Origin of the sequence: Erwinia magellanica (assembly GCF_039023495.1) — a bacterium.
Taxonomy (GTDB): Bacteria; Pseudomonadota; Gammaproteobacteria; order Enterobacterales; family Enterobacteriaceae; genus Erwinia.
In genome coordinates this window covers 975153-1032823 of the sequence record NZ_JBCHVC010000001.1, presented here as the reverse complement: position 1 = coordinate 1032823, position 57671 = coordinate 975153, and the positions used below count along the sequence as shown (strand labels likewise).

Annotated in this window: 52 protein-coding genes (2 of these 52 cut by a window edge); 24 read left to right on the top strand and 28 right to left on the bottom strand. The window is 53.4% G+C overall.

Going from position 1 to position 57671, the window contains the following annotated elements; all coding sequences use genetic code 11:
• Positions 1–640 carry the 5' portion of a LacI family DNA-binding transcriptional regulator gene (locus AAH450_RS04750; protein WP_342909143.1) on the bottom strand. It extends 398 nt beyond the left edge of the window, so the window shows 640 of its 1038 coding nt (coding positions 1–640); its start codon is at positions 638–640; its stop codon lies off the left edge, out of view.
• A 236-nt stretch (positions 641–876) separates the two neighbouring features.
• On the opposite strand from AAH450_RS04750, the gene AAH450_RS04745 reads away from it, so the two are divergent.
• From AAH450_RS04745 to AAH450_RS04715, 7 genes are all read left to right on the top strand, one after another.
• On the top strand, positions 877–2184 hold the full coding sequence (locus tag AAH450_RS04745) for an MFS transporter (RefSeq protein ID WP_342909142.1): 1308 nt from the start codon (positions 877–879) through the stop codon (positions 2182–2184).
• 20 nt (positions 2185–2204) lie between these two features.
• Positions 2205–2843: a 3-oxo-tetronate 4-phosphate decarboxylase gene (gene otnC, locus AAH450_RS04740; protein ID WP_342909141.1), complete on the top strand. Its 639-nt coding sequence runs from the start codon at positions 2205–2207 to the stop codon at positions 2841–2843.
• 30 nt (positions 2844–2873) lie between these two features.
• Positions 2874–4022: a lactonase family protein gene (locus AAH450_RS04735; RefSeq protein WP_342909140.1), complete on the top strand. Its 1149-nt coding sequence runs from the start codon at positions 2874–2876 to the stop codon at positions 4020–4022.
• A 62-nt stretch (positions 4023–4084) separates the two neighbouring features.
• Entirely contained in the window at positions 4085–4789 is a 705-nt protein-coding gene (locus AAH450_RS04730) for a hypothetical protein (protein ID WP_342909139.1), read from the top strand.
• Positions 4790–4910: 121 nt separating this feature from the next.
• Positions 4911–6311: a c-type cytochrome gene (locus tag AAH450_RS04725; RefSeq protein WP_342909138.1), complete on the top strand. Its 1401-nt coding sequence runs from the start codon at positions 4911–4913 to the stop codon at positions 6309–6311.
• Positions 6298–6834, top strand: a complete 537-nt coding sequence (locus tag AAH450_RS04720) for a sugar dehydrogenase complex small subunit (RefSeq protein WP_342909137.1) — start codon at positions 6298–6300, stop codon at positions 6832–6834. Before AAH450_RS04725 ends, AAH450_RS04720 begins: the two co-directional genes overlap by 14 nt.
• Positions 6831–8465 (top strand): GMC family oxidoreductase, encoded by a 1635-nt coding sequence (locus AAH450_RS04715; protein WP_342909136.1) that lies wholly within the window; start codon positions 6831–6833, stop codon positions 8463–8465. The genes AAH450_RS04720 and AAH450_RS04715 overlap by 4 nt, the downstream gene beginning before the upstream one ends.
• Before the next feature lie 153 nt (positions 8466–8618).
• Here AAH450_RS04715 and AAH450_RS04710 read toward each other — a convergent pair whose 3' ends face one another.
• Entirely contained in the window at positions 8619–10004 is a 1386-nt protein-coding gene (locus AAH450_RS04710; RefSeq protein ID WP_342909135.1) for an NAD-dependent succinate-semialdehyde dehydrogenase, read from the bottom strand.
• A 129-nt stretch (positions 10005–10133) separates the two neighbouring features.
• Here AAH450_RS04710 and AAH450_RS04705 point away from each other — a divergent pair, with 129 nt between their 5' ends.
• Complete coding sequence (locus AAH450_RS04705) at positions 10134–11018, top strand: LysR substrate-binding domain-containing protein (RefSeq protein WP_342909134.1); 885 nt, start codon at positions 10134–10136, stop codon at positions 11016–11018.
• Positions 11019–11259: 241 nt separating this feature from the next.
• Entirely contained in the window at positions 11260–11472 is a 213-nt protein-coding gene (gene cspE / locus AAH450_RS04700; protein WP_306212832.1) for a transcription antiterminator/RNA stability regulator CspE, read from the top strand.
• Positions 11473–12144: 672 nt separating this feature from the next.
• On the opposite strand, the gene AAH450_RS04695 is transcribed toward cspE, so the two are convergent.
• Complete coding sequence (locus AAH450_RS04695) at positions 12145–14538, bottom strand: membrane-bound PQQ-dependent dehydrogenase, glucose/quinate/shikimate family (RefSeq protein ID WP_342909133.1); 2394 nt, start codon at positions 14536–14538, stop codon at positions 12145–12147.
• A gap of 243 nt (positions 14539–14781) precedes the next feature.
• Here AAH450_RS04695 and AAH450_RS04690 point away from each other — a divergent pair, with 243 nt between their 5' ends.
• Positions 14782–14997: a hypothetical protein gene (locus AAH450_RS04690; protein ID WP_342909132.1), complete on the top strand. Its 216-nt coding sequence runs from the start codon at positions 14782–14784 to the stop codon at positions 14995–14997.
• A gap of 306 nt (positions 14998–15303) precedes the next feature.
• Here the strand turns inward: AAH450_RS04690 and AAH450_RS04685 are convergent, their stop codons facing one another.
• The 6 genes from AAH450_RS04685 to AAH450_RS04660 all read right to left on the bottom strand — a co-directional run bounded on the left by AAH450_RS04685 (position 15304) and on the right by AAH450_RS04660 (position 19925).
• Positions 15304–15837: a PadR family transcriptional regulator gene (locus AAH450_RS04685; protein WP_342909131.1), complete on the bottom strand. Its 534-nt coding sequence runs from the start codon at positions 15835–15837 to the stop codon at positions 15304–15306.
• 56 nt (positions 15838–15893) lie between these two features.
• Positions 15894–16688 (bottom strand): siderophore-interacting protein, encoded by a 795-nt coding sequence (locus tag AAH450_RS04680; RefSeq protein ID WP_342909130.1) that lies wholly within the window; start codon positions 16686–16688, stop codon positions 15894–15896.
• A gap of 131 nt (positions 16689–16819) precedes the next feature.
• Positions 16820–18133, bottom strand: a complete 1314-nt coding sequence (locus AAH450_RS04675; protein ID WP_342909129.1) for a PQQ-dependent sugar dehydrogenase — start codon at positions 18131–18133, stop codon at positions 16820–16822.
• Complete coding sequence (locus AAH450_RS04670) at positions 18133–18567, bottom strand: DUF2231 domain-containing protein (RefSeq protein ID WP_342909128.1); 435 nt, start codon at positions 18565–18567, stop codon at positions 18133–18135. Before AAH450_RS04670 ends, AAH450_RS04675 begins: the two co-directional genes overlap by 1 nt.
• Positions 18568–18708: 141 nt before the next feature.
• Complete coding sequence (locus AAH450_RS04665) at positions 18709–19422, bottom strand: GNAT family N-acetyltransferase (protein ID WP_342909127.1); 714 nt, start codon at positions 19420–19422, stop codon at positions 18709–18711.
• A gap of 80 nt (positions 19423–19502) precedes the next feature.
• A complete protein-coding gene (locus AAH450_RS04660; RefSeq protein ID WP_342909571.1) occupies positions 19503–19925 on the bottom strand; it encodes a thiol-disulfide oxidoreductase DCC family protein in 423 nt (140 codons plus the stop codon).
• 145 nt (positions 19926–20070) lie between these two features.
• Between AAH450_RS04660 and AAH450_RS04655 the strand changes: the two genes are divergently transcribed.
• On the top strand, positions 20071–21849 hold the full coding sequence (locus AAH450_RS04655; RefSeq protein WP_342909126.1) for a sensor domain-containing diguanylate cyclase: 1779 nt from the start codon (positions 20071–20073) through the stop codon (positions 21847–21849).
• A gap of 1 nt (position 21850) precedes the next feature.
• On the opposite strand, the gene AAH450_RS04650 is transcribed toward AAH450_RS04655, so the two are convergent.
• The gene (locus AAH450_RS04650; protein WP_342909125.1) at positions 21851–23230 is read right to left on the bottom strand and encodes an NAD-dependent succinate-semialdehyde dehydrogenase; all 1380 of its coding nucleotides are present in this window, start codon (positions 23228–23230) and stop codon (positions 21851–21853) included.
• Positions 23231–23362: 132 nt separating this feature from the next.
• On the opposite strand from AAH450_RS04650, the gene ptrR reads away from it, so the two are divergent.
• A complete protein-coding gene (gene ptrR / locus AAH450_RS04645) occupies positions 23363–24280 on the top strand; it encodes a putrescine utilization regulator PtrR (RefSeq protein WP_342909124.1) in 918 nt (305 codons plus the stop codon).
• 17 nt (positions 24281–24297) lie between these two features.
• Here the strand turns inward: ptrR and fabV are convergent, their stop codons facing one another.
• A complete protein-coding gene (gene fabV / locus AAH450_RS04640; protein WP_342909123.1) occupies positions 24298–25494 on the bottom strand; it encodes an enoyl-ACP reductase FabV in 1197 nt (398 codons plus the stop codon).
• A 140-nt stretch (positions 25495–25634) separates the two neighbouring features.
• Complete coding sequence (eptB, locus tag AAH450_RS04635) at positions 25635–27293, bottom strand: kdo(2)-lipid A phosphoethanolamine 7''-transferase (RefSeq protein ID WP_342909122.1); 1659 nt, start codon at positions 27291–27293, stop codon at positions 25635–25637.
• A 519-nt stretch (positions 27294–27812) separates the two neighbouring features.
• On the opposite strand from eptB, the gene AAH450_RS04630 reads away from it, so the two are divergent.
• Positions 27813–29087, top strand: a complete 1275-nt coding sequence (locus tag AAH450_RS04630) for a Glu/Leu/Phe/Val family dehydrogenase (protein ID WP_342909121.1) — start codon at positions 27813–27815, stop codon at positions 29085–29087.
• A 51-nt stretch (positions 29088–29138) separates the two neighbouring features.
• On the opposite strand, the gene AAH450_RS04625 is transcribed toward AAH450_RS04630, so the two are convergent.
• A complete protein-coding gene (locus AAH450_RS04625) occupies positions 29139–30317 on the bottom strand; it encodes a Gfo/Idh/MocA family protein (protein ID WP_342909120.1) in 1179 nt (392 codons plus the stop codon).
• A gap of 260 nt (positions 30318–30577) precedes the next feature.
• Here AAH450_RS04625 and AAH450_RS04620 point away from each other — a divergent pair, with 260 nt between their 5' ends.
• A complete protein-coding gene (locus tag AAH450_RS04620) occupies positions 30578–31624 on the top strand; it encodes a LacI family DNA-binding transcriptional regulator (protein ID WP_342909119.1) in 1047 nt (348 codons plus the stop codon).
• 281 nt (positions 31625–31905) lie between these two features.
• On the top strand, positions 31906–32817 hold the full coding sequence (locus AAH450_RS04615; RefSeq protein WP_342909118.1) for a TIM barrel protein: 912 nt from the start codon (positions 31906–31908) through the stop codon (positions 32815–32817).
• A gap of 19 nt (positions 32818–32836) precedes the next feature.
• Here AAH450_RS04615 and AAH450_RS04610 read toward each other — a convergent pair whose 3' ends face one another.
• Positions 32837–33256 carry a hypothetical protein gene (locus AAH450_RS04610; RefSeq protein WP_342909117.1) on the bottom strand — a complete coding sequence of 140 codons (420 nt, stop codon included), beginning with the start codon at positions 33254–33256 and terminating at the stop codon, positions 32837–32839.
• A 73-nt stretch (positions 33257–33329) separates the two neighbouring features.
• Positions 33330–33965, bottom strand: coding sequence for a hypothetical protein (locus tag AAH450_RS04605; RefSeq protein ID WP_342909116.1), 636 nt, complete (start codon positions 33963–33965; stop codon positions 33330–33332).
• A gap of 251 nt (positions 33966–34216) precedes the next feature.
• Here AAH450_RS04605 and hpxO point away from each other — a divergent pair, with 251 nt between their 5' ends.
• Entirely contained in the window at positions 34217–35374 is a 1158-nt protein-coding gene (gene hpxO / locus AAH450_RS04600) for an FAD-dependent urate hydroxylase HpxO (protein WP_342909115.1), read from the top strand.
• A 115-nt stretch (positions 35375–35489) separates the two neighbouring features.
• Here the strand turns inward: hpxO and dcp are convergent, their stop codons facing one another.
• From dcp to guaD, 8 genes are all read right to left on the bottom strand, one after another.
• Positions 35490–37535, bottom strand: a complete 2046-nt coding sequence (gene dcp, locus AAH450_RS04595; RefSeq protein ID WP_342909114.1) for a peptidyl-dipeptidase Dcp — start codon at positions 37533–37535, stop codon at positions 35490–35492.
• Positions 37536–37744: 209 nt separating this feature from the next.
• Positions 37745–38260, bottom strand: coding sequence for a hypothetical protein (locus AAH450_RS04590; RefSeq protein ID WP_342909113.1), 516 nt, complete (start codon positions 38258–38260; stop codon positions 37745–37747).
• The gene (locus AAH450_RS04585; RefSeq protein ID WP_342909112.1) at positions 38257–38616 is read right to left on the bottom strand and encodes a tlde1 domain-containing protein; all 360 of its coding nucleotides are present in this window, start codon (positions 38614–38616) and stop codon (positions 38257–38259) included. The genes AAH450_RS04590 and AAH450_RS04585 overlap by 4 nt, the downstream gene beginning before the upstream one ends.
• Positions 38617–38631: 15 nt before the next feature.
• Positions 38632–39123, bottom strand: a complete 492-nt coding sequence (locus tag AAH450_RS04580; RefSeq protein ID WP_342909111.1) for an Hcp family type VI secretion system effector — start codon at positions 39121–39123, stop codon at positions 38632–38634.
• Between the two features lie 430 nt (positions 39124–39553).
• Positions 39554–40333 (bottom strand): xanthine dehydrogenase accessory protein XdhC, encoded by a 780-nt coding sequence (xdhC, locus tag AAH450_RS04575; protein ID WP_342909110.1) that lies wholly within the window; start codon positions 40331–40333, stop codon positions 39554–39556.
• Positions 40320–42689, bottom strand: coding sequence for a xanthine dehydrogenase molybdopterin binding subunit (gene xdhB, locus AAH450_RS04570; RefSeq protein ID WP_342909109.1), 2370 nt, complete (start codon positions 42687–42689; stop codon positions 40320–40322). The genes xdhC and xdhB overlap by 14 nt, the downstream gene beginning before the upstream one ends.
• Entirely contained in the window at positions 42679–44124 is a 1446-nt protein-coding gene (gene xdhA / locus AAH450_RS04565) for a xanthine dehydrogenase small subunit (protein ID WP_342909108.1), read from the bottom strand. The genes xdhB and xdhA overlap by 11 nt, the downstream gene beginning before the upstream one ends.
• The gene (gene guaD / locus AAH450_RS04560; RefSeq protein ID WP_342909107.1) at positions 44121–45452 is read right to left on the bottom strand and encodes a guanine deaminase; all 1332 of its coding nucleotides are present in this window, start codon (positions 45450–45452) and stop codon (positions 44121–44123) included. The genes xdhA and guaD overlap by 4 nt, the downstream gene beginning before the upstream one ends.
• Positions 45453–45856: 404 nt before the next feature.
• Between guaD and ydfG the strand changes: the two genes are divergently transcribed.
• The gene (gene ydfG / locus AAH450_RS04555; protein ID WP_342909106.1) at positions 45857–46603 is read left to right on the top strand and encodes a bifunctional NADP-dependent 3-hydroxy acid dehydrogenase/3-hydroxypropionate dehydrogenase YdfG; all 747 of its coding nucleotides are present in this window, start codon (positions 45857–45859) and stop codon (positions 46601–46603) included.
• A 900-nt stretch (positions 46604–47503) separates the two neighbouring features.
• On the opposite strand, the gene AAH450_RS04550 is transcribed toward ydfG, so the two are convergent.
• Positions 47504–47836 (bottom strand): YnfA family protein, encoded by a 333-nt coding sequence (locus AAH450_RS04550; protein WP_342909105.1) that lies wholly within the window; start codon positions 47834–47836, stop codon positions 47504–47506.
• A 128-nt stretch (positions 47837–47964) separates the two neighbouring features.
• Between AAH450_RS04550 and AAH450_RS04545 the strand changes: the two genes are divergently transcribed.
• Positions 47965–48312: a DUF1283 family protein gene (locus AAH450_RS04545; protein WP_342909104.1), complete on the top strand. Its 348-nt coding sequence runs from the start codon at positions 47965–47967 to the stop codon at positions 48310–48312.
• Positions 48313–48374: 62 nt separating this feature from the next.
• Entirely contained in the window at positions 48375–48668 is a 294-nt protein-coding gene (locus AAH450_RS04540; protein WP_342909103.1) for a DUF1161 domain-containing protein, read from the top strand.
• Positions 48669–48716: 48 nt separating this feature from the next.
• Here AAH450_RS04540 and AAH450_RS04535 read toward each other — a convergent pair whose 3' ends face one another.
• The gene (locus AAH450_RS04535) at positions 48717–50171 is read right to left on the bottom strand and encodes an MDR family MFS transporter (protein WP_342909102.1); all 1455 of its coding nucleotides are present in this window, start codon (positions 50169–50171) and stop codon (positions 48717–48719) included.
• Between the two features lie 405 nt (positions 50172–50576).
• Here AAH450_RS04535 and osmY point away from each other — a divergent pair, with 405 nt between their 5' ends.
• From osmY to osmV, 4 genes are read left to right on the top strand one after another with little or no spacing between them, the layout of a single operon-like run.
• On the top strand, positions 50577–51293 hold the full coding sequence (gene osmY, locus AAH450_RS04530) for an osmoprotectant ABC transporter permease OsmY (protein ID WP_318792200.1): 717 nt from the start codon (positions 50577–50579) through the stop codon (positions 51291–51293).
• Between the two features lie 19 nt (positions 51294–51312).
• Positions 51313–52236, top strand: coding sequence for a glycine betaine ABC transporter substrate-binding protein (locus AAH450_RS04525; RefSeq protein ID WP_463322696.1), 924 nt, complete (start codon positions 51313–51315; stop codon positions 52234–52236).
• Positions 52237–52245: 9 nt separating this feature from the next.
• Entirely contained in the window at positions 52246–52893 is a 648-nt protein-coding gene (osmW, locus tag AAH450_RS04520) for an osmoprotectant ABC transporter permease OsmW (protein ID WP_342909101.1), read from the top strand.
• On the top strand, positions 52893–54032 hold the full coding sequence (osmV, locus tag AAH450_RS04515) for an osmoprotectant ABC transporter ATP-binding protein OsmV (protein WP_342909100.1): 1140 nt from the start codon (positions 52893–52895) through the stop codon (positions 54030–54032). The genes osmW and osmV overlap by 1 nt, the downstream gene beginning before the upstream one ends.
• Before the next feature lie 101 nt (positions 54033–54133).
• Here osmV and bioD read toward each other — a convergent pair whose 3' ends face one another.
• From bioD to AAH450_RS04500, 3 genes are all read right to left on the bottom strand, one after another.
• Positions 54134–54802, bottom strand: coding sequence for a dethiobiotin synthase (gene bioD / locus AAH450_RS04510; protein ID WP_342909099.1), 669 nt, complete (start codon positions 54800–54802; stop codon positions 54134–54136).
• 129 nt (positions 54803–54931) lie between these two features.
• On the bottom strand, positions 54932–56149 hold the full coding sequence (gene mlc, locus AAH450_RS04505) for a sugar metabolism global transcriptional regulator Mlc (RefSeq protein ID WP_342909569.1): 1218 nt from the start codon (positions 56147–56149) through the stop codon (positions 54932–54934).
• Positions 56150–56265: 116 nt separating this feature from the next.
• Positions 56266–57177 carry a LysR family transcriptional regulator gene (locus AAH450_RS04500; RefSeq protein ID WP_342909098.1) on the bottom strand — a complete coding sequence of 304 codons (912 nt, stop codon included), beginning with the start codon at positions 57175–57177 and terminating at the stop codon, positions 56266–56268.
• Between the two features lie 123 nt (positions 57178–57300).
• On the opposite strand from AAH450_RS04500, the gene AAH450_RS04495 reads away from it, so the two are divergent.
• On the top strand, positions 57301–57671 hold the start of the coding sequence (locus tag AAH450_RS04495; protein WP_463322708.1) for an MFS transporter. It continues 853 nt past the right edge of the window; 371 of the gene's 1224 nt are visible here — the first part of the coding sequence; the start codon lies at positions 57301–57303; its stop codon lies beyond the right edge, outside the window.

Here is a 57671-nt window from a genome sequence, read left to right as displayed (position 1 = left end):
CGGCTGCGGCCAGCGCCTGTTTTGTGCCGGTAATACGGTCTGAAACGCGGTCATTTGACGGCGGCGTCCCTACGATAATGCCAAAATTAGTGTGGCCCAGCGCCAGCAAATGCGAGGTCATTTCTGCGGCGGCCTGTTCATTATCGTACCCCACGCTGGGATAGCGCCGATCCACGGAAAAGGTCTGGATACAGGGTATTCCCTGCCGGGTTATCCGCTCCCACAGTTTGGGATGGTGTGAATTCCCCACCAGCATCAGGGCATCAATGCCGTACTCCACCAGTTTGTTCACCTCTTTCAGCTCAGTGTCAGGATCAAAGTTTGAATTTGCCAGCAGCAGCGTATAGCCAGAGTTGTGGATCTTCTGCTGAAAAGTGGCCAGCGGGCGGGAGAAGGTTTCAGTGGCAAGGGTGGGCACCACGGCACCGATGGTCATGCTGCGTCGCGATGCCAGAGTGCGGGCGGCGCGGTTAATCACATAACCCAGCTCCTCGCAGGCACGTTCAACGGCCTCACGCCTCGACTGTCGCACCGTCGTGCTGCCATTGAGCACTCTGGAAACCGTTGCCGTCGATACGCCCGATCGCAGGGCAACATCTTCCAGAGAAACTCGTGAAGAGGGAGAAGGCTTATCGGACATGATCGGACTCCAGACTGAATTTAGTGATATCGCCCACAAAATTTGCAGACAACCAAAGCTTCGTTTTGAAAGCGCTTACTTTTGACTTGACTGATTTTTGTAATCGCTTACTTTTAACATCATATTATCAAAAGTAGCGCACAACACCACTAATTGATAACAAAGAAGCGGAGAGCAGTGAGATTATTTCTCTCCTGCCCCGCCCTCAAAACACTGAGATAATAAAGGAATTCACCATGCGTAGATACCCGAGGGTTCGCTGGCTGATGATTGCGTTCTGTTTCCTCGCCATCGCCATTAACTATATAGATCGCATTAATCTGGCCATCGCTGCGCCACACATTAAGGCGGATTTGGGGCTGGATGACACCAGTATGGGCCTTATTCTCGGCGCCTTCTTCTGGACCTATGCACTGATGCAGATCCCCGCCGGTCGCCTGATTGACCGGTTAGGCGCCCGCGCCGGTCTGGCTATTGCCGTGGGATGGTGGTCGCTTTTCACCGTCTTCACCGCTTTCGGCAAGGGATTCACTTCCATTTTCGCTTCACGCCTGATGCTGGGCCTGGGCGAATCGGGCGGCTATCCTGGCTGTGCCAAAGTGGTTTACTCCTGGTTTGCCAAAAAGGAGCGTGGTACCGCCAGCGGGATCTTTGATGCAGGCCCACGTGCCGGCAGCGCGATCGCTTTACCGCTGGTCGCCTGGCTGATCAGCACCTGGAACTGGGAAACCTCTTTTATTGTGACCGGCGCGCTGGGTCTGATTTGGGTTGTCGTCTGGCTGGCGTTTTACCGCGAACCCGAAGAGATGAAAGGACTGGACCCGCAGGAACGGCAGAATCTGCTGGAAGATCGCAGCGTTCACGTGGTGGATAAAACAGAAAAAGTGCGCATTGCGCCCCTGTTCCGCTACAGAACGGTATGGGGCATGATGATCGGCTTCTTCTGCATGAATTTCGCCACCTATTTCTTTGTCACCTGGTTCCCGACCTACCTCACCATGGCGCATGGCTTTTCGCTGAAAGAGCTGGGCACGCTGGGGGCTATTCCTGCGCTGATGGGGATCCCCGGAAGTCTGTTGGGCGGCATGGCCTCTGACTGGATGTACCGCAAAGGTTTCTCGCTCACTACCGCCAGAAAAACCTGTCTGATTGCCGGAATGCTGCTCTCGTCAGTAATTGCTTTCGCCGCTTTTACTGACAGCATTGCCATGATCCTCACCCTCTTCTCTGTGACCTATGCCGGTCTGGCCTTTACCGCAGCCAATATCTGGACCCTTCCCGCAGACGTTGCGCCCAGCTCTGGTTACGTGGGCACCCTGGGCGGTATTCAGAACTTTGCCGGAAACCTGGCCGGGATTGTGACGGCCTCCTTTACCGGGCTGATGCTGACCCTGAGCCACGGCTCTTTTGTGGTGCCCTTGCTGGTTGCCGGTGGGATCTGTCTGTTTGGCGCGTTCAACTTCCTGTTCATCATGGGCAAGGTTGAGCCGCTGGATATCAAAAATGCGCAGTCGGTGAATGAAGTAGCCACCGCCGATCGTTAAGTCTGTTTGTGAGGATGTTGATGAAAAACGAAAACCAGCTGCGTGAAGAGATTTGCCAGGCAGGAAGCAGCCTGTTTAACCGGGGTTATACCGTGGGAACGGCGGGCAATATCAGCGCCCGGCTGGAAGATGGCTGGCTGATTACGCCAACGGATGCCTGTCTGGGTCGTCTTGACCCGGCCAGCATTGCCAAAGTCTCTGCCAGTGGCGAATGGGTTTCCGGTGATAAACCGTCGAAAACGCTACAGCTCCATCGGCAGGCCTATGACCACAATCCGCAGGTAAACGGCGTGGTTCACACCCACTCCACTCATCTTGTCGGACTGACGCTGGCGGGAGTCTGGCAGCCAGAGAGCATTCTGCCGCCCATCACGCCTTATCAGGTAATGAAGGTGGGCCGCATTCCGCTTATCAGCTACCGTCGCCCTGGGGCGCCAGAAGTGGCTGAACAGGTAGCGGAATTAGCCAGCAAAGTGCGCGGAGTGATGCTTGAGCGTCTTGGCCCGGTTATCTGGGGACCCACGGTTTCCACCGCCTGCGCAGCTTTAGAAGAGCTGGAAGAGACCGCCAGATTATGGCTGCTGGCCGCGACCAAACCGCAACCGCTCAGCGAGGAAGCGGTACAGGAACTTTGCGAGGTTTTTTCTACCCGCTGGTAAACATCTCTTCCCCAAGGCAAGGATATAACAATGAAAAAGAGTATTTATGCAGGCATGGTAGCGTCGGTAATGATGTTGTCTGCTGGCGCGCAGGCGCAAAGTCTGCTCTACGTTTCCAATGCCGACAGCGGTACCCTGACCGGCTATCAACTGGATAAAGAGAAGATGACGCTGATCCCGTTAGGAGATTTCCCGGCGGGGAGCAAGGCGATGTCTTCGGTAGTTTCCCCCGACAAGAAAAAACTCTATGTCTCGGTGCGCAGTAAGCCTTACCGCGTGGTGGTTTATGATATTCAGCCAGATGGCAAGCTGGTGAAAGCCAGCGAGTCACCGTTGCCGGAAAGCATGGCTTATCTGTCAATGGACAGGCAGGGGCACTTTCTGCTGAGCGCCTCCTATGGCGGCGACCTTTTCAGTATTAACCGCATCAACAGCCGGGGCGAAGTCGGGGCAAAACCGGTGCAGGTGGTGCATACCGGTAAACGGGCGCACGCCATACAGGTCAGCCCGGATAACCGCTCGCTCTATGTGACGCTGCTGGGAGCCGATCAGCTGCTTCAGTATCATTTCAACGCCTCGACCGGGCAGGTTACGCCAAACGATCCCCCTTTTATCAATATTCAGAGCGAAGCGGCAACCGGCCCCCGCCACTTTGTTATTGCGCCAAAGCTGGATAAACAGGGCAAGCGCTCGCTCTATATCCTCACCGAGATGGCAGGCAACATCAACCGTCTGACGCTGAACAAGGATGGCACTGCCACCCCCGCTGAAGTGGTGAATTCAGTCTCGCCGAAAGAGGATATGCAGCGGGGCGAAGCCCGGCCGTTAACCGGCGATGACGATCTTCCGCCTTCACATAAACCCCGCATCTGGCAGGCAGACCTGCACCTGACACCAGATGGCCGTTATCTCTATTCGACGGAGCGCACCAGCAGCACCCTCTCCTCCTTCTCGGTGGATCCCAATGACGGGCATTTAACTTATCTCACCAGTATCAGGACCGAACAGCAGCCGCGTGGTTTCGCCATTGATAACAGTGGCCGTTTCCTGATCGAGTCCGGACAGAAATCCACGCAGCTCTCTCTCTACACCATCAACAGCACCACCGGTGCGCTGACGCTGGTAGGACGCTATCCCACTGGCAAAGGCGCGAACTGGATTTCGATGGTTGAAAGGTAATGTTTTTTGAGGCCCGGTATAGGGTTTTGTACCGGGCTGCCACTCTGCTAACTGGAGTTATTATGAAAAGTAAACTGCTGCCCTGCCTGCTGAGCGCAGGTTTCCTGGCGCTGAGCGCTGCCCCCACCACCCAGGCTGCTGAACAGGTGATTGCTACTAACCTGGAGCCGTTGCACCACGTGATCCTGGAAAATGAGTATGTGACTGTGATGCGGGTAATGCTCCGGCCAGGGCAGTCCACCATGTTCCATGAACAGCATCTGGATTACGTCAACACCCATGTGAACGGCAGCATGGTCCATATCTCTTACCCGGATAAACCGGCGAAAGATCACGAGATGAAAAGCGGCAACGTCAAGTTTGGCGCGCATCAGGGCAAATCTGAAACCGATAAGGTTACTAACACTGGCACCACGCTGAATCATCAGGTCTCTTTTGAGATTAAACAGCATGGCCCGCTTAATTTTGGCGGGGCCACCCGCCCGGCTATCCCGCAATTCCAGCAGGTACTGGATGAGAAAACGGTGAAAGGCTGGAAAGTCACGCTGCAACCTGGCGAGAGCACCACCCTTTATACCCAACATGGGCCTGGTGTCAGGGTGTTCTTTACCGAGGGAAGGTTGCTGACCTCTGTACCGGGTCAGCCCAACCGTAATAAAGAGCAGTGGATCCACCGTGGCGACGCTTTCCTGACGCAGGCGGATAAAATCGAGCTGACCAACGGCGGCGAAACGCCTCTGGTGTTCAACGACTACGAACTGCGCTAATCCCTCTTTGTTTTTACCCCGTTTCCTGAGGAAGCGGGGCCGTAGTGGTAACAAAAAGCGCACGCAGAAGCGCCTTCAGACCCTATAAACATCCTTTTTTCTTTTTACAGGAGCATGTCAGTTGAGACGACTCTGTCTGCCTTTCGCCATCAGTCTGAGCCTTTTCTCGGCCGGAAGCATTGCTGCTTCTGCACCGCAGGAAACCCAGACGCTGATAGCGAAAGGAAAATATCTTGCAACCGCAGCCGACTGCGGGGCCTGCCACACTTCACCACATCAGGGCGAACCCATGGCGGGCGGATACGCCATCTCTTCCCCAATGGGCACCATTTTTGCCAGCAATATCACGCCTTCCAGACGGCATGGGATCGGAGATTACAGCGAAGAGGAGTTTTCCCGTGCGGTGCGGCAAGGCATCAATAAACAGGGCGAGCATCTTTATCCGGCAATGCCCTATCCCTCTTACGCCAGGATCAGCGATGAGGATATGCATGCCCTCTACGTTTACTTTATGCAGGGCGTTGCGCCGGTAGAGTCCGACCCGCCGAAAACAGCGTTACCCTTCCCGTTCAGTATCCGTAGCTCGATGGCCGTCTGGAACCGGCTCTTCTCGCAGGCGAAGCCTTTTACGCCAGATGCTTCCCGGTCTGAGTCACTCAACCGTGGCGATTATCTGGTGAATGCGCTGGCGCACTGCGATACCTGCCATACGCCGCGTAACATACTGATGGGCCAGCAGGAGGATGGCGCCTTATCTGGCGGCAGCCTTGGCAGCTGGTATGCGCCCAACATCACGCCAGATCCGCAATCCGGCATCGGTAACTGGAGCGCAGATGAACTGGCGACCTATCTCAAGACGGGGCATGTAGCAGGTAAAGCCCAGGCCGCCGGCCCAATGGCGGAAGCCGTTGAACACAGCTTTCAGTATCTCTCTGAAGAGGATATTCAGGCGATGGTGGCCTACCTGCGTCAGGTTCCTGCCGTCAACACGGGTGCAGTCATGCCTCGCGAGAGTTATGGCCAGCCTTCAACTTCGGAACAGCAAATTCGTGGGGATAAAGGGCAACAGGACGCCGGCTGGAAGGTCTTCAGCGGCAGCTGTGCTAACTGCCATCAGCCTGACGGCCAGGGCAATGCCCGCTATCCGTCTCTGTTCCACAACACGGCAACCGGCGCGGATAACCCGGATAATCTGGTCTCAGCCATTCTGTATGGCGTACAGCGCACGGTGAAGGGTGAAACGATCGCCATGCCTGCTTTTGGCCCTGACGCCGATTTCACTACACGGCTCAGTGACAGAGAGATCGCCGACGTCAGCAATTATGTGCTGAAGCACTATGGCAATCCGCAACTCAGCGTCAGCGAGGAACAAGTCAAAACCCTGCGCGAGGGGGGAGAAAAGCCGCTGTTGGTCAGACTTACACGCCCCTGGGTTCTGGGTGTGGGTGCAGCGGTTCTGCTGTTAATAATCGCGGCATTTTTCTCTCTCAGCCGTAAAAGGAGGCAGCATGTCAGCCGTTAATTCTTCTCCCCGGTCATTAAGCCGCCGCCGTCTGCTGCAAGGAATGGCGGTGCTTTCTCTGAGTGCCGCCTGCGCCACGCTGTTTCCTGTGGAGATGGCCCAGGCGCGTGAAGGCGTTGACAGCAATTTTTCTGCCGTTTCCGCCTTTTTAGTGAATCGCCCGGTCAGTCCGGTATTGAGCCAGCGCTATTATCAGGCGTTACAACGTCACGTTAAAGATTTCCCTCAGCGTCTCTCAGCCCTGGACGACTATCTTGCGGCGCACGCCTTTGCGCATGTCGACAGCTTTTTACAGGCGGTAGGCGAAAACGATCCGCTCAGACAGACTGCCGCACTGATTATCGGTAGCTGGTACACGGGCGTTGTCGGTGAAGGGGCAGAAAGTGAACTTATCGCCTATTCAGACGCCATGATGTACCTGCCGACCAGAGGCATTCTGGTGGTGCCCAGCTACGGCGGCGGCCCCAATTCATGGGGCAGTAAACCGGCCAGTCCGCAGACAAATAAAGGAGTGACAGCATGAACAGCGTTGATGCCGATGTGATCATTATCGGGTCTGGCGTAATGGGCGGTCTGGTGGCGACCCAGCTGGCCAAAGCGGGTAAATCGGTGATTATTGTCGAAGCTGGCCCGCGCATTAAACGTCAGGATATTGTGGAGAGGTTCCGCAACTCGCCGTTTAAAATGTCGCTGACCAACATGAAGCTTCAGGGGGTGGGGTCGCCCTATCCCGATCTGCCGCATGTGCCCTCCACCTATGGCGACTACCTGCAACAAACCGGGCCGGTAAAATATCCCACCAAGTATCTGCGCGTGGTGGGCGGGACTACCTGGCACTTTGGATCGGCCCTGTGGCGGATGATCCCTAATGACTTTAAGCTGCAAAGCCTTTACGGACGTGGGCGTGACTGGCCGTTTGGCTATAACGACCTGGAAAGCTGGTATGGCGAAGCGGAGCGGGAGCTGGGCGTCTCCGGGATGGCGGGTCAGGATGAAAGCGGGCATGGCGGAGAAGCCTGGCCGCCCCGCTCCACACCCTTCCCGATGGAGGGGCTGGAACCGAGCTACCTGTTTAAGCGCCTCTCCACGCTGCTTGCTGCGGGCGGCTATAACCCGGTGATGGAACCGAATGGCCGGGCGACCCGTCCTTATGGCAAGCGTCCGGTATGCGCGGGCAACAATAACTGCAATCCGGTTTGCCCCATTGCCGCGAAATATGATGGATCGATGCATATCGATGAGGCAGAACGGCACGGCGCGAAGCTGCTGGATAATTCGGTGGTCTGTCGCATTGAAGCAGGCGATGACGGCAACATTACCGGCATCTGGTACAAAAAGCCGGACGGTTCAGAACATCACCTGACAGCAAAGTACTTTGTGCTGGCGGCCTATGGAATCGAGTCTCCCAAGCTGCTGCTGATGTCCACTTCAGAACGTTACCCCAACGGCATCGCCAACAGCTCCGATCAGGTAGGCCGCAATCTGATGGGACATACCGGTATCAGTATGAATGTGATGATGCGAGAGGATGTCTGGCCGGGACAGGGGCCAACAGAACTGCTGGTTTATCTGAATAACCGTGACGGCGAGTTCCGCAAAACCTTCCCGAGCTATAAAATTAAAGTGCGCAACACCGTTCCTACGGCGGACTATGCTGCCGGGCTTATCAAAAAAGGCGTGCTGGGTTCAAAGCTGGATGAAGAGCTGCGCAGGATGTCCGCAAGATCGCTGAATTTCGCCATCGATTTCGAGACGTTGCCCCTGCCGGAAAACAGAATTGTCCCGAGTAAAACCAAAAAAGATGCGATTGGCCTGCCGGTACCCGAAATTTACTACAGCGTGACCGATTACTGGCATGCCGGAAAAGCAGAGGGACTGAAGGATTTCGATAATTTTGCGCGCTTGCTCAACGCCGACGTTTCGAAAATCGATACGGGGTATCAGGATCGTCAGCACATTATGGGGACCACCATTATGGGAGATGATGCCAGCAACTCGGTGGTGAACCGCCACTGTCAGACGCACGATCATCCCAACCTGTTTATCGCCGGAACCAGCGTGATGCCATCGGCTTCGTGCATGAACCCTACGCTGACGGGTGCCGCATTAAGTCTGCGGCTGGCGGATCACCTGCTGAAGGTGGTGAAAGTATAACGGACTGACGCCTGCCCTAAGCTGTTATAAGGGCAGAATACCCAAAGAGCACCCGATCGGAGTGATAGCGCCTCCGACGGGATGCTCTTTATTCCCCGCCCTTTCTTTAACTGGCCTGAGGGCCGAGTTGTTCCTTAAAGCTTCAGCGCCCCCTCAGGGTGAGTGATGCTGCCCCGCCATCAGCACATATTTTACCTGAACGTACTCTTCAATGCCGTAGTGCCCGCCTTCGCGCCCATAACCGGAGTGCTTAATCCCGCCAAACGGCACCGACGCTGTTCCCACCGACCCCGAATTAATAATCACCATCCCTGCCTCAAGCGATCTGGACAGCCGGAACGCGCGTCCCAGGTCGGTCGTCCAGGCATAGCTGACCAGACCATATTCGGTATTATTGGCCCGGCGGATCGCCTCTTCTTCACTTTTAAAACGATAGAGAGCAAATACGGGGCCGAAGATCTCCGTGTTGTGCATGGCAAAATTATCGCGCATATCACACAGAATGGTCGGTTGATAAAATAACCCGCCCCGGTCTGATATTTTTCCCCCAAGCCGCACGGAAGCGCCCTGTGATATGGCATCGCTGACCAGCGAGGTGACTTTTTCTACTGCCTGCTGATTGATCAGCGGCCCGACAACGAATTCATCCTGCATCCCCTGATCCACACTGATTTTTGCAACGGCCGTTGTAAGCTGCGCCACAAATTCCTCATAGATCCCCTCCTGAACGAAGATCCTGTTGGGGGAAATACAGACCTGCCCTGAGTTGCGTAATTTGGCGCTGACCAGTCCGTTGACTGAATCGGTGAGTGTGGCATCGTCGAAGACAATAAAAGGCGCGTTTCCGCCCAACTCAAGTGTCATTTTTTTGAGCTGGGCGCCGCAGTTGCTGGCCAGGAGTTTGCCCACACGCGTCGATCCGGTGAAGGAGATTTTACGGATCCGCTCATCGCTGGTAAAAGCCTCGCCAATGGCTTTCGGGTCTCCCGTGACCATTTCAAAGACGCCCTGGGGAATGCCCGCTTCACGGGCGTACTCCAGCAGCTTCCAGGCTGTTAAAGGCGTTTCTTCAGCAGGTTTGATCACCATCGTACAGCCCGCAGCCAGGGCGGTTGCCACTTTTCTGGCAATCATCATAAAGGGAAAGTTCCAGGGCGTAATGGCGGCCGTCGGCCCCACAGGCTCTTTCATCACCAGCACGGAAGCATCAGGCGTATGAGAAGGAAGGGTTTCTCCATTAACGCGTTTCGCTTCTTCGGCATACCATTCAATAAACCCTAAGCCATACTCAATTTCCCCCAGCGCTTCCGTTAAACATTTGCCATTCTCTTTCACCATCAACTCTGCAAACACGCGACTGTCGGCACGAACCAGATCATACCAACGGCGCAGGCGATCGCTACGCTCTTTTGCGGGCTTAGCTGACCAGGCGGGAAAAGCTTCACAGGTGCGGTTAATGGCGGCAGCCACTTCCTCAGCGGCCATTAAAGGTGTTTCACCGACTACGGAGCCGTCTGCTGGATTAAATACGGTAATCATAAGTTTTCTCATTAGCTGGAGTGTTACCTTTCTCAGAACAGACCTGAGTATTTTGTGTAGGGAACAGCTTGCAGCGATAGCTTTACTGGCACAATCGATTAAAATTACGCAAACATTGAGAAAAACTAAATGGTTATCCCTGTGCGCGATCTGCCTCCCCTGAATGCTTTGCTGGCTTTTGAAACGGTTGCCCGCACCGGCAGCGTCCATGCTGCCGCAGACGCCCTGTCCGTGACCTCGGGCGCGGTAAGCCGCCAGTTACGCCTGCTTGAAGAACACTTCGGCGTCTCACTTTTTCAGCGTCATGGCCGCGGGTTGCGGTTAACAGATGCAGGGAATGCTTACTACCAGCAGATCCGTGAACATGTTGAAGGGCTGCGGCTGGCGGGACAGGTATTACACCGCAGCGCAGGCAGATCCGTGATCCGCCTGCATTCCTTTACAACCTTTGCCACCCGCTGGCTGATCCCACGCCTGACGGCGTTCCAGCTGGCGAACCCGGATATTGATATCAGGCTGACCACAGCATCAGACTGGGATGACTCCACCCACTACGACGCGGCTATTCGTCTGGGCAACGGTGACTGGCCGCAAATGCATGCCACTCCTTTAGTTGAAAATATTCTGCTGCCGGTCTGTCGTCCCGCCCCAGAGAGAAAAACGATGCTGAATGTGCACGATTTGCCAAAGCATACGTTGCTTCGCGTTCGGGGAAGACCCGACGACTGGCGGCTTTGGGCTGAAGCCTGGCACCTGAATCTTGCTGATTTTCCAGTCTGGCGAGATCTGGAAAGCTCTGCACTGGCGTATCAGGCGGCTCTTGAAGGCCAGGGCGTGGCGCTGGCACAGCGCGTGCTGGTGGAAAGAGAGCTTGATGATGGGTCGCTGATGGCGATGGAAGAGTATGCTGTTAACTGCGGATCGCTGACCTATTATCTGGTCTGGCAGGAAAAGAGCCTGAAAGAAAAAAGCCTGCTCCTGCTGGAAAAAGGGCTGCTGAATTATTCGGGATAATCACTCTCTCAAGCCTTAAAGTTTATTAGGCCTTGCATTATTTTAGCTAACGTGTTTTTATAGGTCATCGGTTTGGAACACAGACCTTATGAAAGCAGTTTTAGTAAAGCAGTCCTCGTTTAAGTGCTATCCATAGATATCCTTTCTCATGAGCCTCCTCCTAAGTGCCCAATAAGAAAATCTCTTCAAATCAGGTTTCAATCGCCACACTGAGTGGCTCAGAAAATAACAGGAAATATTTATGTCTAACAAAATGACTGGTTTAGTAAAATGGTTTAACCCTGAAAAAGGTTTCGGCTTTATCTCTCCTCAGGACGGCAGCAAAGATGTATTCGTACATTTCTCTGCAATCCAGGGTACTGATTACAAAACGCTGGACGAAGGTCAAACTGTTGAATTCACCATTGAAAACGGTGCAAAAGGTCCTTCAGCTGCTAACGTAGTAGCGCTGTAAGTCAGACCTTATCCTGAGAATGACGTTAGCGATGATGGCTCCGGCCTGAGCAACGACTTCCAGTGAGACTAAAAACCCGCCTTGTGCGGGTTTTTTGCTTTTTACCCTTCTCTCCTCCTCCTGCACTATTTTTTTTCCGGTTACTCAGAAACCAAAATATTATCGCTCTGTGAAGATAATATTATTTTTTGATTTAATTTTGCTCAACTCCTTCAGCCTGACGCCTGCGCCTGTTTGATCTCAACAATTAATTCGTCACATAAGACGTCGGTATTTTGGCCGGGAGGTTGCGGTGAGTGTGATTCATCTGCTGGACCTTGCTGATGCCGCCTTCGCACAGCTACTGCCCGTTAATATTTTGGCCGTCACTTATTTATCTGAAGACTTAGCAGCAACGCCCTGCCGCCGCCTGGTGCCTGCCAGCAGCAGTCGGACGATGAAGAGTTGTCCGCCTGGCGTATCAACATACCCAGCAATGGTTCTGTCGCCGCTCATTTAGACCAGAAGTCAAAATGTCCACCGCCATGACTGAATTTGAGCAGGCTCTCTGACTTTTCAGCATCGCCCCAGGCTGGGCAAAAAAAATGAGCCTGACATATTGTCAGGCTCATTAGCAGACTGGGAGAAATCACCGACCCAAAGCGGGATCGGTTTATCCTCCTTCCTCTTTTATTACTTCAGACGATATGCCACTACAGCATCGCCCTCTTTGGTGCCCAGTGAACCGTGGCCACCGGCTGAAATCACCACATACTGCTTGTTGTCAGCACCCATATAGGTGGCTGGCGTAGCCTGACCGCCTGCTGGCAGTTCGGTCTGCCACAGCAGCTTGCCGGTGCTGATATCGTAGGCGCGGAAGAAGTTATCTGCCGTTGCGCCATGGAATACCAGATCGCCTGCGGTAGTCAGCGGTCCACCGTGCGCGACCATTCCCATTGGGAAGCCAATTGGGAAACGGCCTGGCAGGAAGGTCGTTTTCAGGTTTTTGGTGGTTCCCACGCGGCGCAACCACTCGGTTTTGCCGGTTTTCAGATCCACGCCAACCATACGGCCCCACGGTGGAGCAATACAAGGGATACCCAGACCCGAAGAGAGCTGCTGGATGTGGATAGCGTAATCGCCCTGGAAGTTTTCGTTCCAGTACGGGGTGCCATCTTTGGTAAACAGACGTTTTTCTGCCGTTTCCGGGGTGCGCTTAATCAGATTGTACTTATAAGCCAGGCGAACCGGAGAGGCGATCAGGATCTGGCGCTGTGGATCTACAGACACAGAACCCCAGTTAAAGACGCCAATGTTGCCAGGGAAAACAATCGAACCGCCTTCGCTGGCTGGCGTCCATGGGTTGCCATCATAACGCAGAGATTTGAAGTCGATGCGGCAGGCCATCTGATCAAACGGCGTAATGCCCCACATCGATTTTTCACTGAGCGGATCAGGAATAAAGTTCAGTGCAGAAACCGGCTGCGTTGGTGAATACTTCTCACCTTCAAGCCCTTTGGTTGAAACATCAACCTGATTAATCGGATAGACAGGCTGCCCAGTAAGACGGTTCAACACAAACAGGTTGCCGGTCTTGGTTGGCAGGATAACAACAGGCTGTTTGGTTCCCTGATAATCGATATCCAGCAGAGAAGGCTGAGACGGATTATCACGATCCCACAGGTCATGTTTGGAAGACTGGAAGCGCCACTTAAAGGCACCGGTTTTCAGATCCAGCGCCACCAGCGTGTCGCGGAATTTTTCGGTGTTGCTGTTAGCATCACGTTCCAGGCCCAGCTCATCCGGTGAAGCGTTACCAAACGGCACGTAGACCAGACCATTTTTCATGTCTGCGCTCAGCGTGGCCCAGGCAACAGGGGTATCCTGTGGGTAGGTCTGACCGGCAGCAAGCGGCTCAGTCTTCTCCGGATTAGCCGGATCAAAGTTCCAGACCAGTTTACCGGTGATGACGTCGTAAGCGCGGATAACGCCTGACGGGTTACCGGCATTAAAGCCGTTATCCATCACGGAACCACCCACAATCACCAGGTTTCCGGCAACCAGCGGCGCAGCGGTCTGCATCAGCGCATGCGGACGAATTTCGCCCATATTGTCACGCAGATTCACGATGCCATTGTTACCGAAGTCGGCACACAGTTTACCGGTGTCGGCATCCAGAGCCAGCAGCTTAGCGTCAGTAGTCGCATTGAAAATACGCTTACGACAAATGGCCGGTGAATTAGCAATTGCCGCAGGTTTTACAGCATTTGCGGCATCTGCCGCGTCCGCTTCATAGTAGCTTACGCCACGACAAGTCTGGTGCTGTTGCAGATAGGAGCGATCTTTAGTCGGCTCATATTTCCACTTCACCGCGCCCGTTTCCGGGTTCAGCGCATGCACTTCATTGTGTGGGGTGCAGAAGTAAAGGGTGTTGTTGACCTTCAGCGGCGTGGCTTCAAAGGTATACTCTGTCGCATCCTCTTTAGGGTCACGCAGGTCGCCTGTGTGATAGGTCCAGGCTACTTCGAGATTGCTGACGTTATCGGAGGTGATCTGCTTCAGCGTAGAGAAGCGAGTGCCGTTATTGGTGCCGCCATAAGCAGACCAGTCATTCGCCGCCAGGTCGGTATCCGTTGCCGCACGCTGGTTAGTGATAGTCCCCTCTTTTGGATAGGGGTCGTAGAACATCATGCCGATCACAATAGCGATCATGACGATAACGGTTGTGCCTAAAAACGGATGGAAACTGGCAGGCCTGGCCGGGTTCTGCGCTTTTGACAGCGGACGAACCACCCAGGGCAGAGCAAGCCAGACGCCGAAGAGGCCAATCAGATCGCCGCGAGGGATCCATTGCCATTTATCGAAGCCAACTTCATAAATTATCCATGCCAGTACAATCCACATTAATATGGCGTAAATGGTCAGGGCGATTTTTTTATTCTTAAACAGGGCGACTGCGGTAATCAGCAGTCCGATTGCCATAATGGCATAAAATGGTGAACCGCCGATCATCAGCAGCTGACCACCCATGTAAAGCATAGCGAGACCTGCTATCGCTATAACGATACTCGTCAACTTGTTAATCATTTTCATCTCTCAATGTATACGAATGGATAAATATTATCCTAACGAACCCTTACAATTCGACAACACAAATTTAACTAAAAAAACATTAGAAATAAAACCCATTTATTTAATGTATCTCAGGTGATTGTTTCATTCCGGTTATATTTTACTGGATAGTTTAGCAGGGTATGGGCGGCAGGAGAAAAAGGCATAAAAAAGCCTCTTAAACAGAGGCTTAGTTCAAATAGTGGGTGAAAAAGGGGCATGGGTAAAATCGATTCAGCGCCGGTAAAGCGCATGCAGTTTTTCCTGACAGGCAGATATATCATGCTCATTTTTAATTCTTTCAATGGCCGCCGCCGCTTTCTGGCTAATCTGAGTGGGGTCTTTCACAATCGCCAGGATATGAGCCTTAAGCTGAGTAATGATCTGCTGACGCACGAAATTACGATCCTGAATCGAGGTGACGCTGTAGTCTAAATCGTCATTAAGGGAGTGATAACCTGCAAGCCAGCACTCAACGGGTTAATTTCTGGCCATGACAACGGTTTTTCCATTATCACCTTTGCCAGCTCGGGGCGGCGCTGGTAAAGCTTTTTCCATCTGCTAGGCCGCGTCAGACATCGCGATCAAAGCGAGACAGTTTTCTGCGGTAAGGGCCGGAGCAAGTCTCTCCAGCTCAGTAAAAATGCCTTAGATTTTGTAAACACTGTAGGCGCACAAAAGGGGCTGAAGAGCCTGCCCCTTTACCTTTCTTTGTGAAACGAACCTCCTCCTTAAACTTCTTTAGCTCCGTTCAATCTTTTTAGCCGCATCATCAAGCGCATCAATAATCGCATAAAGCGTTTGCTGGCTGACGCCGGCTTGCGACAGGCGGCCATTCAGCGCCATTTTCATATTTTGAATGGCGCGCTCCACTTCAGGAATAGTGCGGTTATTCACTAACACAGCCATTGAAGTCAGGCGGGCAATCACTTTTTGCAGGTGGGCGTGATTTTCCAGCAGCTGTTTCTCCCCCTCTGGCTGTAGGGTGAAAGCCTTTCTTGCCGCCTGCGGCTCTTTGATGCGAATGTATTCCATCTCTTCCAGCAGGGCCAGATTTGGGTAGATGATGCCAGGGCTTGGGGTATATTCCCCTTTAGATAACTCTTCTATGGATTTGATCAGCTCGTAGCCATAGGCAGCCCCCTGCGAGATAAAGTGCAGAATGAGTAAGCGAATATCCGCTGCATCGAGCATTTTTTCGCGCCGTTTTTTACGCACGATGGCATAAGCGTCCTGTTGAGCTGCATCCTGTGAAGCGTGAGGGGATATTTTCATTGCCAGCCTGAGCTAATTAGCGGGAGCCTGGGTAGATGCTCCCTGAGGGTTTTCAGTTAAGCCTGTTTCTGATGCCAGTAAGCTACGCCTCTGACAAAATCGCTTTCGCGTCCGCGCGGGCCGGTGAAGTAATCGCTCAGCAGTTTTACCGCCGCCCCTTCACCGGTTAGCCAGATGAAATAATCTTCATCCGGCAGCGTAATCTCGTTAAGTTGAGCTATCAGTGGTGCAACATTTTCGCGGCTCATGCTGCCACTTCCCAGCCAGGTCACTTCAACGTTTTCCAGAGACCCAAGATAGTCCCTGCCCGTTGCTTCATCCGTCCAGGCAAACAGCTTAATCTGGCTACCGCTAAGGGTCTGCAAACGGCGTTTGAAGGCAGGCAGACCCGTTTCGTCACAGATATAAAGCTGGAACTCATAATCTTCCGGCACCACCAGCGATCCTCTTGGCCCGCCAATGGCCAGCTTATCACCCGGTTTAGCGCTGGCTGCCCAGTCGCTGGCCACGCCAGATTCATGTACATAGAAGTCGAGGGTCAGGCGCTGTTGCAGGGGATCAAAAAAGAGGGGCGTGTAATCACGGGCGACCGGCCTTACGCCATCCTTCCACACCACGCCATCTTCAGTGATTTCCGGAAGATGGAACTCACCGGTTTGCGGATCAGGAAAAAAAACTTTGATATGGTCATCAAAACCGGAAGAGGTAAACCCTTCCAGCGCTTCTCCGGCAAAAGTAATGCGGTAAAAACTGTTCGCAATGAACTCGCTGGCGATAACCTCAACCGGACGAAAACGCAGTTCATTTCTGACACGACGCGGCACGCGCCGATTTTTTTCAATCACTTCCAAGCTAAATCTCCCCTGTGAGGCTGGCAGGCCCGTCACGAGCCTGCCTGACCATAATGGTGCAAAATATATCTATGATATATCTTAACCACAAGGATGATCTGTGCTGTCAGTTGTCACACACGGATAAAATATTAAGGTTTAGCAGCCGCAGAGACTCGCCAGACCCGGTTTCCGCCATCATCAGCAATCAGCAGACCACCCTGCCGATCCTCCGTCAGCCCTACCGGTAACCCACGAACCTCTTTCTCGTCATCCGTCAGGAAACCGCTGACAACCTGTTTGGGTTGACCTACGGGCTTGCCATCTTTGAAAGCGACCCAGATGACCTGGTAGCCATTCAGCGGTTTACGGTTCCAGCTGCCATGTTCACTGACAAAGGCACCGCCACGGTAATCCGCAAGGTTACTTCCCTGGTAGAACCATAACCCCAGTGGGGCAACGTGTGAGCTAAGCGCATAATCGGGTTTCAGGGCTTTGGCAACCAGATCCGGACGCTGTGGTTTGACGCGCTCATCAACATGTTGCCCGTAATAGCTGTAAGGCCAGCCGTAGAAGCCGCTCTCCTGCACTGAGGTCATATAGTCAGGCACTAAATCGGCCCCTATTTCATCCCGCTCATTGACGATAGCCCACAGCTTCCCGCTCTGCGGTTCCCACTGGAGGCCGGTTGGGTTACGTAAACCACTGGCATAAATGCGGCTGGCGCCAGAGGCCACATCAATTTCCAGAATAGCGGCGCGGCGGTATTCTGCTCCGATGCCGTTTTCAGTGATATTACTGTTGGAGCCAACGCCAACATACAGCTTGCTGCCATCTGGACTTGCGACCATCGATTTAGTCCAGTGGTGGTTAATCGGCCCACCGGGTAATTCAGTCAGCTCACTGCCTGCATCGGTAATTTTCGTTTCACCCTCTTTATAGGGGTATTTTCTGACAGCATCCGCATTCGCCACATACAACGTATCGCCAATCAGCTGTACGCCAAACGGGGAGGAGAGATTTTCCAGGAAAATGTGTTTTTCCCAGGTTTTACCGTCGCCACTGCTGTTGCGCAACAGTGTAATGCGGTCGCCACCGGCACCCCCTTTACCGGACGCGCTCTGCACAAGGCCGGTAATCAGCTCCTTGGGCTGTGATGTGGGCGATTTTGGCCCGCTGCCTTCCACCACCAGGATATCGCCATCAGGCAAGGTATAGAGCTGGCGTGGATGCTTCAGGCCATCGGCAATCTGCTCAATTTGCAGGCCTTCAGCCACTTTGGGCTTTTCACCCTGCTTCCAGTCCGTGCTGCCTGGTACCTTCATCGGAGGAAGAAGGAAGTTTTTCGCCGCGGGGAGTTCAGGATTCGCGCCAGTCTGGCGGGAAGGATCGATTTTTGCGCCATCGTCACAGCCGGAAAGAGTTAGCGCAACGGAGACAGCCAGCAGTGAGAGGATTGTTTTCATCAGATAACCTCCTGAGTACGGGTACGTAACGCGTACTGAACATTAGAGAAAAGCAGCAGGAGGACCACCAGCGTAGACAAAATAACGCCCGCCGGAACGACAGCATAAGCATCACGGCTGTGGATAAAGGCGTTGAAGATCGCCAGTACGATAGCCAGCAGCCAGGCCCAGAAATGGAGCTTTACCGGCGAACTCTGCGGATAAGCGCGCCCTACCCAGACCTGCACCAGGTTTATCAGACGTGGGATCACGGCAAGGATCAGCCCAAAGGCGATAAGCCAGCTGGCAGCGTGAGTCCAGAAGACTTCCGTGCTGTAAACGTAAATGATATCGAAGATCCATGCGGCGACAAAAAAGCCCAGCGGCACGGGGTTTAACAGTGAGTAGAGCGCAATAGCCAGCGTGGAATTACGCGAGGATGCTTGGGTTGACATTTACAGGCTCCTTTTAAGGTAAGCACGTAACGGCGCTTTTTTCGATCGCCGTCACGCATGCCTGTAAAAGGTTAGTAAATTTAACAACTTTCTGTTGATAAAAGTGACCGAATTTTTCAGCTTAACACCCTGGCAGTGGCATTATGATGCTTTTCGCAGGGTAGAAAGGCGCTGAATCTGCTGCCCGTCGGCGTCAAAATTACCGGCACTCAGCCAGCGCTCGAAGCCTGTACGCAGGGTTTGCCATTCGCTGTCAATAATTGAGAACCAGGCGGTGTCGCGGGTTCGGCCTTTGTAGATCAGAGCCTGACGAAATATGCCTTCAAAAGTAAAGCCAAGGCGTTCAGCAGCTTTGCGTGAAGGGGCATTCAGGCTGTCGCACTTCCATTCGTAACGGCGGTAGCCAAGCCGATCGAATGCATAAGTCATCAGCAGGAAATGGGCTTCCGTAGAGAGCGGGGTGCGCTTCAGTGCAGGGGAAAAGGTGACATGCCCCACTTCCATCACGCCATGAACCGGCTCGATGCGCATCAGCGCCAGGGTACCCACCGCCCTGCTGTTTTTGAGATCGATGACGGCGAAATGCACGGCATCACTGCTTGTCGCTGCGGCGTTAAGATGACCACGGAACTGATTTTCATCCTCGAACGGCCCGGTGAACATATAGGTCCAGTCACGGCCATCGGGTGCTTTGCCATAGGCTTCATAGAGATCGTTAAAATGTTTTTCACTTTCCAGAGGCTCAAGCCGACAGAAACGCCCTGACAGAACCACGCGCTCCGGGCGCGGGCGCACGCTCCACTCTTCAATCGCTTCACCAATCGGTTGCTGGTATTTATTCACTCTCTGAGTCATGGCTTCTCTCCGTTAAAATAATGTGAACCCAGGCTCATTCTCTACCTGCTGTCTGAGAAGCGGTGGGCAATCCTGCACAGCTACTGCAAAAAACGTTCAGGGTGATCCGCCTGCGGCTGCTGGTAATCATTATATCGCCCGAACAGGCGATAGCGGTTTTTGGCTATCATGTCGTAACAAAAGTTACTTAGCGCCCCAGGCAGAAAGCGCAGAACGGAGAAGCAGCGCCACGGAAGCGGCAACTGTTTCATCACGCGGAAGATCGCTTCTGCGCGAAAATAGACTTTGCCCTCTTCCATCAAAACAATGGTATTGATGTTATCGGGGGATAAGCCCGCTTTTATCAGCAGGTCGCGACCAGTCTGGGTCTGCACGGCACAGAGCCTGACCTGATGTTTGTGGTCGTGCCGGATAATAAAATTGACCCAGCCCCTGCAAAGCTTGCAGACGCCATCATATAAAACAATCCGCGGGCTGGCTTCGTTTACGCCATTCGGGTTCATCTTCTGCATTTTCGATCCGCCTGTCTGTAGAAATACGCACTTTACTGCACGCTAATCGTTCAATAACATTGCTTTAGTCTGGCATATTCTCTAAATCTGGCATTCATTTACTTCTTCTCCTGTTCCGAAGAGCTGGCAGGCAACAATGACGTCGAGTACCCCAGCAGAGTCCAGACACCGGCTGGCTCTGGAGATGCTAAAACAGGACGACGCTGGCCGGGATGAGATCCTCAGCAAATTCACCGCTTTGGCCAGCCAGCTGCTGGACGTGCCGGGCAGTTTTGTCTCGGTACTGGATGATAAGCAACAATATATTAAAGGCGCTCAGCAGTTCGCCCTGAAACAGACCTCACTTGAAGATGCATTATGCCGCCATACGGCCTCCTGTGGCACCTTGCTGGTCTGCAAAGATACACTTCAGGATGCACGCTTTTCCACTCATCCGCTGATCCTGGCCGCCCCCTATATCCGCTTTTATGCCGGTGCGCCTTTACGCACGCGGGATGGTACGGTCATCGGCACGCTTTGTGTGGCTGATACCAAACCCCATGAATTCTCCCAGGAGCAGGTCGAACTGCTGGAGCTGCTGGCGGCCATTATGACCGCCTGGCTGGACGCCTGGTACAGCTCGGGCTTCCGTGACGTTGTCACTCTGTTGCCCAACCGTCATAAGCTGATGCAAGATATCGAGTTGCTGGAGAAGGTTTCGGGAGAGACGCCCCACCGGCTGGTGCTGATTGACTGCATCAACACGCCCAGAGCCTACGAGATTGCCCGCTCTCTGGGCATGGCAACCATGGAAACCATCCTGAAAGGGATGGCCACTATGCTGCGTGAACGGCTCAGGCTGAATGAAGAGGAAGTGCTCTACTCCGTTTCTACCGGCCGTTTTGCTCTGCTTACCAGCATCAACTCTCCCCACTGGCTTGAGGAGATTAGCGAACGTCTGGGCAAAATACATGCGCAGGTGTATGAAGATATCTCTATCGATTTAGCTGTCCGACTGGGCGAAGTCAGCTTTATCCCGACCCAATGCCCGGCTCCTGAAGTGCTGCGCCGCAGCGTCAGCGCGCTGCATGAAGCCACTGGACAGAACAAGCCCTTTCTGAGCTATGACGCGCAGATCGATCATCGCCGGAATCTGGATTTCAGGCTGATGCACGATTTGGCGGCGGCTTTACGCGATGGCAACGACCTCTATCTGGTTTACCAGCCTCAGATTTCGTTACACAGCGGCGCTCCGGTGGGCCTGGAAGCGTTAATTCGCTGGGAACATCCTGAGCTGGGCAATATTCCTCCCGCCGAGTTTTTGCCGCTGGTGGAAAAAACCAGCCTGATGGCTGAGGTTACCAACTGGGTGATCCTGACGGTGCTTTCCCAGCTAAAGAAGTGGGGTGACAGAGGGCTTCAGCTACCTGTCTCGGTTAACGTCAACGTGAGTGATTTCGCCCGCGCCGGTTTTGCCGACTGGCTTGAGACGCAAGTGCATGAGGCTGGCGTGCCCATTTCCCTGCTGCGCATTGAGTGTCTGGAAACGGAAAAAGTGCTGGAAAGCCCGCTGGCTATGGCCGGGCTGAATTTACTGAAGCGGCAGGGATTCAGCCTGTCACTGGATGATTTTGGTTCCGGCTACAGCAATATAAACTATCTGCGGCGGATCCCGGTTGATGTGATCAAGCTCGATCGCTCCCTGATTTACCGACTCGCTACTGATGACGCCAGTCACACCATAGCCAGACATATCATTACCATGCTGAAGGAGCTGAATTACGTTGTGCTGGCTGAAGGCGTGGAAGATCATCAAACGCTGCTGATTTTAAAACAGTTGGGCTGTGATGAAGCTCAGGGCTTCTTTTGCAGCAGACCCCTTCTGCCTGAAGGGGTCGGACAATGGCTACAGGAGCGGAGTAAACCAGAGGGCTGACTCAGCTTTCCTGCCATACAGTTTGCGCATTGGTAAACTCGCGGATGCCGAAGTGGGAAAGCTCGCGCCCAAAGCCACTCTGCTTGACGCCGCCGATGGGCACGCGCGGATCGGAGAAGCTCGGGGAGTTAATAAAAACGCCACCGGTTTCAATCTGCGCCGCCAGCGTTCTGGCCCTATCCAGATCGCGACTCCACAAGCTGCCGCCCAGGCCAAAGTCTGAGTTGTTGGCCAGGGCAACAGCTTCACTGGCATCTTTCGCCACAATCAGTGAGGCGACCGGCCCGAACAGCTCCTGTTTAAAGCTGGTCATGCCGGGTTTAACGTTGCTTAAAACGGTTGGCGCATAGAAATTCGCCGCCCCTGGAATGATATGGCCGCCCAGCAGACACTCTGCTCCCTCTTTCAGGGTTGCCTGTACCTGCGTGTCCAGCTCATCGCGCAGATCGTAGCGCGCCATGGGACCGATATAAGTCTCTTCTTCACGCGGATCGCCCACCTTCATCTCTTTAACGGCAGCAACAAATTTATCGCGGAATTGGTCAAAAACAGACGCTTCCACAATAATGCGCTTGGCGGCAATACAGATCTGCCCGCTGTTCATAAAACGCCCGGAAATGGCGCCTTTCACCGCTGCGTCGATATCCGCATCGGCCAGCACGATAAAGGCATCCGATCCCCCCAGCTCCAGCACGCTTTTCTTGATAGCTGCCCCGGCCAGAGCGGCAATGGCTGCACCGGCGCGCACGCTGCCAGTCAGCGTAACGGCAGCGATCCGACGATCCCGGATGATTTTTGCCACCGCCTCGTTATCGGCATTGACCACTTTAAAAAGCCCTTCAGGCACGCCAGCTTCCAGCAGAATGGATTGCAGCAGCAGCGCACAGCCCATTACGTTTGGCGCAGGTTTCAGGAAGTAACTGTTGCCGGCCATCAGAATGGGTACTGCGCCTCGCATAATCTGCCACACCGGGAAATTCCACGGCATCACGGCCAGAATCGGGCCAAGCGGCAGATACTGCACAAAGGCTTTATTGTTTTCAACCTGCGCAGGTTCCGGCTTGAGGAACGCCGGGCCTTGTTCCGCATACCATTCGCACAGACCAGCGCTTTTCTCTACTTCGGCCAGACCCTGAGTAACAGGCTTGCCCATTTCATCCGTCATCATTTCTGCCAGCTCACGGGCATGCTGACGCAGCCCGGCGGCCATCTTCAGCAGCAGCTGGCTACGGGTGGCAACGGCGGTACCACGCCAGGCCTGGAAGGCAGACCAGGTTTCCTGAAGAGCAAAATCCACTTCCGCAGCAGAAGCAAAAGGCATCTGACGAGAGATATCGCCCGTGAAAGGATTACGTGATACGGCACCAGTGGAAACAGTCATAAAGCTCTCCTGAAGACCAGAACAACTGGCCGGAAATAAAGAATCAATGTGTTAATGCCTTTATCATAGGCTTGCGATACATTCTTTAAAAATGAATAATAATGAAAATATCCTTCTCATTTCGGGAACATTATGGACTTAACTCAGCTGGCAGTGTTTTGTGCTATCGCAGAAGAAGGCAGCGTCACCGCTGCGGCAGAGAGGCTGCACCGGGTGCCCTCCAATATCTCTACGCGGCTACGCCAGCTGGAGGAGGAGCTGGGTGTCGCCCTGTTTACCCGTGAAAAGCTGCGCCTGCATATCACTGACGCTGGCAGAACGCTGCATGAGTACGCTGGCAGAATTCTGGCGCTCACCGAAGAGGCTCGCCAGCGGGTTTCCAGCCAGCAGCCCGCTGGGGTATTTACGCTTGGCGCCATTGAAAGCACCGCAGCCGTGCGCCTGCCGCCGCTGATTGCGCGCTATCATCAGGCCTGGCCGGAGGTGGAGCTGGATCTCTCCACCGGCCCTTCGGGGGATATGATTGAGGGTCTGCTTGCCGGGCGCTTTAGCGCAATATTTATTGACGGGCCGCCCAGACAGCCACAGCTGGAAGGCATCCCGGTTTTTGCTGAGGAGATGGTGCTGATCTCTTCCCTGAATCATCCGCCAGTGACCTGCGCGACAGATATTGCCGGATCAACCATTTACGCTTTTCGCGCCAACTGCTCTTATCGCCGACTGTTTGAAAACTGGTTTGCCAGGGATAACGCCGCACCGGGCAAAATTTTCGAGATGGAGTCCTACCACGGCATTGTGGCCTGCGTCAGCGCGGGGGCGGGTCTGGCGATGATCCCAGAAAGTATGCTGCAAAATATGCCTGGCAGAGAGAGCGTACTTGCCTGGCCGCTGGCAGAGCATCGCGGTCACCTCAATATCTGGCTGGTGTGGCGCAAAGGGCATACCTCTGCCAATCTCCGTGCGATGATAAATATGCTCGAAGTGAACCAGAAGGCGTGCCAGTCTGCTGAAGATAGCGCAAAAAAAAAGCCTGTCCGGGGACAGGCTTGATGCACAATCTGCCAGAATTACATCTGAACCAGATTTTTGATTTTCACGTCCGGATTAACGTCCGCTTCGTAGTCCACGCCCTCAAGGCCGAAACCAAACAGGTGCATAAACTCCGTTTTGTAGCCCACAAAATCCGTCAGCTCATTCAGGTTTTCGTTGGTCACGGTTGGCCACAGTTTGGTGACTTCATCCTGCACTTCCGGCGCCAGCTCTTTATAGTCGGCGCGCAGACGGCCTACGTCATCCATAATCGGTGAGCTGCCGTACAGGCTCTCTTTGAACAGGCCATAAACCTGCTCAATGCAGCCCTCGTGTGTGCCTTTCGCCTTCATCACTTTGAACAGCAGTGAGAGATAAAGTGGCATCACCGGAATAGCGGAACTCGCCTGAGTAACAACCGCTTTCAGTACCGAAACGCGGGCGTCGCCGCCCTTTTCTGCCAGGGTGTCGCGGATTGTCAGGACGCGCTTGTCCAGATCCTTCTTCGCTTCACCGATGGAGCCGTTCCAGTAGATGTCATGCGTAATCTGTTCGCCAAGATAGGTAAAGGCGGTGGTTTTTGCGCCATCAGCCAGCACGCCTGCGGCTTTCAGATCGTCAATCCACATCTGCCAGTCTTCACCTCCCATCACCGCTACAGTGCCGTCGATCTCTTCCTGTGAAGCTGGCTCCAGAGTGATGTCGGTGATGGTTTCTTTATCGGTGTTCAGACCACGAGTGGTCAGCGTTTTGCCCACTGGCTTCAGGGTAGAGTTAAACACTTCGCCCGTTTTCGGATGGGTACGACGCGGCGCAGCCAGGCTGTAAACCACCAGATCCACCTGCCCCATATCCTGTTTGATCAGCTCAATGGTCTTCTGTTTGACCGCATCGGAATAGGCATCGCCGTTGATGCTTTTCGCATAGAGGCCTTTGGCCTCTGCCAGCTCTTCAAAGGCAGCAGAGTTGTACCAGCCTGCGGTAGCCGGCTTGGTTTCTTCACCAGCACGTTCAAAGAACACGCCCAGCGTATCGGCTTCACAACCGAAAGCAGCAGAGATACGTGCTGCAAGGCCGTAACCGGTAGAAGCACCGATCACCAGCACCTTTTTCGGGCCGTTGGCGATTTTGCCCTGGCTGGTCACGTAGTCGATTTGTTTTTCAACGTTAGCTTTGCAACCCGCCGGATGGGCAGTAACACAGATAAAGCCACGGATGCGTGGTTTAATAATCATGTCGACCTCAATTGATACTGTCACAGTAAATATGGGCAGTAGAATACCCGCTTGTGCCGGTTCAGGCAAAGTTAACGGGCAAAGGATACCTTTTCATTCAGCCAGTTGCTCACTCTTCGCGCAGCCTGGCTGCTCCTGCATCAGTGGCTGACATGGCACCAGTTGCGCAGCTGGTTGATGCCGCCATCCGGAGAAGTATAACCAATACAGCCCAGGATGCTGTCGAAGAGCTTCTCGTGGAAGACTGGCGTCTTATTTTTCGCCAGCGTTTTCAACTGCTGGAAGGCGCTGGCATTATCAGGCTGGCGCAGGAATTTATCAGAGGCCCAGACCATGATCGGTACCGTACGCTGAGCCATCGGGGCTTCATTACGTGGGGTGCCATGGAAGTGCATATTTTTTGAGATCGACTCACCGTGATCGGAGGCATAAAACACAATGGCGTTCTTGTCGCGCAACTGGTTGAACACCTCTTCCAGCACATGGTCGGTATAGAGCAGGCTGTTATCGTAAGAATTGACCATCTCTTCCGTTGAACACTGGTCATCAATACCCTGACACTCCGGCTGATATTTCGCGAAGGATCGGGGATAGCGCTCGGTATATAAGTAGTGAGAGCCTTTGGTATGCAGAATAACCAGATGCTTGCCCTGGGGATGGCGCTCGATGGAATCTTTCAGCTCGCTGACCAGCGCCATATCATCAATCGGTTTGCCGACATTGCGCTTCTCGGACTGGATGGTTTCACGCAGCGCATAATCATCCGCCAGCACTTTATTGTAGAACCAGGCTTCACTCTGCATAGAGAAGAGTTCAGAGGAGAAGCCCTGTTTTTTCAGCACCGAGAAAACGTTCATCTCTTTTAAGGTGCGCTGCGGCGCTTCGGAAGCGCCCCCTTCTCTTACAAACATGCAGCGCAGCGAGAGCTTGGTCGAGGTATCACACGAATAGCCCTGCAAGGCCGCCAGATTCGGTTCTTTATCCAGATTAGGCGTGTTGTCACGATCGTAGCCATAAAGGCCCATATGATCGCGGCGCGCGCTTTCACCAATCACAAAGACCACGTAGAGATCGTTAACATCTTTGGGTGGCGTGTAGGTAAAGTGCGCTGCCGGATCAAACAGATTGCGGCTGTCCTCAGCCTGGCTCCAGCTGCTGTAGGCGAGCAGCCCCATTCCGGAAAGCCAGTTAGAGGGAGAGTAAGTTCCTGCCACCACGCCGCCGTAGCTGGCCATCATCCGGTTATGCTGTTTGTCCATCTTGTCCTGATGCTTGCCCATCACCTTCAGCGGCAGGAAGCAGCAAAGCCCGGCGGCGAGCATAATGCCGCCCCGGCGCAGGAAAGAGAGGCCGTTTTTACGGCGAATAGCCGCTTCGGGCATGGGTGCAAGCCACAGTACCAGCAGCGGCAGCAGGCTTACCAGTACCGTCCATACAGAAAAATGCCAGCCGACCGACTCGCGGGAGAGATCAAGACTGTCGGTCGCCATCACCGCCGCGATAATGCCGTAACCGATATCCACATTGAAGAAGATCATGTAGTAGCTGGCACAGACCGAAAAGATGATCAGCAGCGTAATCACTATCCTGAACAGCCAGCGGCCCGCCATTGAAGCCAGCAGCGTGGTAAACAGAACCAGCATAAACGCCGCGACTATTTCAATACCGGTAGAGAGCGCCGCATCATAATGAAGCTGATGAAAGCGACGGAGAAAAATCGGGAAATTAAGCAGGATGCCAATATAGAAAGCAATAAAACAACAGACCCGCGTCTGGGTCAAAAAATGCAGTTTTTTCATCTGGTTCTTCGTCATTGCCGGTGAATGGCGTGACAGCAACCCAACGTTAATGTTGCGGAAACTGCCACAATAATGCGTAAGCAGAATGTCAGACAAAGTAAAGATGTGAGAGTTTAGCGAAGCGCTAAAAAGAGGACTGTTATAATGTAACGAAAAGTGTAGGCCAGCCTCATGCCTTGCCTGGCCCTGCTGAACCTTATCTTTCCCTTCCGGCTGATCAGCGCAGGAGAGGCCAAAGTTTGATCCCATTCAAAGTTCTGATAAATAAAGCCAAAGCCGCTGCTATGCACCTTTAATGCATAACTATTAGCATTTCTGTCACCCCGGCCCTGAGAACGGGACAGATCATAACTAATTATTCGCCTCCGCCCCCTGCCATCCCGACTTACAGCAAAATTTCACACTTAATTAACGAATTGGAAACGTCTGTTTGATGGTAAATTCTCTCGCGCATAAGTCAGATGCACTGACCCATTCCCGGTTTCGCAGTACATATAACTAATTTAAGAAAGGTTTGTTATGGATAAGCTATCTTACGTTTCAGAAGGCAGCACAACGGCCTGGTCAACTTACTTACAGCAAATCGACCGCGTGGCGCCCTATCTGGGCGATCTGACCCGCTGGATCGATACCCTGCGTCATCCTAAACGTGCGTTGATAGTGGATATTCCGCTGCAAATGGACGACGGCTCGATCCGCCACTTTGAAGGTTTTCGCGTACAGCACAACCTCTCTCGCGGGCCGGGTAAAGGGGGGGTTCGCTATCATCCTAACGTAGATCTGAATGAGGTGATGGCGCTCTCTGCGTGGATGACCATCAAATGCGCGGCGGTTAACCTCCCTTATGGCGGCGCAAAAGGAGGCATCCGTGTCGATCCTTTCAAACTGTCGGAAGGTGAGCTGGAACGTCTGACCCGCCGCTATACCAGCGAAATCGGATTGATTATCGGCCCGCAGAAGGATATTCCTGCACCAGACGTCGGCACCAACTCCAAAGTCATGGCCTGGATGATGGATACCTACTCCATGAACCACGGCACCACCATTACTGGCGTGGTGACAGGTAAACCGATCCATCTTGGCGGCTCTTTAGGTCGTGAAAAAGCGACCGGGCGCGGCGTCTATATCACTGGCCGTGAAGTGGCCCGCCGCTCCGGCATTGAAATCGAAGGCGCAAAAATCGCCGTCCAGGGTTTTGGTAACGTAGGCAGCGAAGCCGCTCGTCTGTTTGTGGCAGCCGGTGCGCGCGTGGTGGTGATTCAGGACCATTCCGCCACGCTGTTTAACGCAGAAGGCATCGATCTTACCGCGCTGACCGAATGGCAGAACAGTAACAAGAATATTGCCGGTTTCCCTGGTGCGGAAGAGATAGCCAGCGAGTATTTCTGGACCACGCAGATGGATATTCTGATCCCTGCCGCGCTGGAAGGACAGATAACCCGTGAACGAGCCGAAGTACTGAGCTGTAAGCTGGTGCTGGAAGGGGCAAACGGCCCGACCTATCCGGACGCGGACGATATGCTGACTTCACGGGGCGTCACCGTGGTGCCGGACGTTATCTGCAACGCAGGCGGGGTAACCGTAAGTTACTTCGAATGGGTGCAGGATATGGCCAGCTTCTTCTGGAGCGAGAGTGAGATTAACGATCGCATGGACAAGATCATGACAGAAGCGATGATCCATGTCTGGGACAAGGCGAGCGAAAAAGGCTGTAGTCTGCGCACGGCAGCTTATATTGTGGCCTGTGAGCGTATTCTGATGGCGCGTAAAGATCGCGGTATCTATCCTGGCTAAGCGTTTGGGGCGGTTTCAGTACCGCCCTTTTATCACAACGTATTGGCAGACCTACTCGAAATTCACCCAGCTTGCTCCCTGCTCTGCTGAACGCACACAGTTCTCTACCCAGCGTACGCCATCCAGCCCGGCATCAATTCCCGGATAGACCATCTCTTCCAGCGCCGCTTCGTCACTGCGATTTCTGGCATCAATCGCCAGGGCCAGCTTCAGATAGATATTGGACCAGGATTCAATTAACCCTTCGGTGTGCAGCGCACCCAACCGATCGTCTGCCAGTGCTGATTCATCCAGATAAGGCATGCCATGATGCATAACCTGAACAGGCTGCCCCTGAACCTCATAAACCAGCTCATTGGGCTGGTGGTCGCCCCATTGCAGGCTGGCTTTTGACCCTATCACGCGGATGAACTGGCTATTCATGGAGCCGGCGTTAATGGCGGAAGTCCACAAGCGCCCCACCGCGCCGCCGTGATAATGCATCAACACCATGGCGTTGTCTTCCAGTGGTGCCCTGGAGGGGATAAAGCTCTGACGGTCGCATAATAGCGACTTAAGCTTCAGCTCCGGCAGCACCAGTTGGGAAATATAGAAGGTGTGGGTGGAGAGATCGCCAAGCACAAAACTTGGCCCCGCAATGTTGGGGTCTACCCGCCATTTCTGAGCATCGGAAAATTTATCGGCACTGTCACTGGCGCTGAAGCCGTGGGTATACTGCATCTCCACCATACGCACTTCGCCAATATCGCCGTTGGCGATCATATGGCGCATCTGTAGCAGCATCTGGTGGCCCGAGTAGCCGTAAGTCACCCCCACGATCAGCCCCTTTTCTGAAGCCAGTTGCTTTATCTCGCGGACTTCGGCACTGGTGAAAAACAGCGGCTTTTCACAAATAACATGCAGCCCGGCATTAAGCGCTGCTTTGGTTATCTCGTAGTGAGTGCCATTGGGGGTGGCGATGGTAACAACTTCAATCCCATCCGGGCGTGCTGCCTCTTCAGCAAACATCTCCCCATAGCTCTCATAGCAACGACTCGCCTCGACGCCGATATTAACGCCAAACTCTCTGCCACGTACGGCATCAATATCAAAAGCGCCAGCCAGCAGTTGATAAGCTGTGTTATCGCGTAATGCGCCGCAGCGGTGTTTATAGCCCACCTGACTGAGGCGGCCACCGCCTACCATCGCCCAGCGCAGTGGACGGACAATTTTCTTTTCTCCATTCAGCATAACCACCTCTTTTTGCAGGATTTTAAGGGTAAAGACCTGTTGTTATGGCTTTGCATCCGGTTGCCTTCACTGCCTTTGCAACCGGGTGCAATTTTGATTGAACCTGTGGCTGCACTGTCGGTGAGGCTGTTGAAGAAGTAAATCTTCAGCATGGGAAATCGCCGGACAGATCACAGGAAAAGATTATTTTGCACCCGGTTGCAACATCCGGATCGGATTGTGCATTACACTGGCCTTCTTCACTTAAGATAGCGATAACCATGAACGCAAAAGCACCTTCCAGCCGTCTCGCTTCACGTAAGATAACCGCCAGCGATGTGGCTAAACGGGCGGGAGTGTCCAAATGGACCGTTTCCAGAGCCTTTACTGACGGCGCTTCTATTTCAGAACAGGCGCTGGCACGCGTCCAGCTTGCGGCTAAAGAGCTGGGTTACCGCCCTAATTTACTGGCCCGCAGCCTGTCGAAGAAAAGCTCCCACCTGATTGGTGTGGTGGTGGATGAAATGCTTAACCCCAACCTGCTGACGCTGCTGGATGAGGTTACACAGCAGCTTCAGCTACGAGGTTATATGGCGCTGCTGCTGAATATCAGCGCGCAAAAGAGTGAAGAAGCGGTGCTGAAGCTTGCCGATCAGTTGCAGGTGGATGGCCTGCTGTTTTTAGGCACTCTGCTGAGTGACGACCTTATCGCGCTGGCGCAGGATATTCACCGCATCCCTCTTGTGCAGCTCTGCCGCAATGATAATAACCCCTATATTCAGGTGATAAATACCGACGGCTATCAGGCTGGCTGTCAAACAGCAGATATCCTTTATCAGCAGGGATATCAGAGGTTTGGTTATATGAAGGGGCCAGATACAGAATCCACGCAGCTGTTGAGATATGAAGGGTATCGCAACAGGCTAAAGGAACTTGGCGTGGAGGAGCAAAACATCCTGTTGCTGAAAGCCAATCACTATAACCGCATCAGCGGCTACAGCGCTTTTGAGCAGCACCTGCAAACCACCCTACCCGGGCAGTGGGTGGATGCGCTTTTTTGTGAAAATGATATCCTGGCGATTGGAGTGACAGATGCGCAGGAACGCTTAGCGCCGCATCATCAACTGGGAATAGTCGGCTATGACGATATCGAACTGGCTTCTTCTTCCCGTTATCAACTTACCACTTTTGCCCAGCCGCTGAATGCCATGATGCAGGATGCCATTTTTCGTCTTACCGGTATCGATCGTGCGCAGCCTGATATTCAGCATCAGGATCGGCTGCTGCTACGGCGTTCTCATCTCAGGTCTGATAAACGGGAGAGGTAAAGCTTGAGAAGGTAGTGAGCTGCGGGGAAGCTTCTCCCTGCCTCCGCCAGACGCACGGAATCTTCTTAAACCCTGTCAGGGTTGCAAATGCCCGCCCGGCTATCCGCAAATTATGACACGGCTCAAAGAATTAATATTTCAGTTAACCTTTAAGTGGAATATTAGTTTCCTTTAAAATAGGCTCATTTCATCGTCTGCGCTGGATGAACAGCCCCCCAGACAGCTCATTGCTTTCTCTGCCAGGCCGTGCTGGTGATAAACATAAACAGTAAGGAAATCCAATGTATTCAATCGCTAACGCGCCATGCAGCTGGGGGGTTGATGACCCGAAAAACCCGTTTTTACCCCCGTGGCAGAAAGTGCTTGGCGAAGCACAGCAAGCTGGTTATCCAGGCATCGAGCTGGGGCCATGGGGCTATCTCCCTACCGATCCGGCTGCGCTTAACGAGGCGCTCGCCAGTCATAATTTATCGCTGATTGCCGGAACGATTTTTGACGATCTTGTTTCAGAAGCAAATTTCGAAAATATGCGTGAACTGGCGCATAACATTTGTGCAAACCTGCAAAAAGTACCGATCGGTAACGCGCAAAGCGAGGTTCCTCCGCCCTACCTGGTGATTATCGATTTTGGCAATGCAGAGCGGGCAAGGAGCGCAGGCCAGTCGGCAAGGGCCAAACGTCTGCCCGACGTGGAGTGGCAGCGCATGGTTGCTCATATCCGTGCCTTGAGCGCTATCGCCCGTGAATATGGCGTACGTCCGGTCATCCATCCTCACGCTGGAGGGTTTATTGAGTTTGGCGATGAGATTGATCGTATCGCAGCAGATATCCCGGCCAGCGAGGCTGGATTGTGTCTCGATACCGGACACCTCTATTATGCCGGGCTGGATCCGGTTAGCTGGCTGAGAAAATATGTTCATCGTCTTGATTATCTGCATTTTAAAGATGTGAACAGAGTTGTCTGTGAGGCGGCCATCGCTCAGCAGCAGGATTTCTTTAAAGCATGTGCGGCGGGAGTGATGTGCCCTCTTGGCACCGGCGACATAGATTATCCCGCCGTGCGGGCGCTGCTTGCGGAGCTGAACTGGCAGGGCTGGATAACCATTGAGCAGGAACGCGATCCCCGCGACGTTGCCGGCAGCCTGAAAGACGTGACTGCCAGCCTGCACTATTTGCGGAAGGCCGGTTTCTGAACAGCCTGAAGGCGGGTTTTTACTCTGCCTGAGCTGCCGCTTCGGCAGCTTCGTACTGTGCTTTAAACAGCTCGTTCTCTTCGGTGAGACGGATAGCTGCTTCGATCATCTCGTTTTGCACCAGAGTGGTTGAGCCGCCGCTGGTGCGCCAGTGAATATAGAGCACGCATAAGGCGGCAACCTGGAGCATGTCGTTTTCCCGGTCAGTGCCTTCAAAACCATACTCTTCGTCTGACCAGCGGTAGATCTCGGCCACAAACGGCATCTCGCCGTTTTCATCCAGCGGCGGCAGCGTATCAAACAGCGCCAGCATCTCTGGCGTGGCAACATAACTCTGACGCCCTACCGCATCCAGCTGCTTGCCGCGCGCGCGGGAGTTGTTGGCCTGTTTTGCTTTTACTTTTGCGCGTTTTGCACGTTTATCTTGTTTACTGCTCACCGGTTATCCTCTGGGATAAAAAAGAGCGCAATCATAGCAGAGGGATCGCCTGAAATCAGCGTTATGCGGTGCATCAGAATAACGTTTCAATAGCGGCCTGAAGGGAAACCTGAGGCCCTGTAAGGACGGCGAGCGTACTGTTGATATATTTTTCCGCCCCCGCCATGGAAGATTGAGCCAGCACAATACAGCCCAGCGAACACTCTGGCCGTTGCTGAATGTAGTGCGCAATTTCACGATGATAGCCTTCAATATCTCCGCTGTTAAAGGATGCCCAGGCTCTGGGTATCAGCTCGACAGCCAGCCGGTCACCAGGGATAAAGGCCTGGAACAGATGCGTGGTGCTTTCCAGCGTACTGTGTGCGGTGCAGAGCACCAGAATGGATCCCTGATACCGTGACGCCGCTTTGGCCAGCGTGGTATCCACGCGCAGCACAGGCTTGCTGAACTGCTTGGTGTCCCTGGCGGCTATACCCAGCGTTGTGCAGGTCACTATCACCACGTCAGCGTATTCACACAGCTCGGCAATGGCCACCCGCGTGGCGTCAGCGATCTCTGGCGTAACTTCATTGGCTTCTGCTGCGCGATCGAGCAGCTCGCCCTCTACCCGGTGCAGCAGTTGGATATCAGCATAATCCAGCGCCCGAAGCGCCTCTTCAAACACAGCGATATTACTTCTTGCAGCATGCAGGCAGGCAACGGTGGCCATAGCAGCGTCCTTTCAGGGAGTGTCCTGCTACTGTGACAAATAACCTGCACTTTGCCAACCAGTGACGATGCTGAATTGCAGCCGTTTCATAACTGACTCCCCTTTATGGTGCAATGCCTCACGGTAATGCAGGAAATTGATGAAACTATTGTTTCAGCTATCCGTAAATGCCTGCATTATGCGCTCTCCCGCGTCATAAGAAACTGGTACAGAAATTGCTTAGTAATCCTTATGGATGAAAGGAGAAACAGATGAAAGCAATAGTGATTGGCGCGGGTATCGGCGGCATGTGTACTGCCATAGCACTGCAACGTGTAGGGATTGAGACGGAGGTTTTTGAAGCCGTTAAAGAGATCAGGCCCGTGGGCGCTGCGATCTCAATCTGGCCGAATGGCGTAAAATGCCTGAACTTTCTGGGTATGAAAGAGGCGCTGCGCAAGCTGGGTGGGCCGATGCACGCCATGGCCTATAACGATTTCAAAACGGGTGACAGGCTGACCCAGTTCAGCCTTGATCCGCTGGTGCAGGATTCCGGCGAGCGTCCTTATCCAGTCGCTCGGGCAGAATTGCAGGCGATGCTGCTGGAGAGCTATGGTCGTGAAAAAGTCCACTTTGGCAAACGCGTCGCTGAAGTTGAACAGCATGAAAATGGCGTCACGGCCCGTTTTGAAGGGGGCAGTGAAGCCCAGGGCGACCTGCTTATCGCCTGTGACGGAACCCATTCCGTAGTGCGAAAATATGTGCTGGGCCGCACGGTAGAGCGCCGTTATGCCGGTTATGTAAACTGGAACGGGCTGGTAGAGATAGATGAGAGTATTGCGCCCGCGCAGCAGTGGACGACATTTGTTGGTGAAGGCAAACGCGTCTCGCTGATGCCGGTCGCGAATAATCGCTTCTATTTCTTTTTTGATGTGCCGTTACCTGCCGGTCTGGCAGAAGACCGCAGCAGCCTGCGTGAAGATTTAACCCGCTATTTCAGCGGCTGGGCAGCGCCCGTACAGAAGCTGATTGCACAGATCAATCCCGCCACCACCAACCGTGTGGAGATCCATGATATCGATCCCTTCCCGGAACTGGTTAAAGGGCGCGTGGCTTTGCTGGGCGATGCCGCACACAGCACGACACCCGATATTGGCCAGGGCGGTTGCGCTGCGATGGAGGATGCTGTGGTACTCGCAACCCTTTTGCAGACTAACTCTCTGGGGATTGAAGATGCGCTGCTGCGCTATCAGCACAAGCGTGCTGACAGGGTGAAGGATCTGGTACTGAAAGCGCGTAAGCGCTGCGATGTCACGCACGGTAAAGAGAGGGACATTACCCGGCAGTGGTATGAAGATCTGAAAACAGAAACCGGTGAACACATCATTAAAGGCATGTGCGACACCATTCAGGGCGGCCCGCTGGCCTGATTGTCGGGGCGGCTTACCCGCCCCGTTTCCCGGCAACGGATAAGCCTGGCAGCTTCCGGGTTCCTGAAGTCATATCTGGCGCAGCAGCATTTTCTACCTGCGCCAGAGCCTGTTTTTACTGTTCCTTCAGGCCACGGTTAATCAGCATCGGTTCAATAACCGGATCGCGCCCCCGCCAGTTGGCGTAAAGCTGCTTCAGATCCTCACTGTTACCCCGTGACAGGATCTTTTCCCGGAAAAGCTGACCATTCCTGCGGTTCAGCCCACCCTGCTCGTTAAACCATTCGAAGCCGTCATCGGCCAGCATTTGCGTCCAGATATAGGCGTAATAGCCCGCCGCATAGCCTCCTCCCCAGATGTGCTGGAAATAGCTTGAACGATATCGCGGCGGCACCTGCGGCAACAGAATATTGTCAGCTTCCAGCGCGGCTTTTTCAAACTGCGCCACATCGGGTTTCTCTGCCTCCGCTAAAAGCGTATGCCAGTGCTGATCCAGCAGCGCCGCGGCCAGCAGTTCGGTCATGTCGTACCCTTTATTAAACTTGCTGGCTTTAACGATTTTCTCCCGCAGATCCTGAGGCATCGGTTCGCCGGTGGCATAGTGCCGCGCATAATGCTGAAACACCTGTTCGTTACTGGCCCAGTGCTCATTCAGTTGCGAAGGAAATTCGACAAAATCCCGTGGCGTATTGGTGCCGGAAAGAGAAGGATAACACTGCTCTGCAAACAGCCCGTGCAGCGTATGACCAAATTCATGGAACAGCGTGATCACATCATCCCAGGAGATCAGGGCTGGTTTGCCCTCTGCTGGTTTAGCGTAGTTACAGACGTTGTAGATAACCGGATGCGTCCCCAGCAACTTAGCCTGGTCAACAAAATTACTCATCCAGGCGCCGCCGCCTTTATTGTCTCGCTTAAAGTAGTCGGTATAGAACAGCGCCATCGGCAGGCCGCTGCTGTCGATGATTTCATACACGGAGACATCCGGATGCCAGACGGGAAGATCCTCACGGCGGGCAAAGGTAATGCCAAACAGCTGCGTGGCGGCATAGAAGACGCCGTTTTCCAGCACGTTAGTGAGTTCAAAATAGGGTTTAATCTGGCTCTCGTCGAGATCGTACTTCTCGCGGCGAACCTGCTCGGCATAAAACAACCAGTCCCAGGCCTCCAGCGTGAAACCACCCTGCTGCTGGTCGATAACCTTCTGAATATCAGCCGCTTCCCTGCTGGCGCGCGCCGTCGCGGCAGGCACGATAGCACGCATAAACGCCAGCGCGGCCTGCGGCGTTTTTGCCATCTGATCCTGAAGCTTCCACTCCGCAAAGCTGCTGAAGCCCATTAACTTTGCCTGCTGTGCGCGAATGGTGGCAAGCTGAGTAACCAGTGCGCGTGTATCGTTGAGATCCCCTTTCTCGCACCGTTGCCATGCATGGCTGAAGAGCGTCTCCCGCGTCTGGCGGTTGCTGAGATCCTGCAAAACCGGCTGCTGCGTGGTATTTTGCAACGCCAGGAGCCATTGCCCTTCCAGACCCCGTTCAGCGGCAGCCTGAGCAGCGACAGTGAGTTCGGCGTCGGTGAGGCCTGCCAGCAACGCAGGATCGGTAATGTTAAGGCCGCCCGCTTTGGTACCCGCCAGCAGACGATTGGTAAACTGCGTACTCAGCGTGGCCGCCTGCTGATTCAGAGCTTTAAGCTCTGTTTTTGCCTCTTCTGCCAGGCTTGCCCCCGCCAGTTGAAACCGCTGCCATATCACCTCGGTGAGCCGTAAGGCTTCCGGCGAAAGGCCTGCGGTGTTGCGCTTCTCATAGAGAGCATTCAGCCGACTGAAAAGTGCACTGTTAAGATGAATATCATCATCCAGCGCGGCAAGCAGTGGCGACATCTCTTCGTCCAGCGCCTGTAGCGTGGGATTCGTATTAGCGGAAGTCATCGCGCCAAACACGTTTTCCACACGGCGAAGCATACTGCCGCATTTTTCCAGCGCCTCAAAAGTATTGGCAAAGCTGGGTTCGGCAGGATCTTCAGCAATGGCCTGCACTTCCCTGCGCTTTTGCGCTATCGCTTCGATCAGCGCCGGACGGTAATGCTCATCCCTTATTTTGTCGAAAGGCGGAGCCTGATAAGGCAAAGTACTTGGCTGACTGAAGGGATTGGCTGGCATCGGTATTCTCCTGGTCACGGTAGGTCTTCAGCATAGGCCGATCGGTCACGCAAGCCAACTCAATCAGGTTCCAGAACTCCCTTTGAACAGTTCTGAATGCTCAAAAGCGTTTTCGGCGGATTTTGTATGTTGAAGCAGGAAGTAACCAGGAGCATGAAAGAACAGGGCTTAAGCCCTGTTCTGAAGGAAGTCACTGACAGGCATTGATTTCAGAAAGGATACTTTTTATCGCCCCACTTCATTTTGTCCATCCTTTCCTCATAGTTTATTTCTTCTACCGAGGCATTCATTAGCTCAAGGCAGGACTTTCCTTTGCCACCTGTTTTTTTGAGGTTCGATTTAACTATGGAATAATATTTGAAAAATGACTCTCTGTCATATTTGTTACTATCTATCATATAAGAACATACAATTTCCGCTCCATAATTATCTCTGATAAAAGAATCACCTGTTTTAGCCACACCCCTGTCTATTCTGTTTAAAGTATCAAGTGTTTGTGATGGCGAGATAAGAAGCGAATGAGCAAAGGCATCTCTTAACATAATACTTTCCTCAAAGTTCAGGTCATGGGTTTTATCAGGGATGTCATTCAGGCAACTGGTATTGCCATCACTAACACAGGTTATAATTTTTTTTAAATCATCCGAGCTTGAACCCTTCACTGTAGCACTACACGTGCCAATATAAATTAGCGGAAGGATAAATAATCCTTTAAAATAATTCATCTTATCACTTCCAGAATTCTGTCATTAGAGTCAATTATACGCCTGCGCGTTGAAGGCCCCATAATAATACAACCTTCGGATGCCCATCCTGGGATGCCCTGGACTTTTTCACCGTGAATACGGAAAGCGCTTCTTCCGAAAGTTTCACCTGAAATTTGCACCAGGACGATAGTCATTGGCCCTTTAGAATTGGTTTTACCTGTTATACGATAAGTACCTCTGGGTAATGGCCCCAGACCTTTTACCTGCTGCCGGTCTGGATTGTTTTTATTGGTCATCCTGCCGGAATACCCCTTTTCGATGAACTGCCCATTATGAAACAGTTCACCAGTGCTTTGCTTATAAGTCCATTTCATTCCTCTCTCCCTGAATTAATTCACAGCACGCGCACTCCAGCTATCGGAATAAATGACATTACCATCAATATAATGCCATGTTATTTTTTCATATCTTAAGTCAACAAATTCGAGATGATTTTTTCCTTCACCATATAAAGCGTTGATATCATACATGGCAGAAATAACAGATTCGACTCTTACTTGCTCAAGTTGTACCGAAAAAATAATGTTGTCCCGGCCCGCATCATTTATGCGATAATATTTAAATAACGCACAATTAATTTTCTTACCCGCTGTTAATGCTTTATAGAGGTAAGGTGATGATGAATCTGTTTCTTTATCGAAACTGAAAGGTTGATGTATGCATGAACCTGTATTTTTTCCGGTATGGTCTTCTGTGGGTATTTCTACCATATGGCGTAATGCGATCACTTCAATGCTATGTTCACGACCAGCCACATTAACAGATCCTTTAATCAGGTGCCCCGCGTCATCATAAAGCCAAAGATAAACAGGCATCGCCATAGTAAAACTCCATTTAAATAAGATCTCCTTTATCTCTGTAAGACTACATAACACTGTCAGAAGAGAAGATTAATTGTAAAAACCCCGATATGTAAAAAAATCACGCGGGGTGAAAGCTTTTTCAGGCGAAAACAGTTGGTCCAGAACATACTCTTTCTTTGCCACCGCTTTAAACACCCTACGTAGCCTGATACTGCCCTTTCAAATCTCACAAATCGATTTTGTTATCCATGATACCTTAATGCATAAGATGCGATATCTGATACCTTTTTACGCTCAAATTTTGACTGGTATCAAATAGCTTAATATTTGATACCAGCAAAAGTTTTAAGACAGAATGAACGACAGAGAACGCAGCACCAGGGGTATCATAATTTCGGCTATTTCTCTCAGGCGCAGGCTGAAATGTTTTCCGCATGTCCCTTCCTGCTCAGCACTGAGCAGCCCGCTGATAAGTCGCAATAATTTCACCTGCTACCGCTACGGCAATCTCTGCCGGTAGTTTGCCGGTGACGTCTGCCAGCCCAATCGGACACCGCAATCGGTCCAGCTGCTGACGGCTGAAACCTTTGCCCTCCAGCCGGTAGTCAAAGCGCTGGCGTTTGGTTGCTGAGCCGATCATGCCGAAATAGTGAAAATCATCCCGCTTGAGAATGGCTTCGCACAGCTCCAAATCACGCGGATGATGGTGGGTCATCACAACAAAGTAGCTCTCCGGCGGCATCAGGTTAACCTGGTCGACAGGATCTTCCAGGCAGCATACGGTGACGTTTTCCGGCACGTGGGTGAACTGTTCACGCCGCTCATCCACCCAAAATACGTGACAGGGTAACGTTGAGAGCAGATTAACCAGCGCCTGGCCAACATGCCCGGCACCAAATACCGCAATCTGCGGCTGAGGCTGGATCAGCGGTTCAAAAAATACGGTAGTTATGCCGCCACAGCACTGCCCCAGCCTGGCGCCCAGGTTGAACTGTTCGCTTAATGGTTGAGAATGATGCTCTGCCAGCATTTTCCTGGCGATGCCGATGGCGTGAAACTCCAGATGCCCACCGCCAATAGTCAGATAGGTTTTCTCCGCAGTGACCACCATTTTGCTGCCGCGATCGCGCGGCACGGAGCCTTTTTCCTCCAGCACGGTCAGCAGAACGCAAGGCTCCCGCTTCTCACGTAATTTTGCCAGCACCGCTATCCAGTCATCCGTTCGCATTCACATTATCCTTACTCAGTCTTTCTGCTCCCCAGAAGACTCTCTCTGGCGTGGCGGGCGCATCCAGCCGGGGATGCTGCTGATAGTTGCTGACGCTGGAGACCGCATCCTGCAAGGCGCACCATGCGGCAATCCCCAGCATAAAGGGCGGCTCGCCAACGGCCTTAGAGTGAAATACCGTATCCTTAGGGTTTTTACGGTTCTCTACCAGCGTGACCCGCATATCGGCAGGCACATCGCCAATTGCCGGAATTTTGTAGCTGGCAGGGCCGTCGGTCATCAGTCGCCCCTGGTCGTTCCACACCAGCTCTTCGCAGGTGAGCCAGCCCACGCCCTGTACAAATCCCCCTTCCACCTGGCCAATATCAATTGCCGGGTTCAGCGAGGCCCCCACATCATGCAGAATATCAGCGCGAAGCAGGCGATATTCGCCCGTTAAGGTATCAATGATAACTTCCACACAGGCGGCGCCAAAAGCAAAATAGTAGAAAGGCGTACCGCGCCCCGCCTGGCGATCGTAATGGATGCCCGGCACCTTGTAGTAGCCGGTTGCGGAAAGCGGCACCTGATTCAGCCACGCCATCTGCGCCACGTCCGGGAAGGTAAAGTGGTGCTCTTTAACCCGGACAATGCCGTTACTGAAGTTCACCTCATCGCGAGAACACGTATAGAGCTTGCACAACATCTCTGTAAGACGATCGCGCAGGATTTCCGCCGCATTCTGCGCCGCCTTTCCGTTGAGGTCAGTACCGCTGGAGGCCGCGGTGGGCGATGTATTGGGCACTTTGCCGGTGTCGGTGGCGGTGATTTGGATCTGATCGACATCGATTTGCAGCACTTCAGCGACAATCTGCGCAACTTTGGTGTTCAGCCCCTGGCCCATCTCCGTCCCGCCGTGGTTAAGCTGCACCGTGCCGTCGGTATAAATCAGGATCAGCGCACCCGCCTGATTCAGAAAACTTGAGGTAAAGGAGATGCCAAATTTTACCGGCGTCAGCGCTAATCCCCGCTTCAGGTAGGGGCTGCCGGCATTGAATGCGGTTATCTCTTGACGACGTGCCTGATAAGAGGCGCTGACCTCCAGCGTTTCTGTCATTTCATCCAGCAGGTTGTCTTCCACCTGCTGATGATAATGGGTGATGTTACGCTCATGTTTGCCATAGTAATTACGCTTACGCACCTCCAGCGGATCGAGACGCAGTTCGCGGGCAATGTGATCCATAATCTGCTCAATGGCGACCATTCCCTGCGGCCCGCCGAAACCGCGATAGGCCGTGTTAGAGGCTATATTTGTACGGCAGCGATAGCCGGTGATGCGTGCATCGCCCAGATAATAGGCGTTGTCTGCATGGAACATGGCGCGATCGATAATGGAGCCTGAAAGATCCAGCGAATAGCCACAGTTGCCCGCCAGATCGATTTTCACGCCGCAGAACCGTCCCGCCTGATCCACACCTGCGTCATAGCGCACATAAAATGGATGCCGTTTGCCGGTAATGCGCATGTCATCCCGTCGCGCCAGGCGCATTTTTGCCGGACGATTGGTGAGCCTGGCAGCAACAGCACAAAGACAGGCCACACCCGCCGCCTGTGTCTCTTTGCCGCCAAACCCGCCCCCCATCCGACGCATATCAATAGTAACTTTGTTCATGGTCACGCCCATCACCGATGCCACCAGCTTCTGGACTTCCGTAGGATTTTGCGTGGAGGAGAAGACCTGTAAAGAGCGATCTTCACCGGGAATAACCATCGCTATCTGCGTTTCCAGATAAAAATGTTCCTGCCCGCCGATATGGAATTCACCCTGCACGCGATGCGCAGCGCGCTCGAGCGCGGCCTGGGCATCACCGCGCTGATGCACGTGAGGCTGCTGCACAAAATGCTGCTTTTCCAGTGCCTCCTTCACATCCAGCACTGGCGTGAGGATTTCATATTCGATGATGGCCGCTTCCGCTGCCAGCCGGGCAGCTTCTGGCGTTTCTGCCGCCACTACCAGGATCACCTGGCCTGCATACTCCACCAGATCTTTAGCCATCAGCGGGTCGCCTGGCTCCAGCGGCCCGATATCCAGCTCGCCAGGAACCTGCTGCCAGGTCAGCACCTGCACCACGCCCGGTATGGCGTAACAAGGCTCCAGGTTCAGAGAGAGGATGCGGGCATGGGCATGTTCACTTAATCTCGGGCAGAGATGCAGCATACCGGGCAATTCCAGCTTGTCATCGATGTAGAGAGCTTCGCCAGAGACATGTTTTTCCGCACTTTCATGCTTGTTGCTTTTACCCGCGCCGCTCTGGATCCCTTCGCGGTACTGGCTTGCAATTACTTCTTCAGCCACAACAGGTCGGTTATGAGACATAGCGTGATACCTCCAGAAGCTCAAGGTCACCAGAGCAGGATGCGTGATAGCGGCGCAGCAGATTTTTAGCAATTTGCAGGCGGTAATCTGCACTGGCCCGAAAATCGCTGAGCGGCGTGAAGTCTTCAGCAAGCGCTATGCAGGCCTGCTCGATGGTTGCTGCCGTAAGAGGTTTACCCACAAGCTGCCGTTCGCACTGCGCGGCGCGTCTGGCTGTTTCGGCCATGCCGCCAAAGGCGATACGCGCCTGGGTAATCAGACCCTTTTCATCTGTTTCCATCATAAACGCGGCAAAAACGGCGGAGATATCATCTTCCCGTCTTTTAGAGACTTTCCATGCCTGGAAAGTTTGTGACGTTGTCACCTTTGGAATAATAATGTTGCGGATAAACTCACCTTTCCGGAGCGCTGTTTTCCGGTACGCCAGAAAGAACTTTTCCAACGGCAGGCGACGGAGCGTCTTTCCCTGTTGCAGTTCCAGCGTGGCATTGAGCGCCAGCAGCATCGGTGGCGTGTCGCCAATGGGTGAACCATTAGCGATGTTCCCGCCCAGCGTGCCCTGGTGACGAATTTGTAAGGAAGCAAACCTTTCCAGCATGGCGGAAAAAGCGGGGATCTCTTCCGCCAGCAGCTGATAACAGTGATGCAGTGAAGCACCCGCGCCGAGCACAATTTCATGCTCATTAATCTGGCAGACTTTGAGTTCATCAATCTGCTCCAGCGCGATCACCAGCGGCAGCGATTGATATTGCTGCGTGACCCGCAGCGCCAGATCGGTTCCCCCGGCCAGCAATTTCGCTTCGGGATTATCCTTCAGCAGCAGGGATAATTGTGCGACCGTTTTAGGGATAAAGCAGGCATTGCCGTTAAGCGTCAGCGTCTGTAGCTCGCCATTTTTCAGCGCAGTAAGACGTTTAACGGTCAGTGCCGCCTGCTGGTGGAAGCTGTCCTCTTCCCGATTTTCACAAGCCTTGCGGGCGGCATCAACAATGGGACGGTAACCGGTACAGCGGCAAAGGTTGCCGGCCAGCGCCTGCTCAGCCTCTTTGTGCTGCCAGCCGCTGCTGTTTTTTTGTAGCGTAAAAAGCGACATAACAAAGCCAGGCGTACAGAATCCGCATTGTGAACCGTGGCACTCCACCATCGCCTGCTGGACCGAGTGCAGCTTGTCGCCCTGTCTGAGATCTTCCACCGTGATCAGCTGCTTGCCCTGCAAGCTGCTGACAAACGTCAGACAACTGTTAGCCGTTTCATAGACCATTTCCCCTTTTTCAACACGCCCCAGCGTGACCGTGCAGGCTCCACAGTCGCCAGAGGCACACCCCTCTTTGGTGCCGGAACGCCGTTGATTCTGGCGCAGATAGTTCAGGACGGTGAGATTAGGGTCCAGCGCATGTTCTGTTACCAGCGTCTGATTAAGTAAGAATTGGATCATGCTGCTTTTTCCTCGCTGTGTGATTGCCAGACGCATTCGCCATTAACCCAGGTGGCGGCAATGTTTCGGTCGTCGCCCAGCGTCATCAGGATAAAGAGCTTTTCCCAGATATCCCGGCTGTTGGCGTAGCGCATCTGCTGAAGAGCCGAAACAGCCGGATCCAGCACCACAAAATCCGCCTCTTTGCCCGCGGCAAAATTGCCGATGCGGTCTGCCAAATCCAGCGCCTTAGCGCCGCCAAGCGTGGCGTGGTAAAACGCTTCACAGGCCGCCAGCCTGTAGCGCTGGAGCTGGCCGACTTTGTAAGCCTCGCCCAGGGTTTGCAGCATATTAAAGGTGGTGCCGGCGCCCACGTCGGTGCCGATCCCCATTTTCACCCCTTTGTCCCAGCAGGTTTTCAGGTTAAACAGCCCGCTGCCCAGAAACAGGTTAGAGGTCGGACAAAAAGCGATGGCAGAATCGGTATGGTGCAGGCAGTCCCACTCCTCTTCCTCAAGGTGAATGCAGTGCGCAAATACACTACGTGGGCCGGTAAGCTGATAGTGATGGTAAACGTCCAGATAACCCTTATGTTCCGGGAAAAGCGCTTTAACCCACTCCACCTCCTGCGGGTTTTCGCTGAGGTGGGTGTGCACCCAGGTATCCGGGAACTCCTCTTTAAGTTGACGAACTCTGGCAAGCAGCTCGGGTGAGGAAGTTGGCGCAAAGCGCGGCGTTAATGCATAGCTGAGGCGGCCATGATTATGCCAGCGCTGGATCAGTTCACGGGTTTGCTGGTAGCTCTGTTCAGGCGTTTCCGTGAGATAGTCCGGCGCATTGCGATCCATCATGACTTTTCCGGCAATCAGGCGCATGCCAAGATGGTCGGCGGCGTGGAACAGCGCATCAACGGACTCAGGATGAACGGTGCCGAACACCAGCGCGGTGGTGGTGCCGTTGCTCAGCAGCTGATGCAGAAAGAATGCGGACATTTTTGCCGAATGCTGCGGGCAGTGATACTGACTTTCCACCGGGAAGGTATACTGCTGGAGCCATTCCAGCAGCTGCTCGCCATAGGCGCCAATCATCTCCGTTTGCGGATAGTGGATATGCGTATCGACAAAGCCCGGAACGATGAGCTTACCGCGATAGTCCTGCACTGCGGCCCCTTGAGCCAGCAGGCCTCTTCCCTCTTCCCAGCTCTGCAAAGAGACGATCTCTCCGCCATTCAGCAGCAGTAACCCATCTTCAATATAACGGGCATGATCGGGTAACTGCTGAGGATTATCCACGACAGCAGTGATATCAAAAAAACTGCCACGAAGTGCCTGCGTATAGGTAACTGACATAGCGATTCCTGTGGAGAGTTTTACTCTCTCGGGTGATAAGTGCAGGTGAAGAGCATTATTGTAGGTAGCAATTGTTATGCCAGTTCAATATGACAATTATTATAGTTAATTATCAGTTAGTTAACTTATCAATGGCCTGTTTTGTGAGGGAGGCGGCAGGGAATCGTATGCGCAACCGGTTGCCTGTGTTAGCAAACGGTTGCATTCGGCAAATAATGCTTTTGTTAATGATCAAGCGCGGCCACACGGCAAAATCCTGCACTGAATTAAGGCGTTTTAATGCTGGCCTGCACCATCCCCGTGCGCTTTAAACAGGTCAATAACTCATAACTTTTTCATCCTTACCTGCTGCGGTTTGAAGTGGTATGGTGACATAACCCTGAAATGTGTTGAGGAACAGTAAGATGATTGTATTTGTTACCGGTGCCACCGCTGGCTTTGGAGAAAGCATCACCCGTCGGTTCATTGCTCAAGGGCATAAAGTGGTGGCCACTGGCCGTCGTCTGGAGCGGCTTCAGGTTTTAAAAGAGGAGTTAGGCGATGCGCTCTATCCTCTGCAACTGGATGTGCGCAATCGCGCGGGAATTGAAGAAGCGCTGGCAAGTCTGCCTGCTGAATGGCGCAACATTGATGTCCTGGTGAACAATGCCGGGCTGGCGCTTGGCATAGAACCGGCGCACAAGGCCAATCTGGATGACTGGGAGTTGATGATAGACACCAATAATAAAGGTCTGGTGTATATGACCCGTGCGCTGCTGCCTGGCATGGTGGAAAGAAATATTGGCCATATTATCAACATCGGGTCGATAGCGGGCAGCTGGCCTTACGCTGGTGGAAACGTCTATGGCGCCACCAAAGCCTTTGTCCGTCAGTTCAGCCTGAATCTGCGTACCGACCTGCACGGCACCGCCCTGCGCGTCACGGATATTGAACCGGGTCTGGTAGGCGGAACGGAGTTTTCTACTGTGCGCTTCAAAGGTGATGATGCCAAAGCAGGAAGCGTTTATGACGGCACCGAGCCATTAACGCCCGAAGATGTAACCGAAGCCGTGTATTGGGTGGCGACGTTGCCCCGGCATGTCAACATCAACACGCTGGAGATGATGCCGGTTGGTCAGACGCTGGCAGGTCTGAAGGTGCATAAGGCGTAAGGGGAAAGATCAAAACCCTGACTGGTAGCAAGGCATTGTTAGGGAGCGTGTTATTCATCACTAAACTGGGTGAGGTGGAAAAGCGTTACCACGGAGCACGTTATCTATGTCTGAAACCCGGTACGGTGGACAGGCGTCACCACGGAGCACATATTCCGGGACGCCGTGAACCCTTCCATTGAGATCTGGCTGCCGCATCCCTGCGGCAGACATCCGGCTAACGTGCTCCGTGGCGCCCCCCATTGAATTCGGTGTTGTTGGTGAGTTTGGCGTTCACACAGGTCAAAACCAGTTTAGATGCCGGTTTTAGATTTGGATTTGGACCTGGAAGTTGATTTTGGTTTTCTGTAACAGGCTACACCAAAGTTGAGGGGAAGGGAGAGCGGGCTGATAAGCAAAAGCTAAGCGGCATGGACGCCGCTTCGCAGCCCCCAGGGAGGGGTTTACGGCGTTTTTGTGTTCAGCCCCCTCTCCCTGACCAGGCTGCTGGCCCCTCAGACGACATGCTTTTTAAGTCCGCATTCTGTTCTGTCTGATTTTGCCACCACTCCCCAGACAGCGTGCCCTTCGGCTTCTACTGACCAGAACACTGAACCCCCAGACAACCTGCCCTCAACCCAATACCTTTTTCACACAGGTCAAAACCAGCTTAGATGCCGGTTTTAGATTTGGATTTAAACCAGGAAGTTGGTTTTGATTTTCTGTGACAGGCAACACTAAAGCTTTGGGGAAGGGAGAGCGGGCTGATAAGCAAAAGCTAAGCGGCATGGACGCCGCTTCGCAGCCCCCAGGGAGGGGTTCACGGCGTTTTTGTGTTCAGCCCCCTCTCCCTGACCTGGCTACCCAACTTTCAGGCAACTTACCCCTATTATCTCTTTACCCTTTTTATCCCTTTTAGCGCTAAGCCCTTCCCCAGCCGGCAACAATGATCAGCATGCCGCAAAAAGCGACGGCAGCACCCAGCCAGTCGTAATGCGTGAGCTTCACGCCATCTACAAAACGCAGCCAGAGTAATGCCGTTACGACATAAACACCGCCATAGGCCGCGTAAACTCTGCCGCTGGCTGCCGGATGCAAGGTAAGCAGCCAGACAAACAGTGCCAGACTGGCTGCCGCAGGCAGTAACAGCGCTACGCTGCCCCCTCTTTTAAGCCATAGCCAGGGCAAAAAACAGCCCACAATCTCGGCGATGGCGGTGAGGAAAAACAGGCATGTGGTCTTGAAAAACAGCATGAACTTACTCTCAGAATGGTAAACGAAGGGGCGGCTCACGGGTTAAACTTTTCCGGCAGATGATATACTCACTACTGGATGTATGAGCCTTCAAGAATAGCGAAAACAGAGGAAATCAGGAAATGTCGATGAAACAATGGCAAAAAAATCTGAGCAAGGCTGCTCTGCCGCTGGTGCTTTTTGGCGCCCTGTTCAGCATACAGCAGAGTGCTCAGGCCAAAACCGATCGTTTAATTATTCAGGATGGCGATAACGCGCTGAGTAACGAGCAGGCGCGTCAGGATAAAGAGCAGTGGGATGAAACCCGTCGGCTGCGCAGTAAAGTCAACACGCGCGTTGAAAAGAACTTTGATAAAGCAGACCGCGCTATTGATACCCGTGACGCTTGCGACCAGAGCCTTAACGTTAACGCCTACTGGGAACCAAACACCCTCCGCTGCCTCGACCGCCGTAACGGGCGTCCGGTTGCTCCATAATCGATAAGAACTGCTATAGTTAGCCCGAAGCAAACAGCTCCGGTAAACAGAGGGATGAGAGGATGAAACAGTATTCGTGGATGTTAGCCGCAGTGATGATCGCCGCGCCGCTGGCCGTACAGGCCTCCTGCGAGACGGTTAAAGCGGACATTAACCAGAAAATCATTAATAACGGCGTTAGCGCCGGTGATTTTACATTAGATATTGTGCCAAACGATCAGGTCGATCAGGCGGGCGGCCAGGTGGTGGGACACTGCGCAAACGACACGCAAAAAATCGTTTATAAGCGCAACGGTGCAGAGAGTGAATCTGTCCCCGCCAGCACCGGAACCTCTCAGGATGCCCCTGCCTCCTGATAAATATGGGGGCGGTTCTCGCCCCCACACTTCTCTTGCCTGTTATTTCTAATGGGGCTTTGTTGCGGGAACCCAGCGCGCAATCAGCAGACTGGCCACGGCAATTCCTACCGATACGACAAACACCCAGTGCAGTGAATAAGCGACCTCATTCACCATAGAGTGCAGCACGCCCTGACCAAGTCCTTCCCGCTGCGGCTGCGACATAATCTGCTGAACCGGATCGTTATGCCCCGGCAGGCGAACCATCAGATTATAATTCAGCACTGCCCCCATCACTGCTGTACCCAGCGCTGAACCGAGCATACGGCTGAACATAATGGAGGCGGTACAAATCCCCCGGATTGAGAACTCTGCCGTGTTCTGCACTGCAATCAGGAAAGTGGTGCTTGTCATCCCCATGCCGGTGCCAATAACAAAAGCGGAGATCGCGGCATGCAGTACTGAACTGCTGCTGTGCAAGGTTAACAGTAAAGATGTCCCCAGGATCAACAGCACAGAACCTGTCTGCGCAGTAAAACGGTAGGATGTTTTTTGCATCAGCCGTCCGCTCAGGGTACTTGCCAGCGGCCAGCCGATGGACATCATCGCTAACGCGCTGCCCGCCTGAAGGGGCGTTCCGCCATTTACGCCCTGGATCAAGGTCGGTAAAAAGGCGCTGATCCCCATCATGGCAGCGCCGATCGCCAGATTACCGGCGTTGCCCGCCACCAGCGTGCGGCTGCGCCAGATAGCCATCGGAAAGAGCGGCTCATCAGCCTCTCGCTCATGGCGTAACAAGGCCATTCCCGCCACTAAGGCTCCTGCAATCAGCGCTACAGCCCAGTAACCTAGTGATTCCGCCTGTAATAACGCGGTCAGCAGCGCGCTGACGGTGAGCATCAACCAGGCGCTACCCGCCAGATTTAACTTTTGCCCCTTCTCATTGTGGGATTCCGGGAACCAGCGGGCCAGCATCAGCATCGAAACAATCCCAATGGGCACGTTAACCCAAAAAATCAGCGCCCAGTTCAAGTGCTGCACAATCCACGCGCCCGTCAACGGGCCGGTGATAGCAGCAATGCCCCACACGCTGGAAAGCCATCCCTGAATGCTGGCGCGCTCTTTAGGAGGATAAACGTCAGCAATAATGGTGGAAGTCAGCGGCATGATCGCCCCTGCACCCAGCCCCTGGAAAGCCCTGAAAAGGATCAGCCAGGCCATGTTAGTGGCAAAGCCGCAAAGCACAGAGCCTAGCAGGAACAGCGAGGTGCCGATGAAAAAGACCCGTTTTCTTCCCCATAAGTCCCCCAGGCGACCATAAACAGGGACGCTGACCGCCTGCGTCAGTAAATAGATGGAAAAAACCCAGCCAAACTGCGAAAAGCCACCCAGCTCAGCAATAATGGTAGGCATCGCTGTAGCCACAATGGTCACTTCAATGGCCGCCATAAACATTGCCAGCATAGCGGCAACCAGGATCCAGTGGCGATGCGTCACCTGGGGTTGGGCTGTATCAGACATAAGTCTCCTTGAGTAAGCTTCCTTTATTCTGGCCTGGAATGGGGGCAATAATTTCCGAAAAGTGCTTTTTGTGCAACCTTCATTGTGACGGTGTCACTTTTGAATCGATAAAATATTTTCATTGAACTCAGGCCAGTACCGGTAAGGGATTAAGCGCCCTGCTCACCAAAACTATCCTACTGATTTTAAGCCTTAAACTTGGCATTACCCCCTGAAGACTGCTATAGGTTGAAGGCGCTTTCAGACCCTTTATCAACAAAAAGCGTTAAACGTCACACTTTTTCAGGTGAAGTACCGTGTTGAACAAGTTAGACGTTTTCTGGCGATTCGCTGCTTTTAAGCATTGATGCTGCCAGATTGTTACTTAGCACTATCCCTTTGGGATTGTCAGGGAGAATGGGATCCATGCAACATCATACTCTGCTTCGGCGGGCTCTACTCGCCATGCTCTTTATCGCTGTAGTTATTGGGCTGCTGGTTTATGGCCTGGGGTTAGAAACCATTAAAGCCCGTCAGGTCGATCTGCTTTATCTCGGCCAGCAACATATGCTGCTGGTATTCTGGTCGATGCTGTTAGCCCTGCTGGTAGGCATTCCCAGCGGGATTATCCTCAGCCGACCTTTTGCCCGCAAATGGGCTGAATATGTCATGCAGATCTTCAACGTCGGTAATACGCTTCCGCCGCTTGCCGTCCTGGCGCTGGCCATGGTGGTGTTGGGCATTGGCGATCGCCCTGCCATCATCGCGCTGTTCCTGGCTTCTTTACTGCCCATTGTGCGCAACACCTACTCCGGTCTCTGCTCGGTGCCGGCTTCTCTGACCGAAGCGGCTAAGGGCATCGGCATGACTAAAGGCCAGCGCCTGCGCCAGGTAGAACTGCCTAACGCCTGGCCGGTTATGCTCTCCGGCATTCGCGTGGCGACAGCCATTAACGTAGGCACCGCGCCGCTGGCGTTTCTGATTGGCGCCAGCAGCTATGGTGAGCTGATCTTCCCCGGAATTTACCTTAACGACTTCCCTACCCTCATCCTTGGTGCCGCAGCAACAGCGTTGTTTGCGCTGATCCTCGATATGCTGCTGGCTGGCCTGGGGCGTATTTTAAGCCCTCACACGGCCGTATAAGAATAATCAGGAGTAAATCATGGCTAAGGCCTTCTCAATGACCCGTTGGGTCAGATCTACCGCGCTGGCGCTGGGAGCCACGCTGGCAATGAGCGCTGCCGTAGCAGCTGAACCGATCAGAATGGCAACCAAAAGCTTTACCGAGCAGCATATCCTCTCGGCCCTGACCACGCAGTATCTGCGTAAAAAAGGGTTTCAGATAGAGCCGAAAACCAATATTGCGACCACCATTGGCCGTAATGCCATGATCAACAAACAGATTGATATGACCTGGGAATATACCGGCACCTCGCTGATTATTTTCAACCATATCAATAAGCCAATGTCCTCTGAAGAAGCCTATAAAACGGTTAAAAACCTGGATGCCAAACTGGGGCTGGTCTGGCTGGATCCCGCGCCGATGAACAATACTTACGCCTTCGCCATGCAGCGGAAACGTGCTGAGGCAGAGCACATTGAAACAATGTCGCAACTGGTGACGAAAATTGAAGATATACGCAAAAACGACCCCGATCATAACTGGATGCTGGGCCTGGATCTGGAATTTGCCGGACGCTCAGACGGCATGAAGCCGTTACAGAAAGCCTATAACATGCCGCTGGATCGGCCGCAGATCCGGCAGATGGATCCTGGTCTGGTTTATAACGCTGTGCGGGATGGTTTTGTTGATGCCGGGCTGGTTTACACCACCGACGGCCGCGTAAAAGGCTTCGATCTGAAAATCCTGAAAGATGATAAGGGTTTTTTCCCCAGCTATGCCGTTACGCCGGTAGTGACCCAGGCCGCGCTGGATTCACATCCCGGACTGGCCGAAGCGCTTAACAGCCTGTCACCGCTGATCACAGACGATGCGATTACCGAAATGAACAAGCGCGTTGATATCGATCATCAGTCTCCGCAGAAAGTGGCGAGTGATTTCCTGAAATCTAAAGGTTTGATCTGAGGAGACCCTATGGACACCCTTCGTTATATTATTGATAACTGGAGCTATCTGGCCACCTTAACTTTCCAGCATCTCTGGCTGGTGGGGCTGGCGGTGGGAATGGCGATTGTTATCGGCGTACCGCTGGGAATTGTTATCGTGCGCTACAAATGGCTGGCTACACCGGTTCTTGGCCTGGCTACTATTGTGCTTACTATCCCTTCCATTGCGCTGTTTGGCCTGATGATCCCGCTGTTTTCCCTGGTGGGCCAGGGAATTGGGGTTTTGCCTGCGGTGACCGCAGTATTTCTCTACTCCCTGCTCCCTATCGTGCGTAACACCCATACAGCTCTGGAGAATATCCCGCCGGGACTGCGCGAAGCGGGTCGCGGTATTGGTATGACTTTCTCACAGCGTTTGCGTTGGGTTGAGATCCCGATGGCGCTGCCGGTGATTTTCGGCGGTATTCGTACCGCTGTAGTGATGAACGTAGGCGTGATGGCCATTGCCGCCGTTATTGGCGCCGGCGGGCTGGGCCTGCTGCTGCTGGATGGTATCAGCGGCAGCGACATCCGTATGCTGATTGCAGGCGCTCTGATGATCTGCCTGCTGGCAATTATTCTCGACTGGCTGCTGCACCGTTTGCAGCTGGCGCTGACTCCAAAGGGGATTCGATAATGATAAAACTGGAAAACCTCACCAAAACCTTTAGCCAGAAAAACGGCACCACTTTTAATGCCGTGGATAATGTCAGCCTTAACGTGCCGGAAGGCGAAATGTGCGTGCTGCTTGGCCCTTCCGGCTGCGGTAAATCGACCACCCTTAAGATGATTAACCGTCTGATCCCCTCGACCAGCGGCAAAATTCTGATCAACGGTGAAGATACCAGCGGACTGGATACCGTTACCCTCCGCCGGAACATTGGTTATGTTATTCAGCAGATTGGTCTGTTCCCGAATATGACCATTGAGGAGAACATTACCGTGGTGCCCCGGATGCTGGGCTGGGACAAGAAGCGCTGCCGCGAGCGTGCCAGTGAACTGATGAGTATGGTTGCGCTGGATCCCAAAAACTTCCTGCATCGCTACCCCCGTGAAATGTCCGGCGGGCAGCAGCAGCGTATCGGCGTGATCCGCGCCCTGGCCGCCGATCCACCGGTTTTACTGATGGATGAACCTTTTGGTGCAGTCGACCCGATCAACCGTGAGGCTATCCAGAATGAATTCCTTGATATGCAGCGTCAGCTGAAGAAGACCGTGATGCTGGTCAGCCACGACATCGATGAAGCGCTGAAGCTGGGTGACCGCATTGCGGTATTTGGTCAGGGTAAAATTGTGCAGTGCGCCAGCCCGGATGAGCTGCTGGCAAAACCGGCTAATGAGTTTGTTGGATCCTTTGTTGGCCAGGATCGTACGCTGAAGCGACTGCTGTTGGTTCAGGCGGGCGACGTAACCGACCAGCAACCCACCATCACCGTCAGGAAAAGCACCCCGCTTGCTGAAGCGTTCGGCATGATGGACGATAATGATATGCGCTCTATTACGGTGGTGGATGATGATGGCAAACCGCTTGGCTTTGTGAAACGCCGTGAGGCGCGCGGTGCTTCTGGTCAGTGTGCCGATATGCTGAATAAATTTACCGTCACCGGACGGGCGGAAGAGAACCTGCGCGTTGTACTGTCGAAACTTTACGAGCACAACCTGGTCTGGATGCCCATTGTGGATGAGGAAGGCCGTTACAGCGGAGAGATTTCGCAGGATTATATTGCGGACTATCTGAGTTCAGGTCGTACCCGTCGGGTGCTGAATCTGGCCTGACGATCCAGCCAGCGGTGATGAGCCGCTGGCTGTTATGCTGAGCCTGTGTCGCCAGTTGTGATAGCAAAGTTTAAAAAAAAGCTTTGCCGCAGGCCAGGCTGTCACAGTTTTAAGGCACTAAGATCCAGATATTTTGCCAACTCCCGCGTTTCGGCGCGCGGTAAATAGGGTAGCTCACCCAATAACGGCGCCTGAATTTTGCTGCTCAGCACGTTGATGATCTCGGCGTAATGCGCCAGCCCCGGATTAATGCGGTTGGCAACCCAGCCCAACAGCGGCAGGCCATCATTCTGGATAGCCTCTGCGGTCAGTAATGCGTGGCTCAGGCAACCCAGCTTGATCCCTACCACCATCACGACCGGAAGCTTCTCTGCTGCTGCCCATTCCGACAGCGGTCTGAGATCGTTCATCAGGCTTCGCCAGCCCCCCGTTCCCTCCACGACCACATAATCTGCCTGGTCTGCCAGCGATCGCAGACCGGCGCTCAGCATTGGGTAATCGATAGTGGTTTCGCGGCTGGTACTGAGTTCATCATCCAGCGCTGTGACCGGATTGATGGCTGCGTAGGGTAGCTGCAATGAAGAGGAGGCCTGTAAAATCAACGCGTCTTTATTACGTGGCCCCTCTTCTGTTTGCTGGCTGCTTTTTGCTACAGGCTTGTAGCCAACGGTGATTTTATTGCCCTCTGCCAGTTTCTGCAAAAGCGCACGACTGACCACTGTTTTCCCCACCTCGGTATCGGTGCCAGTGACAAATAACTGCATCGACATCCCCTCCCCATCGACCCCGATTGGTCAATCAATTAAATTTCGTTAACTGTCAGAGCAGGCATGGTAGGACAGGCGAGATGAGATCGGTTTGCGTTAGCGCAATATTTTCTCATTAAGTGCGAATATTTATTACCCTTGCAGGAGCTTCACCAGCAAAGTGCCATCATAAAGCGCATCCTTAACTAATGCCGCGCCACGCATTGTTCCCACCTGATGAAAATGTGTGGGTTCGACTTCAATCTGCTGGCTGTAAGCCGGTAATGCCTGGCGATGAATTGCGTTAGCGATAGCGGGGAACAGGATCGACTGGGCCTGATTAAGCGGTGAACCAATCAGAATTTTTTGTGGATTAAAGAGATTAACCATGATGGCGACAATGCGTCCTACGCTCTGCCCGACGCCCGCTATCAGCTCTTTTGCCAGCGCATCATCCTGAATGGCCGCTTTGCACAGCCGGTCGATGCTCAGAGGCTGACCCTGGAGGCTGCTGGCTTCACCAGCTTGCAGACGTTGTTCAGCCAGCTCTAACAAACTTTCGCTGCTGGCGACGGTTTCCAGACAGCCGTGATTGCCGCAATAGCACTGTTTGCCGTGAGGATCGACCTGCGTATGGCCAATCTCTACCAGCGTGCTGCTGCCGTTATGCAACAGCCTTCCACCGGTGATCACCCCCGCCCCTACCTGATGATCGATCACGACCTGAATAACGTCTCTGGCCTGCTGCGAAGCACCAAAAAGCGACTCGGCCAGCGTCCAGGCACAGACATCATGCTGAATATAGACCGGTAAACCGGTGCGTTTCTCAAGCTCTGGCCCGAGGGGCATATCGGTGACGTCATAAAATGGCATGCGGTGAACAATGCCGCTGCGGGCATTTAAAATGCCGGGAAGCGTAATGGCTATCGCTGTCAGGCGCTCCAGCTTCTGTTGATGGCGGATAAAAAAAGCGTCAATTTCTGCAATGATCCTGTTTAACAACGGCTCGCTGTCCGTTACCGGCAGCGGACAGATATCTTCCGTAACCAGTTGACTGCTTAAATCGCGTAAAGCCAGCAGGATATCGCCGTGGCCAATACTCACCGAGAGGTAGTGCCAGGCTTTGGTGTCGAGGATCAAACCAACGGCAGGCCGTCCGCGGCTTCCCGGTTCCTGAAATTCCGTTTCCTGAACCAGGTGCGCTTCCAGCATCTCACGCACAATTTTGGTAATACTGGCGGGGGCGAGCTGCGCTCTTTTAGACAGTTCAATGCGCGAAATGGGACCACAACGGTCAATCAGGCGATAAACGGCCCCGGCATTGGTCTGTTTGATCTGGTCAATATGGCCTGGCTGGCCGTCCACTATCACACCCTGCTCCTGGTTATTTTCACGCTTCAAAATAAAGCATATCTGCATGGTGAAACACTTCACGGATGCCGTCAAATATTTGATTCGGAATGTGATTTACAGCACATAAAAGCGCTTCAGCTGCCGGATAAACCGCCAACCGTGGCCGCAAGCAGCAAAGCTTTCATCTGTTCAATAACCGCGGTGGTTTCGCGTCGTCGCGACCAGACCAGCCAGACTTCGGACCAGGCATCCTGTTCTTTCAGTGCCACCCAGCGGACATCATCCAGACGAATACGGCTGAACGAGGCTGGAAGAATGGAAATGCCCAAACCAGTGGCGACCAGGCCGAGAATGGTCATTGCCTCTCCCACTTCCTGAGCAATATTGGGCGCAACAGCGTATCGCTGAAGCAGAGCCAGCGTTTCGGTATAGAGCGCCGTGCCGACCTGGGGATCAAAAAACACAAAGGGTTCCTGCGCCAGCTCCGTGACTGAGATTGCCGCTTTCTCCGCCAGGGGATGATCGCGAGGAAATACTGCACAGAGCGGTTCGCGAAGCAGCAGCTGATGGGCAAGGGTTTCCGGCAGCGGGGTATTTCTCATCACCCCCAGATCCAGCCGCCCCTCATTCAGGGGTTCAAGCTGCTGTCGCGTATTGATCTCCTGCATCTGTATATGGACGCCCGGATGCCGTTGGCGAAAAGTGAATAAGGCATCCGATACCGGGGTAATAAAAGGAGCCGAAGAGGTAAACCCAATCCGCAGCTCGCCCTCTTCCCCCCGGTGCAGACGGGCAGCTTTATCCGCCGCCTGCGTCACGCTCTGCATAATCTGCCTGGCGTCGTTAAGAAACTGCATGCCTGCTGCCGTCAGTTGCACGCTTCGGTTGGTTCGGGCGAACAGCCGTGCGCCGATCTGCTGCTCGAGGATCTGGATCTGCTGGCTGAGCGGAGGCTGAGAGATGTTGAGACGCTGGGCCGCCCGGCCAAAATGAAGCTCTTCCGCGACGGCAATAAAATAGCGCAGATGGCGCAGCTCAATATTCATATCTTTAAAGTCTCATTCAAGATTATTAATAGATTAGACATCATACCGAACGCTTATTACAGTAAATGATGAATAAACAGCCTGAAAGGATTTGCAGTGAATCGCTCCTCATCTTCCGCGACGCTGGACGACCGCGTTAAGCGGAATCCGCAACCTCTGCCAGATAGTGAATTTATTGAGCGCGGCACTCCGCAATATCTGCGCGTCACGCTGGCCTTATTTTCAGCGGGATTAGCCACCTTCGCCCTCCTTTATTGCGTCCAGCCCATTATGCCGGTGCTGTCGCATGAATTTGGCGTCTCCCCGGCTGCCAGCAGCCTTTCGCTCTCTGTTTCTACGGTGCTGTTGGCGCTGGGGTTACTGGTGACCGGGCCGCTTTCTGATGCCGTCGGGCGGAAATCTGTGATGGTGACCGCGCTGCTGCTGGCTGCAAGCTGTACGCTGCTTTCAGCCGTCATGACCAGCTGGCACGGGATCCTGATTATGCGGGCGCT

Bases quoted from the DNA above. Each gene is read 5' to 3' on its own strand.
- AAH450_RS04745 (WP_342909142.1), top strand. From the start codon at position 877: ATGCGTAGATACCCGAGGGTTCGCTGGCTGATGATTGCGTTCTGTTTC.
- otnC (WP_342909141.1), top strand. From the start codon at position 2,205: ATGAAAAACGAAAACCAGCTGCGTGAAGAGATTTGCCAGGCAGGAAGC.
- AAH450_RS04735 (WP_342909140.1), top strand. From the start codon at position 2,874: ATGAAAAAGAGTATTTATGCAGGCATGGTAGCGTCGGTAATGATGTTG.
- AAH450_RS04730 (WP_342909139.1), top strand. From the start codon at position 4,085: ATGAAAAGTAAACTGCTGCCCTGCCTGCTGAGCGCAGGTTTCCTGGCG.
- AAH450_RS04720 (WP_342909137.1), top strand. From the start codon at position 6,298: ATGTCAGCCGTTAATTCTTCTCCCCGGTCATTAAGCCGCCGCCGTCTG.
- AAH450_RS04715 (WP_342909136.1), top strand. From the start codon at position 6,831: ATGAACAGCGTTGATGCCGATGTGATCATTATCGGGTCTGGCGTAATG.
- AAH450_RS04710 (WP_342909135.1), bottom strand. From the start codon at position 10,004: ATGATTACCGTATTTAATCCAGCAGACGGCTCCGTAGTCGGTGAAACA.
- AAH450_RS04705 (WP_342909134.1), top strand. From the start codon at position 10,134: ATGGTTATCCCTGTGCGCGATCTGCCTCCCCTGAATGCTTTGCTGGCT.
- cspE (WP_306212832.1), top strand. From the start codon at position 11,260: ATGTCTAACAAAATGACTGGTTTAGTAAAATGGTTTAACCCTGAAAAA.
- AAH450_RS04695 (WP_342909133.1), bottom strand. From the start codon at position 14,538: ATGATTAACAAGTTGACGAGTATCGTTATAGCGATAGCAGGTCTCGCT.
- AAH450_RS04690 (WP_342909132.1), top strand. From the start codon at position 14,782: ATGGGTAAAATCGATTCAGCGCCGGTAAAGCGCATGCAGTTTTTCCTG.
- AAH450_RS04685 (WP_342909131.1), bottom strand. From the start codon at position 15,837: ATGAAAATATCCCCTCACGCTTCACAGGATGCAGCTCAACAGGACGCT.
- AAH450_RS04675 (WP_342909129.1), bottom strand. From the start codon at position 18,133: ATGAAAACAATCCTCTCACTGCTGGCTGTCTCCGTTGCGCTAACTCTT.
- AAH450_RS04670 (WP_342909128.1), bottom strand. From the start codon at position 18,567: ATGTCAACCCAAGCATCCTCGCGTAATTCCACGCTGGCTATTGCGCTC.
- AAH450_RS04665 (WP_342909127.1), bottom strand. From the start codon at position 19,422: ATGACTCAGAGAGTGAATAAATACCAGCAACCGATTGGTGAAGCGATT.
- AAH450_RS04660 (WP_342909571.1), bottom strand. From the start codon at position 19,925: ATGAACCCGAATGGCGTAAACGAAGCCAGCCCGCGGATTGTTTTATAT.
- AAH450_RS04655 (WP_342909126.1), top strand. From the start codon at position 20,071: ATGACGTCGAGTACCCCAGCAGAGTCCAGACACCGGCTGGCTCTGGAG.
- AAH450_RS04650 (WP_342909125.1), bottom strand. From the start codon at position 23,230: ATGACTGTTTCCACTGGTGCCGTATCACGTAATCCTTTCACGGGCGAT.
- ptrR (WP_342909124.1), top strand. From the start codon at position 23,363: ATGGACTTAACTCAGCTGGCAGTGTTTTGTGCTATCGCAGAAGAAGGC.
- fabV (WP_342909123.1), bottom strand. From the start codon at position 25,494: ATGATTATTAAACCACGCATCCGTGGCTTTATCTGTGTTACTGCCCAT.
- eptB (WP_342909122.1), bottom strand. From the start codon at position 27,293: ATGAAAAAACTGCATTTTTTGACCCAGACGCGGGTCTGTTGTTTTATT.
- AAH450_RS04630 (WP_342909121.1), top strand. From the start codon at position 27,813: ATGGATAAGCTATCTTACGTTTCAGAAGGCAGCACAACGGCCTGGTCA.
- AAH450_RS04625 (WP_342909120.1), bottom strand. From the start codon at position 30,317: ATGCTGAATGGAGAAAAGAAAATTGTCCGTCCACTGCGCTGGGCGATG.
- AAH450_RS04620 (WP_342909119.1), top strand. From the start codon at position 30,578: ATGAACGCAAAAGCACCTTCCAGCCGTCTCGCTTCACGTAAGATAACC.
- AAH450_RS04615 (WP_342909118.1), top strand. From the start codon at position 31,906: ATGTATTCAATCGCTAACGCGCCATGCAGCTGGGGGGTTGATGACCCG.
- AAH450_RS04605 (WP_342909116.1), bottom strand. From the start codon at position 33,965: ATGGCCACCGTTGCCTGCCTGCATGCTGCAAGAAGTAATATCGCTGTG.
- hpxO (WP_342909115.1), top strand. From the start codon at position 34,217: ATGAAAGCAATAGTGATTGGCGCGGGTATCGGCGGCATGTGTACTGCC.
- dcp (WP_342909114.1), bottom strand. From the start codon at position 37,535: ATGCCAGCCAATCCCTTCAGTCAGCCAAGTACTTTGCCTTATCAGGCT.
- AAH450_RS04590 (WP_342909113.1), bottom strand. From the start codon at position 38,260: ATGAATTATTTTAAAGGATTATTTATCCTTCCGCTAATTTATATTGGC.
- AAH450_RS04585 (WP_342909112.1), bottom strand. From the start codon at position 38,616: ATGAAATGGACTTATAAGCAAAGCACTGGTGAACTGTTTCATAATGGG.
- AAH450_RS04580 (WP_342909111.1), bottom strand. From the start codon at position 39,123: ATGGCGATGCCTGTTTATCTTTGGCTTTATGATGACGCGGGGCACCTG.
- xdhC (WP_342909110.1), bottom strand. From the start codon at position 40,333: ATGCGAACGGATGACTGGATAGCGGTGCTGGCAAAATTACGTGAGAAG.
- xdhB (WP_342909109.1), bottom strand. From the start codon at position 42,689: ATGTCTCATAACCGACCTGTTGTGGCTGAAGAAGTAATTGCAAGCCAG.
- xdhA (WP_342909108.1), bottom strand. From the start codon at position 44,124: ATGATCCAATTCTTACTTAATCAGACGCTGGTAACAGAACATGCGCTG.
- guaD (WP_342909107.1), bottom strand. From the start codon at position 45,452: ATGTCAGTTACCTATACGCAGGCACTTCGTGGCAGTTTTTTTGATATC.
- ydfG (WP_342909106.1), top strand. From the start codon at position 45,857: ATGATTGTATTTGTTACCGGTGCCACCGCTGGCTTTGGAGAAAGCATC.
- AAH450_RS04550 (WP_342909105.1), bottom strand. From the start codon at position 47,836: ATGCTGTTTTTCAAGACCACATGCCTGTTTTTCCTCACCGCCATCGCC.
- AAH450_RS04545 (WP_342909104.1), top strand. From the start codon at position 47,965: ATGAAACAATGGCAAAAAAATCTGAGCAAGGCTGCTCTGCCGCTGGTG.
- AAH450_RS04540 (WP_342909103.1), top strand. From the start codon at position 48,375: ATGAAACAGTATTCGTGGATGTTAGCCGCAGTGATGATCGCCGCGCCG.
- AAH450_RS04535 (WP_342909102.1), bottom strand. From the start codon at position 50,171: ATGTCTGATACAGCCCAACCCCAGGTGACGCATCGCCACTGGATCCTG.
- osmY (WP_318792200.1), top strand. From the start codon at position 50,577: ATGCAACATCATACTCTGCTTCGGCGGGCTCTACTCGCCATGCTCTTT.
- AAH450_RS04525 (WP_463322696.1), top strand. From the start codon at position 51,313: ATGGCTAAGGCCTTCTCAATGACCCGTTGGGTCAGATCTACCGCGCTG.
- osmW (WP_342909101.1), top strand. From the start codon at position 52,246: ATGGACACCCTTCGTTATATTATTGATAACTGGAGCTATCTGGCCACC.
- osmV (WP_342909100.1), top strand. From the start codon at position 52,893: ATGATAAAACTGGAAAACCTCACCAAAACCTTTAGCCAGAAAAACGGC.
- bioD (WP_342909099.1), bottom strand. From the start codon at position 54,802: ATGTCGATGCAGTTATTTGTCACTGGCACCGATACCGAGGTGGGGAAA.
- AAH450_RS04500 (WP_342909098.1), bottom strand. From the start codon at position 57,177: ATGAATATTGAGCTGCGCCATCTGCGCTATTTTATTGCCGTCGCGGAA.